Here is a 57,671-nt window from a genome sequence, read left to right on the forward strand (position 1 = left end):
GTCGGGGATGTCATTATCCCAAAGGACGGGAATGACAGGTTTACTAAAAGTGATTGCGTGGGGTTTTGATTGCGGTTTTTTGCGAGCCATGGGGTAACGACCTTGAATTTGGATGTTTAGAAGACTATCCTATGTGTAGATAGATTAAATGCAACTGATTACTCAGATTCATTGAGCCATAGAGATATAGAGAAGGCTCCGCGGAATGTGATCCGTGGAGTTTTTGTTTGCGCGCACATATCGGGATGTGGCGTGATCTGGTAATTGAAAAAGAAACCGACGAGGTGAGAGTTGAAGATACAAGATGAGGTACAAGGTCGCTTGAAGGAAGTGAAGCACGTGATTCTGGATATGGACGGCACGATCTATAGGGGATCTGAGCTGTTTGATTTTACGTTGCCATTTCTTGAGGCAATGGGAGCGAATGGGATTGGGTATACGTTTTTGACGAATAATTGTTCACGTAGTGTTGAACAGTATCTGACGAAACTGGACAAGTTGGGGGTGCCGGCAAGTCGGGAAAATTTACTGACATCGATGCATTGCGCGGTGTTTTATTTGCAGAAACATATGCCGAATGCAAAGCGGGTGTATGTGCAGGGGACGAAGGGGCTGATGGATGATCTGGCTGCGGCGGGGTATGTGGTTGTGAATGCAGAGAATGATTCGGGTTGCGAGAAGCCTGATGTTGTGGTTGTTGGGTTTGATATGGGATTGGTTTACGAACGTTTGTGTCAGGCGTGTTGGTGGGTGAAGCAAGGCGTGCCTTACATCGCGACACACCCGGATGTGTTCTGCCCGACGGATGAGCCGACATGGCTGGTGGACTGCGGAGCTGTGACTAAGTGTGTTGAGGCGGCGACAGAAATTGCACCTGTCGCGGTGTTAGGTAAGCCGCATGCATACATGATCAAGCCTATTCTCGAAAAACATGGTTTGAGTGGGAATGAAGCGATCATGATTGGGGATCGGCTAGGAACGGATGTAGCGATGGGGATTAGGGCTGGGACGCTGAGTTGCCTTGTATTAACGGGGGATTCGCAGGTTGAAGATATCGAAAAAATGGGCATTAAGCCGAGCATTGTCGCTGCGAGCTTGAAGGAATTGGGTGAAGCTATTTTAGACGCCAAGAAAAAGGAACAGTCCAATGCGTGAAAATATTGAAGTAAAACGCAAAGAAGCGATTAAAGCAGCAAGTCATGATGTGAAAGATTTGCTCGTAATAGGCGGCGGCATTGTTGGGGCTGGAGTAGCGCGTGATGCGGCTATGCGTGGATTAGATGTGGTTGTCGTTGATAAGCATGATGTATCGTTTGGCACGTCGAGCCGATCAAGCCGATTATTGCATGGTGGTATTCGGTATTTACAACAGATGCGCGTCGGATTGGTGCGTGAAGCGAGTTTGGAAAAATGCGTGATCGGTGATATCGCTCCGCATTTAGCTCAAGGCTTGCGGTTCATTTATCCTGTTTACAAGCATCATCCGCAAAAGATGTGGCAGATGAAGATTGGCGTGAAGATTTACGATTTACTTTGCAGTGGTCGTAACTTTGGTAAATCCGAAAGTGCGAACGTTAAGGGAACACAGAAGTGGTTGCCTAAGATTAATACCGATCAACTGAGCGGATCCGTACGCTACTTTGATGGACTAACGAGCGATTCACGGCTGGTGATTGATTCACTTCGCAGTGCTGAAGCGTATGGTGCGAAGGTGATTAATTACATGCAGGTGGTGAATGCGAAACGTGCGAATGGTTTGTGGGAATGCAAGTTGATGGATCACATGACGGGGCAATCTACGACTGTTAAAGCAAAGACAGTTGTTAATGCGACTGGGCCTTGGTCAGAACAATTCAAACAGAGCCAATTACATCTTCGTCCTTCGAAGGGCGTGCATATCGTGGTTGATCGCGAAAAATTGCCTGTGGACGATGCGGTTGTGATCACCGAAGGGAAGCGGATCTTGTTTGTGATTCCATGGGGCGAGCGACTGATTCTTGGCACGACGGATACGGATTATCAGGATGATATTGAGAAGGTAAAAACGGATCAAGAAGATATTGATTACATTGTTGCTGCTGCGAATTCTGCATTCGATAATCTTGGTTTGTCTCGTGATGATGTCATTAGCCATTGGGTTGGTTTGCGGCCATTGATTGCTGATCCTAACGGTACACCGTCAGATATTTCACGCAAGCACCAAATCTTGCAAACAAAAGAAGGTTGGATTGATATTGGTGGCGGTAAGCTGACGACGTATCGTTTAATGGCAGAGGAAACGGTCGACCTTGTCTTAAAGTACACAACGAAGAAAACTGAGAGATGCCGCACTGCACAGGAAAAACTGCTGGCTAAGGGGTTGGAAGATAAGTACACGGGTATTGTTCCATGTGCGGTAACACGTGAAGCGGTGAACTATTACTGTGATGCAGAATGGGCGAGAACATTAGCTGATGTGATGGTCCGCCGCTCTAGCTGGGTGCATTACTTCGCAGACAACGATGCAATCGCCGAGAAGGTTTCAGTGTGGATGGCTGAAATACTTGGGTGGAATGAAGCGGAACGACAGATTCAGTTAGAGGCTTACCAAGAAACGAAGGAAGTTACGGGAAGCAATAAGCCAATCAATGACGATCAGAAAAGTGATCAAGCAGCATAATATGCCAATCCAATTGATGACGATGAAAGCTCTACAAAGTATTTTGCAGAGCTTTTTTAGTTTTTGATACACAAGCGTACGGGTAGCGAATAAGATCAATATGAAATTTTTGCTTTAGGTTGATAGAAATTGGGTGAAGGGAAACGTATGCAGGAACCATTAAATCTAAAACTATCAGAAGCATTGACTGAAGCGAATGATACAAAATCACTGAGTATTGGTCATGGTGCGATTAGCGAGTTGCCACGAATTCTCAGACGCTATTTCCGCGGCCAACGGGCTGTGATTGTTGCTGATGAAAACACGTGGCGTGCGGCTGGTGATCGGGTACACAAGATATTACTTGATGTTGGGCTTAGTGCACACCACGATGATCATGATCGATTGATTTTAGATTCGGAAGATCTCCATGCCGAAATGCGGCATGTAGAAGCAGTACAATCTTATCTTGAAAGTTTGACGAATCATGTCGCGATTGCGGTTGGAGGCGGCACGATCAATGATCTTGTGAAATTGGCGGTGAGTCAGCTTGGACGGAGTTATGTATGTGTCGCTACGGCAGCATCGGTTGATGGATTTGGTGCCTATAGCGCCTCAATAGAAGTGGATGGGCATAAGCAAACGATCTATTGCCCTGCCCCGCTTGCGGTCGTTGCGGATCTGGATGTGATTTGTAGAGCACCAAAAGCATTGAACGCGGCGGGATATGGTGATTTGCTCGCAAAATATGTTTCTGGCATCGATTGGATCTTCGCAGATGCGGCTGGTGTGGAGGCGATTGATGAACATGTCTGGGGTTTGACACGTGATGAGATTGATCTGTGGACGGGGAAGCCGAAGGGCGTTAATGCGGGCGACTCTGAGCCGATTCGTAATCTATTCAACGGTTTGATTATGCAAGGCATTGCGATGGATGTCTATCAAGACACACGGCCGTGCTCAGGGGCTGAACACCAGTTTAGCCATAACTTAGACATGATCGGCCATCGATATCATGGCGAGATACCCTACCACGGCATGAAGGTGGGGATTGGCAGTATCGCTATGACCAAATTGCAGGAAAAAATGCTGGCTTTCGACCCCAGCGAATTGGATATTGACAAACGATTGGCTGACTGGATGGACAAGGAAACGGCAACACAGCGTGGGCAGGACTTATTTGAGCAACCCAAGCTCAAAGAAGTAGTCGGAAAAGAGTATCCCAAGAAGCACATGAATGCGGCTGAGGCCAGAGTGATGATTGATAAATTGATTACACATTGGCCTGAGACCGTTTTAAGGGCAAAGCCTTGGCATTTGGGTTCTGCAGAATACCAAGCCCGATTGAAGGCGGCAGGTTGCCCGATACATCCAGAAGAGATCGGCGTATCACTCGATTTCGTGAAATCACTTTATTTCAAGGCGTACCATACGCGTGCGCGGTTCACGGCGTTAGATGTGGCGGTACTACTGGGGAAACTGCATGATTGGGTGGATGAGATATTTAATGAGCCGTGGTAATGCGCGATGAGCATCAGATTCATACAATAAAAAACCCATGCGTATCGCATGGATTTTTAAAGTGCCCAGGAGAGGATTCGAACCTCCAAGGGATGTAACTCCCACCACGACCTCAACGTGGCGCGTCTGCCAGTTCCGCCACCTGGGCAGGTGGTTTGTTGGTGAGGAAACAGTATAGAGAATCGGAGATTTTTGTCGAGTTGCAACGCTTCAAATCGGGTTGAATGTGGATTTTTTGATCAAAATTGGGGTGTTAATCACCGATATCGTGTTGTTGGGACGCTATTTCTGAACGATTTGCCTGACTTTTTAGGCCTCAATGTGCATATATGGTGGGAAAACGTACAATTGCATGTCTATGAATACCTGCCTGTGACTCAAAGCGTCGCCAGATTGGGTTGGCGGACACAAGAGCAACGGTCAATATCTCCAAATGGGAAGAGATTACGAAGATGGGAATTAAAGTCTGTAAGTACGGCGGCACATCACTCGCGGATGCAAAGCAAATCCTCAAAGTTAAGTCGATTATCGATGCAGATATCGACCGTAAGTTTGTTGTGCCTAGCGCACCGGGCAAACGCCACTCTGAAGATCAGAAAGTTACAGACCTTTTGTATTTATGCCATGAGCATGCGAAACAGGGGTTGCCGTTTAAAGAAGTATTTGGGCTGATCAGGAACCGCTTTGAAGAGATCATTAAGGATCTTGGTCTAGATTTAGATTTCACGGCAGCTTTAGATCAGGTACAGGTTGGCATCGCCAAGTATGCTGATCGCGGGCCAGATTATGCGGCAAGCCGCGGTGAATTCTTAAATGGCCAGATCATTGCTGCACTATTGGGTTACACCTTTATTGATGCGGCTGAAGTTATTTTCTTTAACGAGAAAGGCCGCTTAGATGCTGCAAAGACGTATCACTCGGTTGCGGCTAGAACGGAAGGTGTTGATCGTGCAGTCATTCCTGGATTTTATGGCACGGATCAGGACGGCTTTGTAAAAACATTTAGCCGAGGTGGATCGGATGTCACGGGGGCGATTATCGCTCGCGGTGTGAATGCTGATGTCTATGAAAACTGGACGGACGTTTCAGGTATTCTCGCTGCTGATCCGCGGATTGTTGAGCACCCCAAAACAATTGAATCACTCACTTACCGTGAGCTGCGAGAGCTTTCTTACATGGGTGCGAGTGTGCTGCATGACGAGGCGGTTTTCCCGGTTCGTGAAGCTGGCATTCCGGTTAATATTCGCAATACCAATCGGCCAAGTGATGACGGCACGTTGATTGTGTCGACGGAGAAAGCACCCAACACGATCGGCTCGGTGACCGGGATTGCAGGCCGCAAGGACTTTACGATCATCGCGATTGAGAAAGCGATGATGAATGCCGAGATCGGTTTTGGTCGCAAGATGCTGGGTATACTCGAGAGACATGGTGTTAGCTTTGAGCATATGCCTTCCAGTATCGATACGATGTCGATCGTCATCTCTGATGTACAACTCGACGGCAAACTCGAAACAATTCTGACCGAGATTGAATCGGAATGCGATCCAGATGCGATTGAAGCGTTGTCGAACGTAGCTCTGATTGCGACAGTTGGCCGCGGGATGTCACACACACCGGGTATGGCATCACGAATCTTTGGTGCCCTTGCAGAAAACAAGTTGAATATCCGCATGATTGACCAGGGTTCAAGTGAACTGAATATCATTGTCGGTGTTGAAGCAACAGACTTTGAGAATGCGGTGAAAGCGATCTATAGCCGCGTGATCGGCGTGTAATGAACATACGTTGATACGACCTCAATCCTAAAGTTCGGATGACTACATGGACGCAAAAACCCTTGAGTTTATGGCGTTTACGCTGTTCAGTTGCTTGTGTTTACTGTCGGGTTATATCGTTCGTCGAAAAAACTGGGCCCATGAAGATCTATCTAAACGCATCCATTTTCATACGATTGTATGGGTTTGGGCATTAGCGGGTTTCTTGTCGATGTGGCGATTCCCACTGCGGCCGCAGGATTTATGGCTGCTTGTGATTGTGCCGCTATGGGTGGCTATCCCGGGATTTGGGGCCATACCGATATGCAAAAAGCTCAAATTCTCCCGGTCGCACACAGGTGTCATTGCATGCGCAGCGGGTATGGGAAATATGGGGTTTACTCTTGGCGCGTATTTGTGCTATTTAATGCTTACAGATCAGGCCGCTGCATTGGCGTACGGTATTGCGGTTGTCTCGATCATGCAGGTAACTTCAATCGTTTTGCTCTACCCGGTTGCAAGACATTTTGGCAAACAGGATGAGGTGGATTTGCCGCTTAGCCGATTGATTCTGAGTAGTTTTGATTTACGTGCGATGCCCTTATATGCCGCCGCAACAGGACTAGCTTTGGCTGCATTTAAAGTACCTGCCCCTGTATTTCTTTGGAATTATCATCTGATTGATGCGCTGTTTTATCTTGGTGCGTTTGGCGCATTATTTGGTATCGGTATGAAGCTGAAATTCCAGAATACAAGGCAGTATTACCAGCAACAATCATTGTTAGTCGGCTTTAAATTCATTTTTCTTCCAGCAATAACGCTCGTTATGATCTATGCTATCAATTCGACACCACTTCAAACCAACACGCTTTTCAATGAGGTGTTGTTTATTGAAAGCACAATGCCAACTGCGTTAATGACGGTGATGATGGCTAACCTGTTTCATTTAGATACACGATTGGCATGTAGCCTATGGTTCTGGAATACCGCAATATTTCTTTGCATTCCATTACCCGTTATCCTTTGGTGGTTTGGCTAAATGATCGTTTATATGAGCGAACAATATTTTAGAGAGGGATTCGATGAAGAAAATTGACCAGATCATGGAGCAAGCTTCACAATCGCTGGTACGGACTGCATATCTTGAAGCAGAGCAACTTTGTCTAGAAGCATTGTCATTGGCGAAAACACAAAAAGATTGGGGATACTACAGCCGCATTTTATTGCCGTTGCAAGAAACCAGGCGCCAACGCCGAATGATCGCAGCTGACGGCTTAATACAACTCGGCACATCCGAAACGCATTTACAGATGTGGAAGGATGAAAAACCCATCGGATGTTTAGTTGTTACGACAGAAGAAGATGAAATTGAAGCTCAGAATATGCTTCAAGATGCGCGATCTGAACAGAGACATCTTGAGATTTTATTTGCGGAAGTCAATTCTGACGCAACGACTTGGACGATAAGGATGCCAAGTCAAGCGCATATTGCAATAGCATTACCTGCCCCACCGCCGACATGGTGCGATCGAGCGTTTCCCGCTTCACAAATCCCTGAAACTGGTCACAATCCACAAGCCAACGGACCTGCAGGCTGGTTCCTGTATGCTTCTGAAAAACTTGGCGATGCCGCGATTGAACATGCTATCCAAGCTGACACACCACAGGAATCTATAGCCCTGCTTGAGCAAGCACTTGAGACGATTGGTGATCATGAATTGCTTCATCAAACGTTGATGAATACCATCCAAGAAGCGATGCGATCGCAAATTCTATAGGGCTAACGCTAACGCGCAAACCGTGCCAATTACTGCTATCATCCGCATGCTCAAAGAGTCCACACAATAATTAACATGATGAATAAAAACAGCCAAAATCAAAAACAAGCCAAGCCTAAAAGTATGATGCAATTGACATCACGGTTTACGCTTACCGTTTTGGCTATTCTCACAATCTTGGGCTTGTGGGGTTACTGGCAATGGATATCCGTGCCAGAATACTGGACAGAAAACCAGGCATATCTTGCTCAAACTGATACTGTCATACTTAGCCAAAACGCAACCATACTCGAAGATAGTATTCCTGATAAACTCACTAATCCCAATAATCTATCAGCACAATCAACTCGTAAAGTGCGCATCCCTTTAGAACTCATCAACGCATGGCTCGAAGTCAGATTACCTCTTTGGTTACATAGCCAATACGGTTACGATTTGCCTGACAATATTAAAGGTATCATGCTTGCAACTGAAGGCGACAACCTCGTTCTTGCTTTTGAAATTGATCAAGAGAATTTCAATCAGATTATTTCTGCTATCTTTGAGATTCAATTCAACGGTGATAATTCAGCCACACTTAAACTGATCGGTTTACGTGCTGGCACGCTACCTTTGCCTATAAACGCTTCACTCAAGCAATTCGGTGAGATCGAAAATATGACCGGCGAGGATGCAGGTATTCAGATCACAAAGCTAGGTGATGGATTGAAATTCACCCCAACACACAGCTTAGGCAGCGACCGAGACGCCCAGATTATTGGCCTTGAAACAGAAAAAGACAGCGTCATTATTCACATCAAGCACGCAGCTCATAAGTCACAATCCTCTAGACATGCTGCCAGCCGCCTCACACATTCGATACTCAATTGACTCTCATGCTTCATCAACCCCAATCCCCACCACTTTCTAGACTCTGTCCATGCCAAAATGTTACAATCGCTCTTAATAGCCTGGAGAGTGTTTGAACATGCCGCTAATCTCAAAAAATATTGTCCTCGGAATCACCGGCGCGTCCGGCGCACCATATGCCCAACGCGCACTACATGCGCTTTTAGAGGCGGAAACAAACGTTCACCTTGTTATTTCTTCTGCAGGCCAACGATTACTGCATGACGAACTACAGATCGTTGGAAACGATATTTCGTCATGTCTGCCCAAGCCACTAAATGAATATGCTGGTCATCTCACACTACACAATCATCGCAACATTGGCGCTAGCATCGCATCAGGTTCGTTCAAACATGATGGCATGATCATCGTTCCCTGCACATCTGGCTCGCTTGCAGCAATCGCGACGTCGCAATCAAACAATCTAATCCAACGTGCAGCATACGTCACACTTAAGGAACGACGGCGGCTCATTCTACTTCACCGTGAGTCTCCATTAACGCTTGCGGACATCCGTAATATGGAAACACTCACACTGATGGGTGCCACGATTATGCCAGCCACGCCTGGTTTCTATACGCTCCCCAAGACAATTGATGACCTTGTTAATCATGTGACTGCTCGCCTACTAGACCAACTCGATATCCCACATCAACTTGCACCCACATGGGATCAGCAGCTCAAAAAAAACAAGGCTTCAACACACCAAGAACCTCAACCACAAGTTTTTGATTAAGCTCAAAACGGATTCTCTTCATGCAGGATGCAACCACCACTTCATTGCCGCACACACCGCCAAAGATCACAGATCAACTGGCTGCAGCCGCTCGTGATATCAAACTGTCTCACACAATCTTTGCCCTGCCCTTTGCTTTACTTGCCACATTTCTTGCTGCAAATGCTCATGGCGAACAAGCAGCCCTCTCGATTTCGCAGTTCACACTCATTGTGTTATGTATGTTCTTCGCGCGCAGTGTCGCGATGCTAGCCAATCGTTTTCTTGATGCAGATATCGATGCACAAAATGATCGTACAGCCAAGCGTGCAATCCCTGCAGGTCAACTGACACGCCGATTCACACTCTCGCTCATGGTATTGTGCACATTTTCATTTATCGCATTAACTGCAGGCTTTTATCTGCTTAATACCAACATCTACCCATTATTGCTCTCGCCGCTCATCTTGGCTTATCTGATCGGTTATTCATACACCAAACGCTTCACATTCTTATGCCACGTATACCTCGGCACAGCATTGGCCTTAAGCCCGATCGCTGCAGCCATTGCAATTAATCCTGCATATCTCAAAGAACCCACGACATGGCTTCTATCAGTCATGGTTGCCTCATGGGTTGCTGGTTTCGACATTATTTATGCGTTACAAGACACTGAATTCGATCGTAAAAACAAAATCTATTCAATGCCTTCGTCACTTGGAACAAACAAGGCGATGTGGATCAGCCGATCTTTGCATCTGAACGTAATCCTCATGCTGGGTTTACTCTTTACGCTCAGTACGCAGCTAAATCAACTGTTCCTCATCGCCTCATTCTTGACGACTGCTCTATTAGTTCTGGAGCATGTGCTCGTTTGGAAAAGCAGTACAAATCACATCAATATGGCTTTTTTCACGCTCAATGGCATCATTTCATTGTTGTTAGGTTTAGCAGGCGTTCTTGATATTTTCCTTCGTTGAGACATGTTTTACACTTGGCCAAGCATCTGCTCAACTGGGATACACTCACGATCCACGGCCTCTGCAACACGCTGTAAATTCACCATCAAGCCGTCCATCTGATCGGGTGTAATTGATTGAGCACCATCTGTCATTGCGTGCTTCGGATCTTGATGTACTTCAATCGCCAAGCCATCAGCTCCCGCTGCAACAGCAGCCTTGGCCATGGATGGTACTAATCTTGCATGCCCAGTACCATGTGATGGATCGATAATGATCGGCAAATGCGATCGCGTTTGAAGCTCTGGAACAGCCGACAAACTCAGGGTATTTCGCGTGTGATCTTCAAACGTTCGGATGCCACGTTCACACAGAATCACATTCGGATTACCTTCTGCCAAGATGTATTCAGCAGCCTGTAGGTACTCATCGATTGTCATCGACATCCCACGCTTATACAAAACCGGTTTAGGCTGTTTCCCGCATGCTTCTAGCAACTTGAAGTTCTGACTGTTTCTCGTTCCAATCTGCAAGCAATCTGCATATTCACTCACTAATTCCACGTCACTTGGCGTTAAAACCTCGGTCACAATCGGTAGACCTGTTTCTTCACGAGCAGCAGCCAACATCTTTAAACCGTCTTCGCCAAATCCTTGGAAAGCGTATGGATTCGTTCGTGGTTTGAATGCACCACCACGAAGTGCATGCGCCCCAGATGCCTTTACTTGCCGCGCGGCTTCCATAATCTCTTGCTCACCTTCTACCGAGCAAGGTCCCGCGATCACCGGCACTTGCTTTCCGCCAAACACACACGTTTCCGACAGTTTTACCACTGTACGCTGGTTACCCGTCGTTTCAATGGCTGCCATTTTGTAAGGTGCAAGAACGCGCATTACCTTACTCACGCCCGGTGCCTGCTCCATTACTGCACAATCTTTTAATCGTTCATCACCGATCGCAGCAACAACCGTCAAATCGGTTCCCACGATCACTTGATCCTTCAATCCTAATTCTTTAATTAGCTTTTTCACGCCGTCAATCTCCGTTTCACTCGCCCCTGGTCTCATCACCACTATCATGTCCAGACTCCTGTTTAGTTCTGCGTTCTTTTGAGCCAAACTTAGTAGTTTGACTTTGAATTTAAAATCGCCAATACCATTTATGAATTCGCATCATCACGTGCTTCCTTATTTTTCTCATCGTGACTTTGCCTCAATAACACACAATTACGACCATAAAAAAACCCCGCTGCGTTAGCCGCTGCGGGGTGATGGTGTTTTACCGTTAGTTCAGTCACTTATTGTGACCGAACGAATACCCAGCGCGGCTGTTTGCCGGTAAACCAAAACCAAAAGAAATAAAATCGGTTAGTCGCTGAGTTCATGTCCGAAGTATCGCACCTTTCCGGAGATTGTCAAATCCTTTTCCCAACTCACTTCATTTTTCTCGGCCTCACGCCTCTATTTGCATGAATTTCACGCTCAAATGGGCCGGAAATCTCTTCCCTATGCCAGCCGTTTACGACTCACAACCACAAGCTCGCTCTTCTTCCAAGTCCGCATCTACCGCCGCTAATCCCTTCTCAACACACTCTGGGCACAGTCCAAACAGCGTCAATTCGTGACCATCCACAACAAACCCACCCGGCAATGTTGTCCCCTCCGGCAATGAAACCGGACACATGTGCAAATCGAATACACGCCCACAGACGCGGCATCGGAAGTGATGATGATGCCCTAAATGAGCCGCCTCATAGCGATTCTGACCATCTGGCAGAACCACACATTTGATCTGCCCACCTTCATGCAACGCCTTCACAATCCTGTAAACAGTTGCAATTCCCACCCCACACTGCGCATTCGCAATATCGTGTATCTCTTGTACAGTCAGTGGCCCCTCTGCCGTTTCAATGACCTGCTCAACACTCTTGCGTTGCACCGTATTACGCTTTGGATTATTCGTCTTTACTTCTGACATAACATCCTCATTTATTGATTGGCCATTATGCGCCAATAATTGCTTCCAGCATGCATACTCACGCCATCTCATCATTAAGTTTGACGATGCCTCAGACACATGTTCAAACCAACGCCGAGATACCAAATCCATCGCCGCACGACGAATTAATCGAACCTAACAAGCTAAGCGAAACTCGCCATATGTTTCAAACAAAAATACATATTCAATTCAACCCGTTTTCTTCAAAGATAGAATACTAGCTGGAATGCTTCTTCAACACATGTACTAATCACATACGTCATCCCCTAATGCTAACGTACGCTTCCCCACTTTCGTGTATTTCCCTCACTACATATCACGATTGTACAAAAATATTTGAGATCTGTGCAGTCCTATTCCTAAACATACCAAACATCTTCTTAGTCATTACAGGAGATTCCACAGATACCTCGATACATGCGACCATGTTCTCAATACCACACTCCATATCTCGCAATGCATCCCATCCAAAGATAATACCGGCAAGACACAAGAACGTCTTTTAATTACGCGGCATCGATTAAATATCTTATTTTATAGAGGACAATGCAGATTCATCAATCATGCAATAATTTTCATGCGATACGAAACAACAACCACTACATCATCAAACAATGCGAAACTATTCGCATTTACATGATGCATCACAATTACACTGCTGACCCACTTTTCCACGATTCACAAGATCTCTCAAGACAAGATCAGAATTTAGGGTCATAAAAAACATTTTCTTGGACTGAATCTAACCAACTATTAGGCATCTATGTAAAACCAATGCATCACACATTAACTAGCCAACGCTACTTTACCACCCAAATCTATAATAACTCGCTCAACTAATGAGATATTAGCCTCCGGAAATTGGTACCGACGCAAGTCATTCGGCTTTACCCATCGATGATCAACCACAGCAAGATTCTCTAACTCACCGCTCTCCCATCGGCAATAGAACGGATTCAATTCTACGACCCCGTAGTCATATTCATGACGCACAGCTTTTAAACAACCTGTCACTGATACACGTACTCCCAACTCTTCTGCGAATTCTCGGACCACACAATCTTCAAGCGTTTCATCTTTTTCCAGCTTCCCGCCAGGGAATTCCCAGTATCCTGCCAGCACACCACTTTCCGGACGTTTCGCTATCAAAACCCTAACATCATCGCCTTCACCATCGACCAATACACCAATTGCTACACAGATAACATCTGACATCTAACCTACTCCATTCTTCATTCCATCAGTGTGAATTACACAAATACAGCCGAATTATCGACTTAAATCAATACAGGCCTCATCCCAATCTGCCAGAATATTTTTCTTTCACAAAAAACCGCCTTTCCACCATACCTAAACGCTATAACCAATTCAAATTAATACACTTAAAATAAACATACCTAATACCTAAAGCTTCATTGACAGGCAGTAAAATCAGCCGATAGGATAGATATAGCAGAGATGCGGCACGCGTTTATGCGACAAATGTCACATCTCATCGCTGATACGGATTTATGCCGTGGCGCACCTCCACCACAGGATCGGAGCCCTGTCGTGGAGGTATTTTTATGCGCATCGACATAGCATCCCCCTTCTTGCATTCGCTGCACGCGCATACGAAAATGTGGCCACATGAATTTCTTAGCCCATCTACATCTTGCCTGCGACACATCTGAATCCATGATCGGAAATCTCATGCCCGATCTCATTCGAGGCAAACTACCCACCAACCTTGACCCACAAATCATGCATGGCGTTCACACCCACCGCTGTGTCGACGCATTCACCGACACGCACCCACTTTTCGCCCAAAGCAAAACCCCGTTCCTTGAAATTCCTAACCACCCTCACTTCGCAGGCATCCTCATCGATATTTTTTACGATCACTTTCTCTCGATTGATTGGCAACATTACCACACACAATCCCTCCCCGCTTTCATCACCAACGCCTACTCCGTCCTCAACGCAGGCAAGCACCTCATGCCCACCCAAATGCTGGAACGCATTACAGCCATCCATCATCACGACTACCTGTCCAAATACGCTACAATCAACGGCCTCACCCTTGTCCTTTCACGCATGTCCTCCCACTTCTCACAGCGACTCAACCGTAACGTCAAACTCCAAACCGCAATCCCCATCTTGCTCGCCAATTACTCATCCATCCGCAACGACTTCAATGCCTTCTACCCGCAGCTCATGAAATATGTCACACAGACCAATCTGCAATCAAAAAACAGAGCCGACCGAAGCCAGCTCTGTACAAACAACTAATATGATTCTTAATATCTTTAGCGAATGATCCTTGCCCCGCCGCCACCGGCTACGTGCAGTAATTCCTTTTCAGTGATCATACTCGTATCACCACGAGTCGTCTGTAATAACGCTCCATGCGCAGTCCCGATATTCACCGCTTCTTGTGGATCATATCCCTTTAAGAAGCTATACGTAAACCCACTCGCGAACCCGTCACCACCACCCACACGATCTTCGAGAAGCAAACGATCAAAGCTAGGCCCATGATAGAACTTATCATCTTCAGCCCAATACAGAATGGCCGACCAATTGTTCTCATTCGCATTCAGCACTTCACGTAATGTCGTACCAATCACTTTCAAATTCGGATAATCTTTCGCAACTCGGCGCACCATCTTCTTGTAGCTTTCGATCGGCAACTCCTTCAGGTTCTCGTCCTCAGCTCCTTCAACTTTATAGCCTAAAACTTTTTGAAAATCTTCTTCGTTACCAATCAAGCAATCAATATATTGAACCAACGGCTTCGTCGTCTCAATCGCTTCTTCGCTGCTCCACAACTTACTGCGGAAATTCAAGTCATACGACACCATCGTGCCCGCATCATGAGCTGCTTTTAACGCTTCCGCTGCGACACGCCTTGTTGAATCACTCAAACAAGTAAAGATGCCACCCGTATGTAACCACCGAACACCACGTTTCACAAACAATTCATCCCAATCAACATCACCTTCATCCATCTTACTCGTCGCGCTATGACCTCTGTCATATAGCGTCACACTCGCACGCGGCCCCTGCCCCACTTCAGTCCAGTTCAAACCCATTCTGGCATCTCGCCCGACCCCGTCATAATCCAACTCAACAACATGCTTCGTATCAAGCCCGCCACCTCTTGCATGATTCATGACAAGCTTACCGACAGGATTATCTACAACACCTCCGACCCAACCTGTCCTCAACCCTAATCGTGACAGCGCATACGCAACGTTGTACTCACCGCCACCAACCCACAACTCCATTAGATTCGAAAACTCTATTCGACCATGTCCTTGAGGACTCAACCTCACCATACACTCACCTAAAGACACCAAATCTAACTCGCACGATTCTGCTGTTCTAATAGTCAAACCCATCATTAATCTCCAGAAATTCAGTGGTAATTATTGCGTTTTACTCCCACCCATATTCATCTTCTTGCTCCTGAACAGCACCGTCAATTTAAAACACCACCCCCAGCCAACTCCATGCACGCTATGGTCAAATCCCCTATACAACGCAAGCATGCACAAAAAAACCTGCTTCATAATGAAGCAGGTCTCAATATCGCTCTAATAATCACTTATTTAATGTTCCCCACTTTCTCCATGCATATCCATGCTCATCTCACCAAAATTCAATTCCGTCTCAGCAGGCAACTTCTCAATCTCAGTGATGTAATACGGCTTCTCACCCCACGTCACCACAAATGTCACCTCAACCTTATCTTCCTCCTTTAAACCGCTCATCTCAACACCCTCACCCACAGGAAACGGCATCGTCATGCTATTCATCCCCACAACCCTACCCTTCTTATTCTTAAAGCTTGGTATCGCTTCATGCTGCAACAGCATCTTGCCTCCCTCCGCTGGCATACTCTTCACAATCCCTCTGACTTCATAACTTGCTGCAGGCTTTACATCTGACATGACCACTTCTGGCGTCTTCGACTGTTCCTGCTTATCGCACCCTGTGAGATTAAGCCCAACGACGATACATGCCCCTACTGCCAAGAGCCCCAAAACCTGCCTTTTCATACCTATATAGTCTTTCATTCTCATTGACTTAGATCCTTCTTCTAAAGATAGATGCTTTTACAACCACCCATACTCCCTTTTCATTCGCATCAAATCACACATATCTGCTCACAACTAGCAAAATCGCAGCGATATTAACGATGAAAGTCACATTAGCACACTTAATACGAAACCTCGATACCTATTCCATAGAAAAGTAACACCTAAATCACACCTCATTAATCATATTCTTGTGAGGCTTGATCTTGATTTTACTCATTCACATCCCATAACATTAACTCTTTGTTTACCGACATGTGAATACTTGCCTTCCGCATTCCTGCGTTTTTGGGGATAACTATCTGCTTTGACAGTGATTTACGTCACTTATCCACACGCATTCTCAAAACCATTCGAGCGATTTGACGGAAGGCTTGGGGGTCGGCATAATACTCCCATGTCAAGCAAACGACAGCACTCAAAACTGTCGCTGCTAACTACTGACAACCCAAGACGCTGACTCGCTAGCATGCAACGTGCTAAAATCCCAAGAGTTGGCACTCAGTGAAACGTTTTCCACAACGACCTACTGAGCTTGACACTGAAAAATAAATCACTAAAATGCGACACCCCGCTAAAACGCGAGGCAAACAAAATCGCTCATAAGTGATTGTTATTAAAGATCTTTGACAAGTGAACAGTTTAACACAGACCGCAAGAATGTGACCGATTGAGCAAGGCTCCATAGCCAAACTCGACGGTAAACAGATCCCGTAATTTAGGATTCACACTTAAATTACAAATTCTCACATTCTTGTATGGAATTTAAGTTGACAAAACTTAATTTCAGGAATGTGAGACCCTAAAATTTTTAAAGTTTAGTCGCTTTAAAACATTAGATTAATTGACATTAATCAATGAGACCGGCTAGCAAGCTTGCTTGTTAGCTACAGGTCAAAAACTTCATTCGAAGTCAATGCAAGTCCTTGTGGCTTGTGACAACGATATAAAATTGAAGAGTTTGATCCTGGCTCAGATTGAACGCTGGCGGCATGGCTAAAACATGCAAGTCGAACGCGAAAGTAACTTCGGTTACGAGTAGAGTGGCGAAAGGGCGAGTAATGCGTTTCTAACGTGCCTCGAAGCGAGGGATAGCTCAGAGAAATCTGGGGTAATACCTCATAATCTCCTAAAGTCGTATGGCTTCTGGAGCAAAGGTTTACTACTTCGAGATCGGGAAACGTGCTATCAGGTTGTTGGTGAGGTAAAAGCTCACCAAGCCTAAGACGGCTAGCGGGTGTGAGAGCACGACCCGCCGCATCGGGACTGAGACACTGCCCGGACTCCTACGGGAGGCTGCAGTAACGAATATTCCGCAATGCACGAAAGTGTGACGGAGCAATGCCGCGTGTAGGATGAATCCCTTCGGGGTGTAAACTACTGTCAGGGTTTAGGAATTTTGACCAGACCCAAAGGAAGGGCCGGCTAACTTCGTGCCAGCAGCCGCGGTAATACGAAGGGCCCGAGCGTTAATCGGAATCACTGGGCTTAAAGGGTGTGCAGGCGGATTTGTAAGTATCTTGTGAAATCCCATAGCTCAACTATGGAATTGCTCGGTAGACTGCAAATCTTGAGTCATAGAGAGGCAATCGGAACGATAGGTGGAGCGGTGAAATGCGTAGATATCTATCGGAACGCCAAAGGAGAAGTCAGATTGCTGGCTATGTACTGACGCTCATACACGAAAGCGTGGGTAGCGAACGGGATTAGATACCCCGGTAGTCCACGCCCTAAACGATGTGCACTAGATCGAGGAGGTTTTGACGCCATCTCGATTGTAGTTAAAACATTAAGTGCACCGCCTGGGGAGTACGGTCGCAAGACTAAAACTCAAAGGAATTGACGGGGGCTCACACAAGCGGTGGAGCATGTGGCTTAATTCGAAGCAACGCGAAGAACCTTACCAGGGTTTGACATGGTCGGATTAGTGAATCGAAAGATGATCGACACCTTCGGGTGGAACGACCACAGGTGCTGCATGGCTGTCGTCAGCTCGTGCTGTGAAGTGTCGGGTTAAGTCCCTTAACGAGCGAAACCCCTGCCGTTAGTTGCTAACAGATAATGCTGAGGACTCTAGCGGGACTGCCGGTGTCAAACCGGAGGAAGGTGGGGACGACGTCAAGTCATCATGGCCCTTATGCCCTGGGTTGCACACGTGCTACAATGGTATGGACAGAGCGAAGCAAGACCGCAAGGTGGAGCAAATCGCAAAAACCATGCCCCAGTTCGGATTGCAGGCTGCAACTCGCCTGCATGAAGTCGGAATCGCTAGTAATCGCGTATCAGCTACGACGCGGTGAATACGTTCCTGAGCCTTGTACACACCGCCCGTCACGTCATGGGAGCTGGGAGCACCCGAAGCCGCCTCGATTCAGAGGTGTCTACGGTGAACTCGGTGACTGGGACGAAGTCGTAACAAGGTAGCCGTAGGGGAACCTGCGGCTGGATCACCTCCTTTCTAAGGGATAATTTAGACTTGGAACCGGTGCGAACCGTTCCATGTATGTCAACACATTCTTGCCCCTAAATACAGAGTCTAGCATGCGAAACTCTGAGGGATAGCAACACGGCAACGTGTTGTGAAGGTCTAAACTGTTCACTTGTCAAAGATTTTGACTATTAAAAAGCTCATTCGAAAGAATGAGCTTTTTTTGTGCGCACTTCTTACACCAAAACTATCTGCACACTTGTTATTTCTCCTAAACCTAAGTTTGTAGTGGTAATCACATCGCTTCAAGCAAATAAGGTCATATCCTCGACCACGATCAAAGATGGCCAAAACAACATCGTCAGCTTGAGCTTCACTTCAAACGATCTTTAATTGGAACCACTCCAAAGTTGCCTATCGTGATCCTTCTCATGACATCTCTTGCTCGGCGTAAAGCATTACGAAACTACAAATGAATTAATCGCCCCTGCCCTACATCAGCACCTTAATCACATCTAAATACATAGCATGAGAAACGCTTAATTTTATACACATCCCACAAGCGAATTGATCAAATTAAAGCTTCTTAAAAAACAAAATCTGTGTTTACCTAACATCATTATCCCACTACTCATCCCTCTAAAGCAACAACTCGTAAATCCATAGCAATTAATGTTTCTTTTCGTATAATCAAGTTACAAACTACGGTAAATAAACGAATCAGCACATCTAACTTATTGATAGATTTGTGCCATGCATATTCATTGCCTGGGCTAACTTTTACCTATCCAAACCGATTGATACGTTTCGTCAGCCCAATTAAAGAGGTGCTTCATGAATAAACAGCGAATCCCTACATTTATAGTAGGAGCTTTGGTAGGCATCTTAATTGCGACGATCATGTTCTCATTTATCGTTCGAAGCAATAACTCGATTGATGAATCGCACACGAACCAATCCAACAGCAATGTCACACTTGTGAAGCAAGACAGACCTCAAAAAGCACGAACGTTGCAACTCGCTCACAACCTCGGACAACACGATCCCGTGCATATCGCAATGGAGAAATTTGCCGAGCTGGTGACCAAGCATTCCAATGGCTCACTCAAGGTTGTCATCTATCCCAACGCCACACTCGGCACGCAAACACAATGCCTCGAAAACTTGCAGCAAGGCCAGCTCGCGATGACAAAATCATCCGCAGCACCTATTGAAAACTTTATCCCTGAATATGCCGTCTTCAGTTTGCCCTATGTATTCAAAAATAACGAACACTATTGGCAGATCCTCAACGGCCCAATCGGCCAAGAACTCCTCACCCTTGGCAAAAACAAGGGACTCATTGGCATCTGCTACTACGACGCCGGGGCACGCAGTTTTTACACCAAAACAAAACCCATCATGACACCCGACGACCTAGACAAAGTCAAAATCCGAGTCATGAAAAGCAGTCCCACTGCGGTCAAACTCATCAGCACCCTCGGTGGCTCCCCTACCCCGATGAATTTTGGCGACCTCTATACCGGACTTCAATCAAATCTCGTAGGTGGTGCTGAAAACAACCTCCCGTCCTACCTCAATAGCCGACACTACGAAGTCACAAAATACTACAGCTTCAATGAACACACACGTGTTCCTGACATGCTACTTTTCAGCACAGAAATCTGGGACACCCTCAACGAACAGCAGCAAACTTGGATCAAGCAAGCCGCTCAAGAATCAAGCGACTTCCAACGTACACTCTGGGAAAAAGCATCAAGCGAAGCTTTGGAAAAAATCAAGGCTGCCGGCGTTGAAGTCTCCTATCCCAATCCCACCCCATTCCGCGCTCGCGTCAAGCCCATGCATGACCAAGCCATGAACACCGCTGCTGGCCCTTATTTAAAACGTATTCTTGAGACACCATAATGTCTGAGCAAAACGAAACTAAAAGTAAAAGCATCTTTACGATCGCGCTCGAATGGGTCGTCATCGTCATCATGTTCACACTGACCATCGATGTCATCTGGGGTGTTTTCTCACGCTACGTCATCGGCCGCCAAAGCCAATGGACAGATGAATTAGCCACAACACTCTTAATCTGGGTTGCCATGCTTGGCGCCGCCCTCGCTTATGCCGAACACAAGCATCTAGGTATCGACTACCTCGTTCTGAAATGCTCAAGTGCGGTCAGATCATTTTTAGAAATCTTCACACATATTCTCGTTATTGCCTTTGCTGGCACCGTCATGATCTACGGCGGCTTCAACCTCTGCTTCGCACGCTACGACTCTGGACAGATGATGGCCGCTCTCGGCGTCTCAAAAGCATACTTCTATCTCGCCGTCCCAATTGCCGGCCTGTTCATCGTTGGCTACGCCGCCCACAATATCTACACCATCTTCACGCAGCACAGCCCATCCATCAGTGAACATCAGATTGAGGATGTCGATTAATGAATGAACAAAGCCTCATCCTGGTCATCAGCTTCTTTGCAATGATGCTCATGAACATCCCCATCGCATTTGCGATCGGAATCAGCACATTCCTTGCAATCTTCGCCGCCAACGACGTCAGCGCAACAAACATCATCTCTCAAAGAATGGCCGGTGGTATCGAAAGTACTTCGTTACTCGCCATCCCATTCTTCATCTTAGCTGGCAACCTCATGGGCTCAGGCGGTATGGCACGCCGACTCATCGATTTCGCCAATTCAATCGTCGGCCGCTTCAACGGCGGCCTTAGCTACGTCAACGTCCTCACCTGCATGATGTTCGGCGCAATCAGTGGCTCCGCTGCTGCCGCAGTCTCCTCAATCGGCGGCTTCATGATCCCTGAGATGCAGCGCAAAGGATACGACCGCGACTTCACCGTCGCCGTCACAACCACCGCAGCAACCACTGGCCTCGTCATCCCACCCAGCAATATCATGATCGTCTACGCCGTAGCCGCTCAAAACGTCTCCATCGCCGCGATCTTCATCGCGGGTGTCGTCCCCGGCATTGTGATGGGATTACTTATCATGGGTGTTTGTGCCCTCTTCAGCCTCGGTAATCGCACGCAATCAAGCGACGCATTCAGCATCATCAACATCCTGAAATCCGGCTTAAGCGCCATCCCCAGCCTCCTTCTCATCGTCATCGTTCTCGGCGGCATCATCGGCGGCATTTTCTCCGCGACTGAAGCATCTGCCATCGCCGTCGCATACGCATGGCTACTCGGCACAGTCATGTACCGTGAAATAAGCCTTAAAGAACTCCCGCCTATCCTCCTCAAATCGGCCATCACCACAGCCATTGTTTTCCTACTCATCTCAACCAGCTCTGCGATGAGCTGGTTCCTGGCTTACGAACAGCTCCCCCAACTCATCAGCGAAACACTCATCAACCTCACTGATAGCCCCATCATTATCTTCCTCATCATCAACATCGTTCTCCTCATCGTCGGCACGTTCATGGACATGACCCCTGCCGTCCTAATTTTCACACCCATCTTCCTCCCCATTGCAATGAACCTCGGTATGGATCCCGTTCAATTCGGCGTCATGATGATCGTCAACCTCTGCATCGGCCTCTGCACCCCACCTGTCGGTACATGTTTATTCATCGGCTGTAGTGTCGGCAAAACAAGCATCGCAAAAGTCGCAGGACCAATGATCCCCTTCTTCATCGCGATGATCCTCGCCCTCCTACTCACAACATACTACGCACCACTCACCATGTGGCTACCTGGCTTCTTCAACCAAACATAAGATTGTTTGACCAGATGGTAAATCCACATTCAACGGAAATGAACCGTTTCCTGCCCCACAATCTCAAGATCATCCTTACTCGGTAACTCTGGAAACTTTACACTGGGAAGCGTTTGATACCAATACGCAACTGATGTGACATGATCCTGCCGTTGTGCATAACGATGCCCCCAGCTATTCTTCCCTTTTCGCCAACCCAATGATTGCACCGTTACCTTTAGATCTTCTTCAAATCGAATCGGATCCGGAACATGCCAGCGGTACAAACCAAACCGTTGATTCGCCATGTACTCGCCATCAGGTCGAATCACTTGCGGCATCCCAGCGTACGGCCCAGTAAACGCCTGATACCCCTTCTTTGTTGCCGAACAAAATTTCGCATCAAAATTATACGATCCTAAAAAATAATCCTCCAACCCTGTCCCACAGATCGTCGGATATGCTTCATCCCCATCCATATAAAATTTCACTTCCCCCTCGCCCCACCAACCATCCTCATTCACTTGCCAAGTGATATAAGTTCCGACATACTGCCCCCAACCTTTCACACCCTTTAATATCGTGTGCACATCCCCCTTAAGCACCGGCCGTGACTGGTTGTAATACGCATGAAAATATCCAACGTCATCACTCACATCACCTACCGCATAGGTAATTTGATAAAACAACGTCAACTGATCATCACCCATATTCTCAACTGTCATACGACAACACTTCTTGAACGGCATCGGCCAGAAACAATTCAAACCACTCGCAGGATTCACATTCACTGTCAATGAATTAACCTGCCCATAGTCCTGCCAACCGTTCGCAAAGAAATCTCCCAGCGGGCATTCAACCGATGGATACGCCTGATCATCCCAATAAATCCGTAGTATGAGATGCTTCCAATGCCCTGTCGGCGTCATCCAGATATGCTGAATCGTTCCCGATTCATTAATCTCCGCTATCGTCGCGATCTCTCCAGATTTCACATGAATATACGGATTTACTTTCCAACCTTTCCCTAAAACATCATTAGAATCCGACGCACTGCCTTCACCAACTTCCGCTCTTGCCCCACCAGCTTTTTCACCATTCATATTCTCTGGCGTGATCGATCGTGTCTTTGATCTCGACAAATTTGCGAGATTACCCATGTGCGAAAATATCACGTCATTCATCATGCGTTAACCCTTCATGATTTTGATCCAATAACACCAATATGCTAATTGCGTACGTTATCCATTAATCAAATTCGCTGATTAGATTACATTGAAATATCAAGCTGAATTCAAGCCGGCTATCAATGATGACTACACACAAAAATTCCGATTTTATGATCACAATTCTTATGCCATTGCTGCCAACATCCACGATATCGATATTTTTTTTCAAGATCATTTATAAATGATAATTGCCCACATACCTCTTACTGAACAAAAACATAATAGTCTTTCGTCTCAGACGTCATATCATTTCCACCGACGCATAAACCATAGATGAAATCTAAACAAAATAAGAATTGATATACAAATTTTTTAAACGCGATTATATTGCACGAATACCATCGACTCACAGTATCTCATTCTAAATCATAACTTACAGATATTACACAACCTATGATCAGTAAAATCACAAACACACTTCACCATTCTTGCAAGCTTGTCATTTCTTCCATCACCGCACTTCTTGCTCAAACCGTTGCCAATGCTGACCTCAATAATATTCATCTTCCTGAGGGAACCGGTATATCTGCAGCCATTATCTCTGAAAACAATGTCAAATTTCTACAATTTGGCAATCCGAATTTCAACGAACATTCTCGCTTTGAAATTGGCTCTGTTACCAAAACCTTCACCGCCCTGGCTGTTGCTCTGCACAATATTGATCACCCAGATTTTTTAGATACTGAATTGTCCAGCATCATAACGGAGATCAAAAATAATAAGATTGCAAGCATCACTCCCCGATTGCTTTCAACACACACCTCAGGACTCCCTCGTCTTTCAGCGAGCACCCAGCTTAAAGCAATCTTTAATACCTCCGATCCATACAAACACCAGACTGCTCAAATACTCATTCAAAATCTCAACATGCTAAAACAACGCTCAACAAAACAAATCTATACCTACTCAAATTTCGGCTACGCAGTCCTTGGGTTAGCACTCGAAAAAGACATTAAACAACCCTACTCAACCATTATCTCTAACAAGATTCTCAAACCCCTCAAAATGAATCAATCTTTTGTTCATTACACACCGGAAAACCAAAAAACCGTCGTCACTGGCTACGATGAAAAAGCAACCCCCACTTCAGTTTGGCATTTCAAAGCGTCCGCGCCAGCTGGCGCAATCAAAAGCTCCGCTTATGATCTGTCGCTCTATATCCAAGCATATCTTTCTCCCAACGACACAACACTCAGTCTCGCTATGGCCAACACAATCAAAACACAACACAAAATCAATGAACAACTCTCAATCGGCCTAGGATGGCATATTCAAATCCATGAAGACCAAAAAATTTATTGGCATAACGGCGGTACCGGCGGGTATCGCTCATTCATTGGCTTCAATCCCACCACACGCAAGGGCATTGTGTTACTCTCAAATTACGCAGGCATTAAGCAACTTGACCAAACGGGCTTAGAAATTCTATCCCAATAAACACAACGCCCAACATAAAACACCATGACAGCAACAATCAAAGTGTCCTAAATAAATTGACAGATTCCTAAGAAACTTCATTCTTCGTTATCATATTTTCATGGCAACACATCAAGATCAAATCCAATTTTCCACTCGTCCCAATGGTGATATGCACGACATCACCGAGCAAGTACAAACAATCGTATCCGCTTCAAACATCCAAACTGGCATCGCCCATATATTCAACGTAGGTTCGACCGCTGTCATTGGCACCATTGAGTACGAGCCTGGCCTCATCAGCGATTTACCCAGTATCCTAAACAAGCTGATGCCTCCTTCTAAGCATTACGGCCACGAGCAAACATGGCATGATGGCAACGGGCATTCGCACCTTCAAGCCTCAACTCTCGGCCCATCCGAATCCATTCCTATCGCAAACAATCAACTCGTGTTAGGTACCTGGCAACAAATCTTTCATCTCGAATGCGATAACAAACCACGCGATCGAGCCGTCATTGTAACAATCCTCGGCAACTGACCCACGCCAAACGCATACCCTGTTTCATATGACTGCTTCATACTAAATTCACCAAACCAATCAAATAAAAACCCTGCTCATTGAGTTGAGCAGGGTTTTCTGATGTCTATCAATTTGATTGTTCTAGGATCAACTTAGAAGGTAAAACGCATACCGCCACGGAAGGTGTGGATGCTGTATTCGTTTTCACCGAATTCGCCATCATAGAAAAGATACAAGCTGTCGCCTGATTCACGGTTGTAAGCAGTAATACCGAAACCGCCAATAAATGCATTCTCAGTGAGTTCACGCGTATTGAACTCGAATGAACCACCAGTCGCACCTGCAAAGCGAGCGGTCATTGATTCTGATGTGTCATAGAACTGGTGCTGATATGCTGCGTGCACTTCCGGCATGAAAGTGACACGGTCCCAGTCAATGTTAACACCCGCGTGCATGCCTATACGACCGAGCAATGACTTAAGATCCAATTCATTCAGATCAAGATTCAACGCACCAGCGCCTTCTTCGGTGTACTCTTCGACGTTCAAGTTCGCGAACTCGACCTGAGCATACGGACCAAATGTCCATTCGCGAACAGTAAAGTCATGTCCGATTGTTGCTGCTGCGGTGAACTGGTAACCCGTAGGATCTGATTTCGCGACGCGGTCAAGCGAGGAGCCAAACTGGATCACACGGTTGTTGTCGTAAACATTGTATCCAAGACCAGCACTACCAGAAACGTATGAACCACCACTCTGATACGCACCATAAATACCACCGTTCATGGAGTTCACCGTTGATGAGCCACCACCACGAAGGACCTTAGCCTCCGAGTATGAGTAGCCACCATATGCACCGACGATCAATTCGTCGCTCAAACGGTAGTCCATACCAACGGTCGCACCGTAAGTTTCCCAGTCGTATCCAACCTGATCCTTGTTGTTGCCAACATCACCAAACGTACCGTAACCAGTCACGAAGAAACCGACACGGTTCATCAGATCAGGATCAAATGTGTCTTGTGCAATCACTGCCTGATCTTCAAAGTATGAAGATGTCTGCAGAGCCAGATCGTATGCTTCTTCTGGCGTTGCCTTCTCCATGATTGCAGAGAAGTAGTTCTGTGTATGGCTTGACCACAGGTTCTTGTTGTAACGAAGATCGTTCAAGCGAGAATTCACGTTGTTATTCTGAGCCTTCACGCCATGGAAGCCCATCGTTACCATCTTGTCCGCAGATTCTTCTGGGCTGATAGTCAACAGTGCTGGACGGAATTCGCCGGTTGCTTGATTATTGAACGCATCAATCACAACCTTCATGTCACCTGTGAGCGTTGGATCAACACGGATCTCTTGGAGTACCTTCGCAACAGCCATCTCATTATCAGTCTTAGCAATCTGATCGTATGGCTTGACTGACATCTCAACAAAGTAATCAGTACTAGTACCTGCCGTTTCTTCAACAAACTGGAAGTTAAATTCGTCTGGCAGATCGTCAACATGAACCTTAGCAGGATCAAAATTGACATTAATGGTATTCGTATTGATCGTGTCAAGAACCTTATACTTCTGACCATTACGAATAAGATTTACATCACTATATTGAACGACAACTTCTGTATCGTTATCAATCTGAACATCGCCTGTTGCTTCAATGGCACCAGTGTACGCGTTGCCATTCACATCTGCTGATACCAGAACATGCATCAGGCTGTGATTTGTCAATGTCAGCTTGCCCGTCACTTTCATATCAGCAACAGAACTAATGCTTGAACCAGCAATAAACAAGCGACCGCCATTCAATGTCAACGCACCATCAACAACACCGCCAGTGCGGATCGTTGAAAGCATATGTAACTCATCGCGATTCGAATCTTTAAAGCTAGCACCAAAGTAAGCCTGGTTTTCCGCATAAGTCGTGACATTCACATCACCAGTGACCTTTGCGAAGCCAGCCATACCTAATTCACCAGCATTCACGGTCACATCACCAATGAAATTACCTTTGCCTGGCGTCGAACCAAACAGCACCAAGCTGCCGCCGTTCTTCATGATCCGATTGGTGCCTTCATCATTAACCGTCACAAAGGTGGTCGTATCAATGACCATACCATTGTTGGTGTTAGAAAAATCACCATTCAAGATCAGACCCGAACGATACTTCGCGTCAAGACCGACAAACTCACCAAGAAGATTGGTTGTTGCATTGTTCTGCAGGTCAATCGTTCTTTGAACGCCACCAAAATCCGTGTCACCAGTAACCGCTAGCACGTTACCACCGGTTACGAAGAAGTCACTGTTGACATCCAAATCGTTGGTAATGCCCTGAAGAGCCAGGAACGGGTTGTACTGTACAGAATTAAATTCTTCAATATTTGAGTACGCCCGCAGCCCGCCGCCCTCAATCGTCAGCGTGCTTCTCGTTGGTGTACCAGAGCTGATCGCATCCGAGCGACCAATTGCAAGAATACCATCATGCAACTCAACACCACCCGCAAACAAGCTCGTACCTTCCATGTAGAGGGTACCTGAGCCATACTTTACAATCTGACTCGTCGGATTTGATGACTGATACAGACCCGAGATACGCACATCACCGCTAGCCGTCCCAGCGATATCTCCAACCACAACATCACCATCGAAACGTAAACCGCCAGACAGTTGAATCTCACTCGTACTACGCCCAACCGTTGGATTGTAGTTGAGAATATTCAACCCACCTGCTGTCGCAACGATAGATGTACGAATCTGATGGACTGCACTAGCAGAATAACTTTCAATTTTTCCACCCGCCTGGAACAACCACGATTCACCCGGAAGTATGTTGAAACCTTGGCTGGAAGTAAACTGAACCGAGCCAACATTTTCAATCTGCTTAACTTCGGTAACTCGGTACTGATTATTGAGGTCTGTTGCAAAGGTGATCGTACCACCTGCAATATCACCGGCTGGTGCTGCGACCGTATTCCAGTTGCCTGCTTCGTCCCAGTTGACTAGATCATTACCGTCGTCATCTTTTGCCCCACCATACCAGGTGTAGTCTGCAGCAAATGATGGACCAGCAATAAACGCTGTTAATAACAATGCGGTTGAAGGCCGTGCGATTGCGCGCAATGGCGTACGTAAATAATTGATTTGTTTTTTCATAGACATCAACCCTGATCCAGAAATTTCAGATGCTGTGACAGGGATCAGAACTCTGGCACAGACCCGGAACTGTAACGTCCCTAGCAGCAACGTACTGCGAGTCCCTAGAACAATCACTCATAATGTACTTAAATAGCTGAAACAGACAAGTAAGACTTGAATCTTTTTATACCGTTTCATGCCCATTCAATCATCTTTAAACCATTAATACACAAAAGCTTAGAGATAGATTTCGTTCACTGAAAGTTTAATTAGATATCTTGACATGGGAACATTTTTCACCCCTGAGCAACTACGATAGTTTTGAATGTCATATTTGCGGTTTTTTAGATTCAATCAAACGATCCTGTATCTTGAGTTTTACACAACGGAAGCCCTGCAAACCCTACTGGTGTTTATAAATCTGGCGCACAAAATCATCCAAAAATGAGTCTAATTCCTAATCGAAAAAAAGATAGTCAAGTACTATAATTACTCTAATGCATGGCAAAAAATGCCGCAGCGAATGTTGATAGCAAATACTCCCCGCGAGCTTTGCATCCGACCAGAACAGCACCCTTTCGTGCACTCAGCAGCATTCAGAGCGTTTTTCAGGTCAATGGAACGTGTTCCAATGCTGCCTGAAAAGCGGATCGCAAAATCGACATCACGTGGGACCAACCGCGAGCTGCAGCAAGCCATGCATTTTCATAGCCATCCCCCCTGACACGCTTTTAGGCGTGTTTTTCAATGCCCTATCTAAATCTCTATCTCCAAATCAGCCTCTCCATAGGCGCTCATCCCACCCTCAAGTGAATACACCCGTTCAAAACCCTGCTCACGTAACATTTTCCCCGCCAATATCGAGCGATGCCCTCCCCCGCAATACAGCACCACGGGCCGCCACAGATCCGCCTCACTTGCATTCCCGCCAAAGCATTCTTTTTCCAAACGCATCTCAATCACGCCCCGTGGCAAATTCACTGCACCCTTCACATGACCCCGCACAAACTCATCTGGCTCACGCACATCCACAATCAACATCCCATCCTCCTCATTCATCAGCTCTCCAAACTCTTCAACATCAATCTCCTCAACACTCCCCTCCGCACGAACCTCATTCGCCAGATCCAGCAATGTTTTCTTTAAAGCCATCATCATCTCCTTGTTTCCCCTCAGCATTTTATTGATCCCTCACACACGAATCATCTTGCCGTATTCACAAAAATTCAACCCACGAAAAACCCCGTTACTCTAAAAAGCAACGGGGCCAATGTTTTGTTGATTTAAAATTCTACACAATCATATCATCGCATACGGATGATTCGTGACCGCATGCCGATGTTTATCACGCTGTCGATTGATTTTACGCCGCACCGTTCGCTTTAATCGCGTTGCAGCCATATCCACCGCCGCATAAAGATCATGTTCGTCCTGTTCAAGATAAACCGTCCCTGCCTTGCCCAACTCGACCTGTACCTTCAGCGACATCTCATGATTATCCTCATGAGAATGATCTCGTGACAACCGCACAATCACCCCTTGTATGCGATCCTTAAACCCATCTAATGCTGTCGCTATACGTGTCTCGATGTGATCAACCAGGCTCGGTGTCAGACCGACGTTCATACCGTGTACTTTAAATTGCATGAAAGGTCTCCAAAAAAACGTAAGTAATCTAACAGGTTCATAGACATGCCCTCCCCGATAAACGCTATCCCCATGCCCATCCAAGCAATCAACTCCTATCTGCTCAGACAAAGAATCGAATGAAACTTATCTCAGTTATCAATGAGCTTCCAGCACTTTCCTTCCGCCCTCAGCCTCACCATAGCAATGCGATATAACACACGTAGGATGATTAAATTCATCCGCCATGTTTGCCATCATTTGTCGCTTTATGTGGTAACACCAAGACGCTCCAGACAATGCTTTCAACACATCCCAGTATCCGTTGTTAAAATGGGAAGAGCAAGAAAAAAGTGCTTCTAAACAAGGCTTTTCATCACTTTTTTGCTAACATAAATCACATGACCGATAATCACGCCATCCACATCGAAATAATCCCACATACCATACCCTGGCCCCCACAAGCCAACGAATTATTCGGACGTGACGCGATTCGATTCATCCCCACAATACCCACCACGCACGATCAATCGACGAACTTATCCACTGAACCACCTCTCCCTCATCTCATCGGCTTCTTCGAGAACAACACCCTGATCGCCGGCCTTCTCTATCTCCAATTCAATGATCACGCTGCTATCCATCATCTCATCATTCCACCGCAACACCGCGGCAAAGGTATCGCCGGCTCACTCCTCCGTCGCGCCATCTCATTCGCCGAATCACACAACGCAACCTACCTCCTCACCACCGCGGGTTTCGGCTGCCACGACCACATCAACCTTTACACCCGACTCGGCTTCCAATCAACTTCCGACCACGCCCCATACATCATGATTAAAACCCTGTAAACTTATCGCCCAACAATGACTCCCCTCAACTCGCTCTCACTCCAACCACCCATGTCTATCTAACCATTAGTTACCATAAACACGTCAAAAAACCCGACTTTTCAGCCGGGCATTTTTATTTATTACATCAATCCCACCACCTCGCGAATAATGGGGGATTTTTTTTTTTTTGGGGGGGGGGAATTGGGGGAGGATTTACATGGGCTTTTGATCGATCGTAGCATCATAAATCGACAGCAGCTTTTCTTTATCAAAAATCATCTCCTGCCGCGTCATCCCCACAATGTCATACACCGGCGTCAGCTCAATCGCATCCACCGGACATGCCTCTTCGCACATCCCACAATAAATACAGCGAAGCTCATCAATATCAAACTTCACCGGATACTTCTCGCGATCATCCCATGGCGACTCCGCCCCTTCAATATGAATACAGTTAGCCGGACACGCCGTTGCACACATAAAACACGCAACGCATCGCACCCTGCCCTCCTCATCACGATTCAATCGGTGCACCCCTCGAAAATTCCCCGCATACAACCCGCCATCCTCAATCAGCAAGTCCTCCCGGCGAACCTCAGGATAAGGCATCACACGATTCGTCTTTCGCTTATGACCACCCACTGCCCCCGCCAAATGGCGGAACGTCGTACCAAGACCCTTAAATACCTCAGGCAGGTAAAAGTTCTGGGCCGCCGTCATCGGCTTCAAATCCACGTTCACCGTTTCTTCATCACGAATGGGCATCGTATATCAATCCTTCGCACATCCAGCCTCGCAGCCGCCTGTGCCTGTATTTCTAAAGTCAGTCTCTACCATTATTTTTGAACGAAACACCCACCCCGTCAAATCCTCTCCTCTGCCCACATTCCCAATCCCAAATTTCACCGCCCCCACAAACAAATACAGGGCCTCAGATCACCTGAGGCCCTTTTTATGAATCGAATCATTCTCCCATCCCCCCCATCCTCCCCATCCTCCAAACCACCTAACGCTTCATATATGCCCCAATCGTCTGAAACATCACCTGATAGTGCCTCTGATATTCCGCCCCCTGCGCCGGCCTCGCCATCGTCACCACCAACCCATTCTCCAGATCCACCCGGATAATTGACGCCGTCGCCGATCCATGCCCAAACACCTGCTCACTCAGCACCAACTCTGGCTCCCCACTCTCCCCTTCCTCAAACACGTCCCTGAACCATTCCGTGCCCAATCCATACCGAACCTCAGGCGTCAGTGTCCCCTCATACAAATCCCCCACACGCACCGGCAACATCTCGTCACGCGTCCGCTTACTAAAAAAGTACAGATCCCCATACGCTCCACCATTCAGCAGCATCTGCCCCACCTTCGCTAATTCCTTTGCGTTCGTCAGCGTCCCGCCCGACGTATCAAACGATTGCGACTTCTCACACCCCAAAGAAGCCCACAGTCTTTCCTGCATCAATCGCTCAAAACTTTCACCACTCACCAACTCACACACCCGACCTACCAAATTCAGACTCAGCCCGTTGTATTCATACTTTACACCGGGATATATCGAATCCAGCCGATTCTTCACCGCATCATCAAACCAGACATTGGGCATCCCCCCATAATTAATATGCCCTTCCGTACCCGCCAAATGCATCATGCACTGACGCACCGTCATCACCTTATCCCCCTCAACCGGGAACCCCTCAATATACTTCCCAAGCGGCTCGTCCAGCGACACCAACCCCTGCTCCCTGAACATCGACAACAACGTACTGAACATCAACTTCGAAATCGAAGCCGCTTCAAACGTTGAATCCTCATCCACCGCATCATCGCCCGCCGCGTAATGCGCCCCTTGATACGCCACCACACCATGCCTCACCACCATCACATTGAACGGCACGCCGCTCTCATCCGCCCAATTCTGACACACCTCAGCCATCGCCCCCTTAAACCCATCCTCAAACCCAGCCTCCGCAAGCGTCCCTTCTCTCACAACCGTCGCCCCCTGCCCTTCAACCACTTTCGGATACGCAAGTACCTTAGCCTCACGCCCCTCCTCCTTCATACGCAAACGCAACATCTGATCCTTCGTCATAATCCAAGGCGTTTCCCATCCCTTCACTTCACCCAATTTCCCCTCCCGCTCTTTCTGCGACAACACCAACAACCCGTTCAATATCGCCACACCCTCATCATTCGAAATCATCTGCCACAACATCCCCTGTTGCATCTTTCGCATGACGCGTTCATCAAACTTTTTAAACACCGCATCACCAATCCCAAGCGCATTTAAATGCTGAAAATCCAAGCCCCCCAGGTATCGCGTCCAAACGATATCCATATCGTACATCGCAGCAAACGCTACAATTTTCCTCAATTCAAACCCCTCCTCACCTGTAACTTTAATCGAAGCAAAATAGATCTTCCCACTTTCTGCTCGTTCCACCTCATTCAAATCACTGTCATACCACTTCATCTCAATCTTGTAATCGCCCAACACCAGCTTCGCCAGCTCAGGATTATCAAACTCAGGCGTAAATAAATTCGGCCCATCAATCACATAACTCTTTCCCCAACTCCGTTGATATCGGATCGGCTCGTACAACAACCGCTCCACCAACTCACCTCGTTTCTTCGCTGCCAACATCATCTCTTTCTTCCCCTCCGGGATCAGCAACATTCCAAATCCCCACCCATACATATCGTTTTCAATCTTCACCAACACACGATTCACACCCGCCTTGAACCGCATCACAAACTGATCTTCACCTACATTGATTCCACGACCATGCCGCCGAAAATCATGTACCTTTTCACCATTCAACCAAACCTTCGCGCGATCATCCGACCCAAAATATACCTCGACCGCCTCATCACCATCCGCCTCAACTTCCGTGTACGCATAACCAACCCGCCGCCCTGAATCATTGATCACACCGTTTAACGACAAGCTCTCGCCATTACGCAGCTTCACGACTTTTGTCGATGCTGTCCATTCCTTTCCCGCCTTGTCAACATGCTTCACCACCACACCATCACGAATCACCGCCTCGCCTTCTCCACCAATCGGCAACAGATAATCCTCATCCAGCCCGCCACTATTATTCCCCCCAACCTGCTTCTCCTTCGCTATCTCAGGGTTTGGAAATGTCCCCAAAATCACCCACTCAAACCGCGTATCACCATCAACCTCACTCACATTCACACCACCCCATACCTGCATCACATTCATAGCCATCATCACCCATACAAAAATCGATAAACGTACAGCATTCATCCTGTCGCTCCTTCACAACACCTGTCTATTCATTAATTAGAACCAAACTCGTCTTCAAACATCACCGACAACATTCACAGCACCGCAACGGTAGCAACGACGCCTCACAATCGATCATCTTGAAAACGCTACTACCCCAGCAGCGGCAGCAAATATAACAATCACCAACTACCTAATCAATACCTAACATCGGATAATCTGATATTTATTCAACCGATTCAACAATCAAGACCACTTAATGCATGCCTGGCACATCATTCACTACATTCTCACCACAACCCGCCCTATTCACTCCGCCAGAAACTCGGCGTAAACAACACCAATATCGCATACACCTCAAGCCGACCCAGTGCCATCAACAGCGCCATCACCATTTTCGAGCTGCTGCTAAAAAATCCATAGTTCTCAATCGCGCCCACCTGCTCTAAGCCCGGCCCAATATTGTTCAACGTCGCCGCACTCGCCGTTGCCGCCGACACATAACTCAAACTCCCCGCTGGCTCCAACACCATCAACACAATCGAACCCAACCACCACAGCACGATAATCCCCAAAATATAAACCAGCACCGCCTGCTTCAGCTCCGTCGAGATCGTACTCCCCGCAATCCGGATCGGGCGTACAACACTCGGCCTGAAAATTCGCTCAATCTCCGCAAACATAATCCTGAACCCGATCAGTACACGGATCACCTTAATCCCGCCACCCGTCGAACCCGCCGACGCGCCCACAAACATCAGCATCAACAACACCATCTTCGGAACAAACGGCCACACATTGAAATTCGCCGTCCCAAATCCCGTTGTCGTCTGAATCGACACCACTTGGAACAACCCAAACCGCACCGCCTCAGGAGCCGTCCCCTCCACCGTTGAACCATCCGTCACCTGAATCGTGCTGCCCACCAGATACGCCGACACAACCATCGTCGCCCCAACAATGATCGCTAAATACGTCCGCAGCTCCGGGTCCTTCCAAATCAGCTTGAACCGCCGCCTCGCCAGATGGTAATACAACCCAAAGTTCACCCCAGCCAGGATCATGAAAATGACCGTGATGAAATCAATCATCCACGTATTCAACACCCCAATATGCTCCGCGTTGTAATACCCAATACTCGCATTGTGCGTCGAGAACCCGCCCGTTGCCAGCGTTGCAAACGTATGACACACCGCCTCAAACCACGTCAACCCAAACGCCTTATACAGCACCACCTGAATGATCGTGAAAAACAAATAAATCAGCCACAAAATCCTCGCCGTCTCACGAATCCGCGGGCGAACACCCTGCTGTTGCGGCCCCGGCGCCTCAACAAAAAACAATCGCTTCCCACCCACACCCAAGTTCGGCAGCACCGCCACAAACAAAACCACAATCCCAAGCCCGCCCAGCCAGTGCGTCATCGCCCGCCACAACAACAGACCTTGTGGCACACCGCTGATATCACTCAACACCGTCGAACCCGTTGTCGTCAATCCACTCATCGCCTCAAAATAACAAGACGCGAACGATGCAAACTCATGACCCGACCGCGTGGCCGCATCAACCAAATGCTCATCATTAAAATGCCACCACAAAAAGTATGGCAACCCCGACAACGCCGCACCAACAATCCACGTCAGCGCCACCAACAACAACGCCTCACGCCTCCCCAGCGTTTCATCAAACGCCGGCAACATCCCATCCCCACCCTTCTTCGCATATCGGCCCCAACCCCACATAATCAACCCCACAAACGAACCCACACCAATCGTCCCCAACAATCCATAGATCGCGTACAACTCCTCTGTCTTGTCAGCCGCATACAACTGCCATGCCGCCCAAGCTGTAATCAGCAACATGCAGAAGCACATCACTAACATCACTAAACCAAGTTGTTGAAAAACGATCCTAAGCTTCATATCACTCCCGTACCCCCCCTGTTCGTATCACATCATTTCCAACTCCGCCCCTGACTTGCAGCGCTATCTTAATAGCCTCCCCGAATCACTGCTATCTCCCCCCTGTTCGTATCACAACTTCTCCAACTCCGCCCCTGACTTGCAGCGTTATCTTAATAGCCTCCCCAAATCACTGCTATCTCCCCCCTGTTCGTGTCACATCATTTCCAACTCCCCCCTGATTTGCAGCGCTATCTTAATAGCCTCCCCGAATCACTGCTATCTCCCCCCTGTTCGTATCACAACTTCTCCAACTCCGCCCCTGACTTGCAGCGCTATCTTAATAGCCTCCCCGAATTGCCGCTATCGCCATCACCCAATAACACGTTTAATCTGAAATTCAGCCCATACTAACTTAAGAACGTTCCCATCCACTTCGTCCCCGGGATCGGCAACCCCTTAGCGCCAAATAGACGACGCAATTCCGATTTACTGGACGCCGGCCCCACCGCAATCACCGTATCACCCTCCATAATCACCGAATCAGCACCCGGCACAAACACTTCCTTGTCACGCTGCAACGCAGCCAACAAGCAATGCCCCGGGAATTTGATTTCCGACAGCGGCTTCCCAATCACCTTGCTCGCATCCCCCGGCACCTTAATCTCATAAATCTCCGCAATCCCCTCCGACAGCGACCCCAATCGCTTCACCGGCCCCGGCTCTATGAGTCGTTGTATCTCCGTGACCGCTGTTGATCTCGGGCTGAACGCTTTATCAATCCCAATATGTCTAAGCAAGTGTAAGTACGTCGGCCGCTGCAAAACCGCAATCGCCTGCGCCACACCCATCGACTTCGCCCGCGCCGCAGCAAGAATGTTCGTCTCCTCATCATCCGTCATCGCAACAAACGCATCCGCCAAATCCACGCGCTCATCTTTCAGCGCATCCGTATTCACCGCATCCGCATTCAGCACCGTCACCCAATCCAATTTTTCACTCAGTTCTTCCGCTCGCGCCCGGTCAGTTTCAAACAAACGAATCGAGAATCCGCGGTGTTTCAATACGCGGCATAACCAAACCGACTGCCCTGTACCACCCATGATGATGATCCGTCGCCGCTTGTCCGTTGTGGTCTGAAACACCTTTCGGATCTTCTCAAACGAGTTCGTGTCCCCGATAATCGTCAGAATATCATGCGCCTCGATCACCGTGTCCGCATCAGGAATTGACGGGTATCCAAAATGCTCAACAGCCGCAACTCTTGCAGCGCCCGGTAGTTGTATATCTCGCAACTTCAAGCCCGCCGCCTTCGAATCCTCCGACACCGGCAACTGCTGCATCTCCACTTTCCCCTTGGCGAACTGCTCAACAGCCAACGCGCCAGGGTTTCTGAGCGTCGATGCGATCGCATGGGCTGTCGCGTATTCAGGGCAGACCATATGGTCGACGCCAAGGTGCTTGGCGTAGGCGAAACTGTTCTGTTCAAAGAAAGCGGAATGATGGACGCGTGCGATGCAAGTCGTTGCGCCAACGCCCTTTGCAATCGAAGCAGCGAGAAGGTTTATTTCATCAGAAGAGGTTGCCGCGATAAAGAGATCGGCCTTGGCGGTCCCCGCTTCAAGGAGGATATCGGCCTGCGTGGCATTGCCGAGCAGAGAACGCACGTCCATGACGTCGTCCAGCTCAGCGAGCTTTTCCGGGGACTGGTCAATAACTGTGATGTTGTTACGGGCTTTGGCGAGAACTTCAGCAGAGTGCCTGCCGACTTCGCCGGCGCCACAAATCACGATATTCATAAAGACCCTCTAAATGCTGCCTGCATAACCTGTTGCAACAGCGGGTATTGAAAAAGCCACGGCCAATTATGAGCGTTAGCGGTGAGGCTGAGGGGATGAGCAGGCGTTGGAGGCTAACTGAATGCCAATTTTTGATGTCGGCAAGCGCCAGCGTGGCCGGTCAAAACAGGCATAAGTTTATCCGGCTTTGCGGCCCGATGCGAGAGGCATCCCAAACACAAGACGTACCCGATTCATCCTGTGTGATTCTGACTCTTTAGATAGCTATGAATCTCGTTCACAGGGTCGTGGTTGTGGAAAGTTTTAATGTGTGATTGCTGAGCGAAACGCGCGCACCCAAGCAAATCGGATGCTCTGCCTGTTCGCTAATACGATGTTGGTTTTACGACCCAAATATGCGCACGAAATAGACGCGCGACTGCGAGTGAAACTCAATCTTCCGAGCGCGGCGCGTTTGTGCGCAAATCGCAGCGCGCACAAAATGTTCAGCACTTGAACATGTGTTCTTATAACCTATTACCGGTACTCGATTAGCAACGATTTAAGGCTGGATTCTCAGATTTAAGAAAAAGGTCAAAAATGGTGGATTTTGGTCAAAAACGTGACAGTTTTGGTAAGAATTCAGCAGAAAAAGGCGCGTTTTCGCCAGTAAAATTCTTTTGACTGTTCGAAGTCTGACCATTTTGTGCGCGCTGTGTTTCGTGAAGTTGGCTTGAATTGGTGGTGAGAGTCGATCAGACAGTAGGGTCATCAGATACTGAATGGCTGCATTATTCTGAAAGGACATACGATGTTTTATCGCGTAAAAGCAAAATTGAAAACTGAGAAGGCTGCGGAGTTTTTGGATCGATTACGTGACGGGACGATTAGTGAACAGAAGCTGGATGGACAGGAGATTGTTGATTCGATGCATCGGGCGGTGATGAATGATGATGAGGTGATGTGGAGCGAGAAGTGCTTCTGCCCTACCCCGTTGAAGCATGAACGAGAGACGGTATTGGATTTTTACTTTGATGATCTAACAACGGAAACCCTTCAAGGGTATGAAGACTATGAAGGTGATTCGTTTATGGAATACCTCGTATCTGTTGCGAAATAAAAAACAGCAGCTGTTCTAATTAGCCGCTGCACACTTTGGCTTATTTAGTTCACTTATAGCTTAGTTTTCACCCTTAATGCACACTTGCATTCGAAAACACCATCAAAAGCATGACCCCAACAATCATCAGTCCCATTCCCGTCATTCCCACCACATCAATTTTCTGCTTGTATACAATCGCGCTCACCCCAGTCACAAGCACAATACCCAAGGCGCTCCAAATCGCATACGCAATTCCCACTTTCATATCTCTTAAGGTTAACGACAGCAAATAAAACGCAGCTCCATATCCGCAAATGACTATCAAACTTGCCCATAGTTTCGTAAATCCATTGCTCGCATTAAGTGCGGTTGTTGCTACGACTTCACATATGATTGCACTCAATAAATACACATACATCATCACATTTTCCCTTTGTTCTTTAGTTTGATGTGATACCTAAAATAATTCATTGAGAACTTTGTTCTCAAATATTCTTTATTTTCAGAAAAATAAACTTGATAAGCACTGAGTCATGCAATGACTCACAATATCCCTGTTTTTACAGGTTTTTCTTGGTTTTACTTATAAATGTTTATTCCACTCAAGATTTTTTAACACCATTTGTATATAGATGTTATTTCAATAAATCTTTCGAGTGTTCTTCAATACGCTCGTTGCGAGGGTCTAAAAATAATAGAATCGAACAAAGTAAATTAATTAAAGAACATGTCAAAGTTTTTATGCTACAAAAACTATCTTTGGCTATGTTAATAGATAAACACTTTGGCTATGTTAATAGATAAACAAAATATTTACATGCGGTAGAAATATATATCACATTGTTTCCAGATTCTAATTGTTGTTTGACTATTCCTAAAAAACCAAGCAAAGCTAGTGCAATCAGAATGATTATTTTCAATTGTTGTTTCATATTGATCAATACACTATAGCCACCATCAACATTCATCCTTACCAATAGACATTTCTCCTAAAATACAAACACATTACTTGGTAACAAACTTTCGATTTGATTTGCAGTTTACGTTGACTAAATTTAATCAAATATTTGGATCTACAGACTCTTAGACTGCAATCCCAACGACGAAGTTGGCTTACAAGAAAGGATATATCATGTTTTATCGCGTCAAAGCAAAACTAAAAAAAGACAAGGCAAAGGAATTGCTTGAAAGAATTCAGGATGGATCAATCAGCAAAAACGGGCCGGATGGAGAAGAGATGATTAATGGATTTGAACGCGCTGGTGTTGATGATTCAGGAACAGTTGAGTGGAGTATGGTGTGCTATTGCCCAACGCCATTGGCACATGAACGTGCGACGGTGTTAGATCACTATTTTGATGAACTGACGACTGAGGTGATTAAAGATTATGAGTTACATGATGGACGCCGGTTTATTGAATATCTTGAAGAAGCGGCGAGATCATAAAACGGGCTTGTCGATAAGTTCGTGTGTGGCGCGTCATCGCAACTACGAGACAATCGATTTTAGTTGGGTAAAAAACGATCCTCCATGATCGCTGCGGTCCAGGATATTCAACTAGCTTAGATTTGTATACCGTTCTGAAAAATATTGATTGTTGAAGGAACGGCATTGACGACGGTTTGCGCGGCCATACATGCTTTTTCTGAAACTTTGATCATTTCGTTAATTGTTTCTGGAGATTCATCTGAATCGATGATGACATTGGTTTCGAGTCCATTCGGGTAGCCTTCCATTTGTCCGCCGGTGTCTGAGGTCATGCCGGGAATGCGTGACTGAAATTTCATTTTTTGTTCTAGCTTAATATTGAAGATTTTCAGCTGTTTATAATCGGCATAACCTTTTAAGTGGGTCAGGAAGCAGAAGGCGATACCTGCGGCGAGGTATGCAAGCGGCGCGGGGGCGAGGTTTGATCCGCCAATAGAGAGGCCTTCATCGCAAAGCAACTCGAAAGCGCCGAAGGTTGGTATGTTGGGCTGGACGTAGCAGCGTTTAAGCAGTCCCTGTTCGGGGACCATTTCGGCAATAACATTTACTTCAAGATCGAGTCCTTCTTTTGATTTTTTTGCAGGTTTGATCGGGTATGTCTCGGGATCGGGCATGTACTCGATTGGTGTTACGATTGTTTTCTGGGTTGACATGATGTGCTCCTTGTGCAAAATAATATTGGTACGACTCCGTACCCTTTAATGGTACGGCGCTGTACCATTTTGTCAATTACAAAAAGGAAAAAAAATGCCAGACAACATGAGTAAGCATGCAAAACGCCAATCAGCGCGCAAAACTGAGATTGTGAAGGCGGCGACTGAGATATTTTTTCGCGAGGGGTACGGGCGAGCCAGTATGGATCAGGTGCATTCGGTTGTGGGGGGATCGAAGCGCACGCTCTACAAACACTTTTCGAGTAAGGATGAGTTATTTATAGCGATTATCGAGCGTGTTTCTGATCGTGTGTTACAGGTAATGGTGCCAGAAGAGATTGAGGGGGAATTGGAGAATGTGTTGCTTACGATCGGTGAAAGTTATTTGAAAGTTATATTGTCAAAAGACGGACTATCGCTGTTTCGTGCGATGATATCTGAGGCGACTCATTTTCCAACACTGGCGAAACAGTTTTATGAGCATGGCCCCGGAAAAGTTTCATCCGAACTAGCTAAATTTTTCAGAACTAAGCAGAAGCAGGGCGAGATGAATGGGGGGGATGCGAGGGCGGCTGCGGAACAATTTCTAGGCATGCTACGTGGTGATGTGCATTTAACCGCTCTGCTATATGGGCAAAAACCACGTGGCGCGAGTATCGTCAATCATGTGGAATGTGTCGTCACATCGTTCTTAAAAAGTTATGGTGGAAATGATAAAAAATAAACGTTTTGCTTGAACGGTCCGACACGCGAGGCTGCTATTGATTAACGGCCATTGCTGTTCTAGATAATGTTGTGTCGCGGACTATGGGTGTCTATTTTTTAACAATTTTGGCGAGGTCTTTGTCGGCGCCCATGATGACGAGGATGTCTTCTTCACGCAGCCCGGAGGTTGGATCAGGGATCATGACTGATGGCGGAGTGAGTTCGGATTGCTCGGGCTTACGACGTTTTATGGCAACGACGTGGACGTTGTACTCGGCGCGTAGGTTGAGTTCGATGAGGTTATGGCCTCGCCAAGCTTCGGGGGTTTGGATTTCAACAATGGAGTGCTGCGCGTCGAGTTCGAGGTGATTGCGGAATTGTGGTGTGATCAAGCGATTGGCCCAACGGTCGGCGGATTCGTCTTCGGGGTTGACGACTTCGTCTGCGCCGATCTTGGCGAGGATCTTGGCGGAGGTGGGGGTGACGGCGCGGGAGATAACGCGGGGAACGCCGAGCTGTTTGAGAACAACGGTGGTGAGGGCGATGGCTTCGAAGTTGTTGCCGATGCCGACGATGGCGATGTCGACTTTGTCGACGCCTTGGGAGAGAAGCGCTTGTTCGTCGGTTGCATCGAGTGCGATGGCGAGGGTAACGCGATCACGCATGTCTTCGATGAGTGCTGGATCGCGGTCGATGCCGATGACCTCGTGGCCTGATGCTGCGAGGTTTGCGGCGAGTCGTGAGCCAAAGCGGCCGAGTCCGATGACGGCGAATCTGTGCATGATCAAAAACTTTCTAATCGGTGGTTAGCAGGGTGCGGGGATATGAGGCAATGAGTGGGTGTATTGTAACAGGTGCAAGAGTGCTAGTGCTAGAGACTCGTATTAGGCGCAAGCGAGGGATTTTAATGCTTGCAGGCATATGCGTGGTTGAGGGAGTTACGGAAGTGTCTTGGCGCGCCGCGAAATGTCGCGGCGGCTATTGGAAATCAGTGATTGCAGGCAATTATGATTGAGTTGGGGACACCCTCGCACCGGCGGTACGGGGCTTGTGAAATGAATTGAGCGTTGAGTGGGCGTTGCGGGGTGAGAGTTTCCGGCGAGCGTGGCTCGCTGGCTATTGGCGTTTGTTTTTCATGTGCATAAGGGGGGGGATTAGCCGAGGGCGATGTCTTCGTGGGGGTATGAGATCTGGGTTTGATGTCGGCGAGAGAGGATGAGTGAGGAGAGGAGCGCGAGAGGGCCGACTCGGCCGAGGAACATGACGAGTATGATGACGATTTTACCAAAGGGTGTGAGTTGTTCGGTGATGCCGAGGGAGAGGCCGGTGGTTGTGGCGGCGGAGACGACTTCGAAGAGTGTTTGGATGAAGGTGAAGGGTTCGGTGAGGGTGAGTAGGTAGGTGGCGGTGATGATAAGTCCGATGTAGCAGAAAAAGATGGTGCCTGCTTTTTGGATGGCGGCTTGAGGAATGGTGCGTTTGAAGATTTCGGCTTCGGGGCGTTGGCGCATGTTGGCGATGATGGAAAGAAGGAGGAGTGCGAAGATGGTGGTTTTGATGCCACCGGCGGTTGAGCCGGGGGAGCCGCCGACGATCATGAGTGCGAGGAGGGTAAGGTGAGAAGAGGGTTGAAGTTCGGGGGTGTTGGCGGAGTAGAAGCCGGCGGTACGGGAGGAGGTGGACATGAAGGCGGCGTCGGCGATAGTTTGCCCTATGCGCGAGATAGAAAGAGGATCGGAGGTGGATAGCGGTGTTACATAGAAGAATGGTGTGAGTTCTGAGATAGCAATGACGAGCGTGCCGAGGATGAGAAGGGATGCGGTGGTGGTGAGGACAACTTTGGAGTGAAGAGAGAGTCGGCGGGGTGAGAGGTCGACGGGGGGAAGATCGGTGAAACGCGTGGGGTTATTTTTCTTGTCGGAAATGCGATAGCGGAACATGGCGTAGAGGTTGCCGAGGACGGGGAAGCCGAGTCCGCCGAGGACGATGAGTGGGATGATGACGAGGTAAATGCCAGCGCTAGTGCGGTAGTTGTGGAAGGAATCCCCGGTGATATCGAAGCCTGCGTTGCAGAAGGCGGAGATGGCGTGGAAGAAGGACATGCCAAGACGCTCTGTAAAGAGGAGAGGGCGCGTCGGATCGGATTGCCACATGGGGAGAAGGAGGAGCGCGCCGATGGTTTCGATGATGAGTGTGGTGAGGACGATAAAGCGGATGAAGGAGGTGATTTTGTGAAGAGGCTGATCGGAGAGCATTTGCGAGAGTGAGACGTTTTGCTTGAGAGAGAGGGAGCGGCCGAGCATGAGCGCGAACATGGAGGCGAAGATGATGATTCCGAGTCCGCCGAGCTGGATGAAGATGGCGATGATGGTCTGGCCAAAGGGTGTGAAGTCGTGTGCGGTGTTTTTGACAGCGAGGCCTGTGACACAAACTGCTGAGGTGATGGTGAAGAGTGAATCTAACCAAGAGATAGATTGATTAATCGGTGTGGCGAGCGGGAGTTTGAGGAGAGGCGTGCCGATGGCGATGAGGAAGAAGAATGAGAGAGGCAGGAGGAGGCCGGGCCGGTGAAGGCGGCGCGAGAGGGCTGTATTAAGATGCCAGAGTTCGGTGGCGGCAACGATGACAACGGAGATCTCGAAGATGGGCCAACCGAGTCGGTTGCCTGCGAGGTGGAGGATGATGCCGGTGAGGGTGATGGCAAGAATAAGGATATCGATGAAGGTCATGCGGCGATCGGTGGCATGAGAACGTGAGCGTGCGATACGAATCACGTCGTACCAGTAGGCGGTGATGAGAATGGTTTGAAGGATGCGTGTGAGGATGATGTAGAGTTGCTCGTCGGATTCGTTGAAGATGTGAGAGACGGCATTGAGTGCTTCGAAACCCCATTCGGGGAGTGGCGGGGTGTAGAAGCCATGAACGAGAACAGATGCGGTGAGGATAAGAATGAGGGAGATGAGGCGGAGGAACAGACGCTGCACGGAGATGGGTTTGAAGGGTACAAACTGGTGCAGATGAGCGGTTTCGAGTTTGGGGTCGAGTTGGGGCATGTTAAGAAGTGCTAGTGCTTGGGACTAGTGTTAGGTAGGAGTGGCGGGGAGGAGGAGTGAGGTGTGATGAGGTGTGATGAGGTTTGAAAACGCCTGCAGGATGTTTGGTACTGCAGGCGCTGATTAGACTGTTTGGTTGGGTTTAGCGGAGGATGGCAGGTTTTGGGGGTTCGAGTTTGATGGTTGGGCCGGGGACGATGCCGTAGGAACGGAGCTTGTCGGCGAGGCCGAAGTGTTTGGGGTTGATGTAGTAGGCGTAGCGGAGTGATGTGATTGTGTTTTCGACATCGTTGAGTGACTCGTAAAAATCAGCGATGGCGAGGTATGGGGTTGGGTCTTCGGCAGGTGCGAAGTGTGCTGCTTTTTTGTAGGCGATGATGGCTTCATCGACGGCGCCGGACTTGGTGAGGTATTTGGCTTGGCGGATGTAGTCGCGAGGCTTGCCGTAGTAGTCGGCTTGGCGAGCAAGGAAAGCGGTGAGGTTTTCGATGCGGTCTTGCTGAAAGAGAGACTCGGCAATGCCGTCGAGGATTTTGGGTGCGAGTTCTTTGTCTTCACGTTTGATGGTGTAGGCTTTTTCGAAAGCGAATTGAGCTTGTTCGGGTTTGCCGAGTTTGAGGTTGATTTTGCCGAGCTCGTATTGGGCGAGCGCGTCGTTGGGTTCGTTTTCTGCAGCAGCGGCATAGAGGTCGCGTGCTTGCTCGAGTTCGCCGTGGTATGCGGCAAGGCGGGCTTCGTTTCGCATCTCGTAGTTGTTTGGGGGAAGTGAGCAGCCGAGGATTGAGAGGGTGAGGAGGAGGACGAAGATGGGGGACAATTTATGGATCGCGGTCATGGGTTATTCCTTCCGTGGTGGGAGAACTGATACCATGATAAGAAATTCTGAGAAAGTGGGTAGAGTTTGGACGAAAGGATGGGAGTTTCCACGATATGATTGGGGTGTAATGAGGGATGGAGGGTGGCGAAATGGCGTGGGGAGCAGTGAAGAAGGAAACGATGATGGAAATGTTGCCGAGCGTTTTGTTGAGGCATGAGGGGTACGGAGAGGGGCATTTTGATTGGCTGCTGGGCGAGCCGGGGGTTGTTTATGATGGTGATGAGGAGAAAAGGCTGTGGACGTGGCGGATTGATGTGGGCAGCGATGCGTGGGAAATGGGGAAAGAATATGCCATGGTGAGGAATTTTGATCACCGAGCGCGATATCTGTCTTATGAGGGGGAAATTAGTGGTGGGCGAGGTGAAGTGCGACAAGTGGATAAGGGCGTACATGAGGTGGAGGAGTGGGGAGAGGGCCGAATTGTGACGCGGATCGATTTTGAGAAATTTGAGGGGATTGCTGAAATACGATGCATTAAAGGGGAGATCTGGGGCGTTGTATTTAAAGAGGGGTGATGGCGATGAAAAATCTCAAATCGAGAAGGAGTCATCTGGAAGGATTGAGATAATTTTATCTTGTATCTGTTAGGTATAGTGATTAAAGTGTAAGTAAATCAGTGGTCTTTATTTGCGTTCAGCTGATCATGTAATTTCAGAGCATATCATCGAAACTATTACGTTTATTGTTGAGAATGAAAAATTTTATATTGCTCACGTGAATCAAATCTGAAACTTTTAATCTGTATTTTTTAGCCAAGCACATTTTTCGTTCAGTTCTGTCCAGAGGAGCAACATGATGTCGGATCAAGATCAATTGGATATCCATGCATCGGATGATGATTTATTAGCAGGGGCAATCCCTATTCCAGCAGAAGCATTGGGTGGTGATGATTTAACACCGATCGATGTTGAAGACACGCCTGCAGAGGAGGCGGCACCGGTGATCAGTGGGAATGTTGTGGGGTCGAATAAGATCCGCACGTTCCAGTCGGATCAGGTGCATAAGGAGAATTGGTCGCGGCAAACGAATGCGGATGGGACGGGTGCAACGCACTGCAAGACGTTCTTTGCGAAGCTAAGACAAGATGCGATTCATCACCTGGATGAGCAGATCAATGTTTGGCTGGATGAACATCCAGATTATGAAGTGAAATTTTCGACATCGTGTGTCGGCAAGCTGGTCGGGAAGACGAATGAAGACGCGGTATTTATGACGGTTTGGGTATAACAAGAAGCATACTGCAGGCAACTGCATGCATAGAAGAAAAGCAGCTCTCTGGAGCTGCTTTTTTAGTTGTTCTAAAGCGTTCTGTGAAACATCTGCCAAGTGGACCTGTCGGTCGCTACGATAAAGATCGCTTCCGAAGTGACCATGCTTTTATTTATGGCATTGATGGCCCGACATGTACTCATGCAACTTGATTTATTTGATGTGGGTCAAGATAAAACGGTATGGTTTTGATGGGTGACGATACCGCCCCAGTCATTGCAATAGAGACGGGTTAGGCCGAGCCAACCTGCGGTTTCGGCGTTGCGTGCAGCGGGCTGATCCCAAAGGTCAATTTTAAAACGATCGACGATATTCATAAGAACCGAGCCTCGAAGTTTTCGGAGCAGCGTGTCGGTGAAGTTGGGGTATCGCGTGAGTTCGCTGACAAGAATGAGACGATTCGGGCGAATGAAGTTGACCGCGTTTGAAAGAGACATGGCAAGGTGATCGATGACGGTCTCAAGTGCGGGGTTGTCGTTTTCAAAAATGGCGGCTTGCTCAAGAAGTGTTGCAACGGATTGTGAGGGGTTGAGTTGATGGAGGTAAGTGGTTGATACGATGCGTTCGAGGCAGCCTTTGTGGCCACAGTAACATTGTTCGGTGTCAACGGGGAGGCGTGTGTGTCCGAGTTCGTTGGCGGAAAGGACGCAGCCGCGATTTGGTTTACCGTCAACAAGCATGGCGGAGCCGATGGCGCCATCGTTGATTGAGACGAGGAGGAGATCCTGGTCGAGTTCGGCTTGATGTGTGAGCACCCAACGTGCAGCGAGGGCGTGCATGTCGTTGTCGAAAAGAACGGGGAGATTGCCAGCGGCTTGTGTGATGGGGGTGAGTGAAATGGTGCCCCTGCCCTGTACGGCGGAGGAGAAGAGGATGGTTTGCGCTTCGGGGTCGATGAGGCCGGTGACATTGACGGAGACGAAGAGGGTTGTGGCATCAATGACGGATGTGAGAAGCTGGCAGGCGGTAGGGATGACTTGATCGGAGGATTGGACTTTTTGGACGGTGAGTTTGCCGATGAGCTGGCCTTTGAGATTTAGCCGACAGACTGAGACTTGGCCACGACGGAGTGCGACACAGGCAATATGGCGTTGATGGGTGTCGATTTCCAGAGGGATGCGTGGGCGTCCTGCACGGACGGGCTGGGGAGTGCCTTCTGAGATAATGCCTTGATCGATGAGGTCGGAGACGATTTGCCCGACACCGTTTGGGGTGAGACCGGTGCGTTTATGCAATTCCCAGCGGCTGAGACCGCCTTCGCGCCAGAGGTGCTGGAGTATTTGCTGCTGTCTGGCGTTGATACGCATGATTTATGGCTCACTGGTCAAGGATTTGGCCGATTCTTTACCGACCTTAATTATTATTTATATCGTTCATAATAAATAATTCAATGGTATTCGGCGTCATAATTAATGGTTTTTTAACGGAATACCCGGTTGACATTTATTATTGCTTTTGATAATAATTATCATTCTGTAGTTTTCAATCTGTATTGAATTGCATAAGGGTAGACAGATGATGAATAGTTTCCGATTTGATCCGAGGATGTCGCGAGAAAAGATTGCGACGGTGGTGAGGGACAATTCGGCAGCCGTCAGCTGCGAGGTTGCTGCAGAGATTGCGGCTCTGATACGTGAGAAGGCAGCAGCGGGTGAAAAAGCGGTGTTGGGACTGGCAACGGGGTCAACTCCGAAGGGTGTTTATCGGGAGCTGATCAGGATGCACCGAGAGGAGGGGCTATCGTTTAAGAATGTGGTGACATTCAATCTGGATGAATATTATCCGATGCCGGTGGATCATCTGCAGAGTTATGTGCGGTACATGAATGAGCAGTTGTTTGATCATGTGGATATCGATCGCGAGTCGGTTCACGTACCGGACGGGACACTGGAGGCGCGAGAGGTCGCGGGGTTTTGCGCAGCATATGAGAGAAAGATTGCTGGGTATGGTGGATTGGATTTGCAGATACTCGGGATTGGGCGAACGGGTCATATTGGGTTTAATGAGCCGGGATCGGGTGAGGAGAGTTTGACGCGCATGATTTGGCTGGATGAGATTACACGACAGGACGCGTCGGGTGATTTTTTCAGATTAGAAAATGTGCCACACCGAGCAATCACGATGGGGGTAGGAACGATCATGAACGCGAAGCGAGTGATCATGATGGCATATGGTGTTGCGAAAGCATCGGTTATTAAGAGGGCGATTGAGGGCAAGGTGACGAGTGAAGTGGCGGCATCGTTCTTGCAGGGACATGAGAATGCAGTGGTTTATGTTGATCGTGCAGCGGCGGGGCATTTAACGCGGTTTGATCGGCCTTGGCTGGTGGATCCGACGTATACGTGGGACAAAAACAGGATTATCAAGGCGACGATTTGGTTAGCACAACGACTCGGCAAGCCGTTATTGAAATTAACGGATTTGGATTACAACAAGAATCATTTGCAGAGTTTGATTGCAGAGCATGGGCCAGCGTTCAATATTAATTTGAAGGTATTCAGGCACATGCAGGGGACGATTACGGGCTGGCCGGGCGGGAAGCCTGACGAGTTAAAACAGCCGGGCGATAGAAAGTGGCCGAATGATGAGGTGTTTCCAAAGCGAGTAATCGTGTTTAGCCCTCACCCAGATGACGATGTAATCTCGATGGGCGGAACGCTGATTCGTTTAAACGATCAGGGTCATGATGTACATGTAGCGTATCAGACATCAGGTAATATTGCGGTGTTTGATGATGATGCACTTAAGTTTGCGGATTTTGCGCATGACTTCAATCAACTCTTTGGAATTGACAACGAAAAAGCGCGAAGTATTGAAGCGCATGTGGAGCAGTATTTGAGAAACAAGGGGATTGGAGAAAGTGACTCTAATGAAATCAGGCAAATTAAAGGGTTAATTAGGCGATCAGAAGCAAGAGCAGGATGCCGATATTGTGGTGTACCCTCTGAACGAGTTCATTTTTTAGATATGCCTTTCTATGAAACAGGGAAGGTTGACAAGAAACCTTTAGGTGAGGATGACATTGAAACTGTTGTTAGTTTTTTGAGGAAAATTAAACCTCATCAAATATATGCGGCAGGTGATTTAGCTGACCCGCATGGAACGCATCGCGTGTGTTTGGATGCGATATTTGAAGCAGTGGAGTGTGTGAAGGATGATGCGTGGTATCAAGCGTGCCAATTTTTGATGTATCGAGGCGCATGGCATGAGTGGGAGCCAGAGAGTATTGATATGTGCATACCTTTGTCACCGCTAGATGTCGAGCGTAAAAGGCAGGCTATTTTCAAGCATGAATCGCAAAAAGACTCGGCAGTCTATCCGGGAAATGATTCACGTGAATTTTGGCAACGAGCAGAAGAACGCAATGCGGAAACGGCTGAACTTTATAATGAATTAGGGCTGCCAGAATATTCTGCGATGGAAGCATTTGCGTTGTATACGGGTGATAAAAATTACCCAACACGTATTAGCAAGTCACAATATACTTGTTGATGATTTATTAATTATTTTACCTCGATGGTGTGGATATGAAAAAAACGACTAAGGCTGTCATCATGGCTCGGGGACTGGGTACACGTATGCGCAAAGCTGCGGAAGGCGGTGGTATTTCGGATAAACAGGCATCTGTTGCCGCGAAAGGGATTAAAGCGTTAATACCGATCAAACGACCTTTTCTGGATTACGTCATACATAATTTAGCGGAAGTTGGATTTACGGATGTGTGCTTGATCATTGGTGAGGAGCATCATTCTATTCGTGATTATTATGATCATGAAGCGGGGTTAAGCCGAATACGCGTCTCGTATGCAATACAGAAGGATCCGAAGGGGACGGCTGATGCTGTAGCTGCAGCAGAATCTTTTGCTGGGAATGATTCTTTTATTGTCATGAACTCGGACAACTACTATCCATGTGCCGCGTTTGAGAAACTGCATCATGGGAATGATGCAGGGCTGGTTGGATTTGATAAGCAGGTCATGATCGATGAGAGTAATGTCGCTGCGGATCGGCTGATGGGGTATGCCATTGTAGAACATAGCGAGAAGGGGGAGATGATTACGATTCATGAGAAGCCGTGTGAGGCGGTAATGGCTAAATTCGGGAAGCATGCATTGTTGTCAATGAATTGCTGGCGGTTTACGAAGTCCATTTTTGAAGCTTGCCGTAATATTGAATTGTCGAAACGTGGCGAGTACGAGCTAACGGACGCGGTAAATTATGACATCGATGAACTTGGCGCACAGTATACGGTCATGGCATGCAAGGAACCTGTATTGGATCTATCATGCCAAGACGACATTGCGTCAGTGGCCGCACGGATTGGAGACATGGAGGTTAAGCTTTGAGTGACATGCCCTGCTCTTCTAAATTTGGTGCGACTTGCGCAGAAAATTTAATTGCAAGTGGAATGAGTGAGTGCGAAGCACACAACAAGGAAAGATTATTTGATCAATGCAGCGCGTGGTTAGTCGATAAGATGGGCAGGCCGATAGAAGAAGCTATGGGGTTTTGGCTTCCGGGACGGTTAGAATTTTTAGGAAAACATACAGATTACTGCGGTGGAAGAAGTATGCTAGGGGCAATTGAACGGGGAATATGTATGGTGGCCGCAGCGAGGAAAGATCATTGCGTTAGGGTTGCAAGGATTGACCGAGGGGAGGAACGAACATTTGAGATAAAAGGTGAGATCGAACCCCGACAAGGTGATTGGATGAATTATCTGATGACGGCGGTCAAACGGGTTCATCAAAACTTTGGCAGTTTACACGGGTTTGATCTTATCATTGGTTCAGATCTGCCGATGGCGGCGGGGATGAGTAGTTCGAGTGCGGTGATTGTTGGCATGTGGCTAGTCATGGATGCGGCCAATGGATTAAAAAAACGATCGATCTATCGTGAACAGATTAGTGACGAGCTATCGCTTGCTGAGTACTTGGGGTGTATAGAAAATGGTACTGATTTTCGAGAATTAGAGGGGAATCGCGGGGTGGGGACATTGGGTGGATCTCAAGATCACACAGCGATATTGCTTAGTGATGCAGGAAAATTAAAAACTTTTGGTTTCTCGCCAATTCGTTTTGAGCAAATGATTGAGATTGATAAAAAATATGCTTTTATCATTGGTGTGAGTGGTGTGGACGCGCATAAAACTGGGGCCGCGATGGCTGATTACAACAAAGCAGCGATGCTCGCAAAAGAGCTCGTCGAGATGTGGAATAATCAAACCGGTAGCCATGCTAAAACGCTCACAGAAATCGTGAGATCAGACAGCTTTGATATGACTATAAACAATCTATTCATCGAATACAGTGGTGAGTTAGATTGTAAAGAGTTAAAAAATCGTTTGGCTCATTTTATTCGTGAAAATGATCAGATTATTCCGGCTGTTATGAAAGAATTAAAGTCTAATCACTACGATGTAGTTGGTGACTTAATTGATCAGTCACAGAATTCTGCAGAGAAATTACTTGGCAATCAAGTGATGCATACCATTGAGTTAGCCAAAAGTGCACGAAATTTGGGGGCAGTCGCGGCGTCAGCCTTTGGTGCTGGCTTCGGTGGAAGTGTGTGGGCATTAGTGGAAAAACGTGATCGTGATCGACTAATGAAGGCGTGGAAAAAGGCATACAAAGATTTTGACATGGCTACTAGCGAAAGAGCGTGCTTCTTCGAAACGTTGCTTGGGCCAGGAGCAATGCGTGCTATCTAGCAGTTATTATGGGATTGGAAAGGGACATATCTTAGGTTAAATGTGCATGGGTCGAAGTATTTGCTGTAATCATTACTCTGTATTGGCATAATAAACGGGGCAGAGGTGCTAGTATTACGTGTCAGAATTTTATGGATGACCGTGATATTGGAGTTGATGCATGACTGTGAAAATAACGATTCAGGATGTGCTTGATGCAAAGGAACGGATTAGAGGTACCGTGCTGGAGACACCTTGCCAAAGATCGTCTCAACTTGCTGAGTACACGGGGTTCGATACATGGTGCAAATTGGAATTTTTACAACGCACAGGCAGCTTTAAAGAGCGAGGTGCGAGTAATGCATTAGCCTTGCTGTCTGACGAGCAAAAGCGGCGTGGTGTGATAGCCGCATCGGCGGGGAATCATGCATTAGCATTAGCCTACCATGGACAACGATTAGGTGTGGATGTGAAAGTGGTGATGCCAACGTTTGCGCCGATGATTAAAATATCGACGTGCAGAAGTTTTGATGCAGAGGTCATATTACATGGCACTTCATTTGGTGAAGCTGTTCAGCAAGCCCATGAGATAGGTGAAGCGGAGGGACGCCAGTATGTGCATGGGTTTGACGATCCGCCAATAATTGCTGGACAAGGAACAATGGGGCTTGAGATACTTGAGCAAGTGCCTGATGTTGATGCCGTTGTGATACCAATTGGCGGAGCGGGGTTAATTGCAGGCACCGCACTTGCGATAAAAAGCCAGCGTCCTGAGGTGAAGGTGATCGGTGTGGAGCCGATAAATGCATGCTGCTACATGGACGCACTCAATGCGGGCAAGCCTGTGAAAATTGCGGCTAAGCCGACTCTAGCTGACGGGTTGGCAGTGCACACGGTTGGCGACAATGCGTTTGAATTGGCACGTGATTTGATTGATAAGGTTGTCACAGTCACGGAATCGGAAATCGCTTTGGCTATCTTACGCTTAGTAGAGCGCGAAAAGAGTGTGGTAGAAGGTTCGGGCGCGGCATCGTTGGCAGCATGTATTGCGGGGAAGTTGCCTGAGCTAGAAGGAAAGAAGGTTGTGTTGGCGTTATGTGGGGGGAATATTGATCCATCGATTTTGAGCCGCATTATTGAGGTGGGTTTGGCTGCAGATGGACGTATTATCCGGTTTACTGCACGGATCAGTGATCGGCCTGGCGGATTAGCTGAGTTTGCAAAAGTCATTGCGAAAGCTGGGGCAAGCATTAAAGATATTACGCATGATAGAACGTTTGCTGGGCCAGACGTGTCTGCGGTGCATGTGCAGTGTAAAATTGAGACATCAAGCCATGAACATATTGAACGCGTCTATCAATCGCTTAGGGAACACAAAATACCATTTAGACCGGTTGAAATCGAGGCGGAAACGTTGAGTGCATACCATTAACATGAAAAAGGACGCTGTTTCCAGCGTCCTTTTTCATGTTGGGGTTGAATTTAATCTTCAATATTCGGAGCTAGGTCGATCACAGGGAGTGATTGATTAATCGATGGGAGCGGAACATCAAGATAACGTGAGACGTTGGGAACCTGCAGAGCTGCGCGAAGCGCTCGGAGGTCTCTCATAAGTTCCTTCTTAAGAGCTGGATAGTATTGCTCAGTAAAGAAGAAGTATTTGGCGGCTTCCTCGTCAATGAGATAAACTTTGTCTGTTTTGATGCCAGGCATGAGGAGTTGGCGGCCGATAGCGAATTTGGAAAGCGTAAGCATGTCGTGGCCGCCGTTAAGACGGACAACTTGTTTGAGCAGAATTGCCCGCTTAAGGCGTGCAAGATCTTTCTGATTTTGGATGAGTATCGTGTATTGCTGCTTACCCTCTTCGTTGACCTGATTCATTTTCCAAAGCAATTCATCCCATGTGTGGCGATCAGGGCAATCGAGAATGCGGATATCGGGAACAGGTTGATTCAGAATATCGTCAACTGCACCGTCAGGCTGAAGTGTGTATGTGATGGCAATGACACGCTCCTTGAGTGCATCAAAGATTAGATCAGTATCTTTCTTAGGCTTATCATCTGAATCAGCGTATACTTCGTCGGCGAAATCTTTGGCATAAGTCCAAAGGAAAGACACATCGAACTCAGCGATTGCATCTTCATCGGGTTCGAAGAAGATAATACGTTCCTCGTTGATTTTTTCATCAAGCTTGAGACGTTTGATGACTTCATACATTTGACGGTAAACGAGGATAGGCTCGCCGGGGAAACGCTCACCGACAAAACGATCGAATGGATAGCTGGCGGCAAGACGAAAATCTCGTTCGACAGCCATATTCGCCAGGCGCTTATACTCTTGCAACTTTTCGTTCTTCAGCAGGAAACCGAGATCGAAAACATCTTCGGCTCGGATTCGATAAGCATCGCGGAACAGTTGATGATCGAAGCTATCGAAAGCGTCTTCGTCCTTAGGCAGATTGCGGCCAACCACGCGGTTGTTCGGCAGGATGTACGGAGTGATCACGATGATGACTTCACGGCGTTTCTTTTGCTTGTCGGTGCTGCGAAAGAGATTACCAATCAATGGTATGTCGCCGAGGAATGGAACTTTGTCGATTTGACTGTTTTGATCACGGCTGACAAGACCACCGATAATGAAGGGGGTATTATTCGCAATACGCGTATGTGTTTGTACACGGCGAACAGAGATGCGTGGAGCTTGAGCGAGAACGTTTTGATCACGATCACGGATGACCAGTTCTTCACCAACGACTTCGTTCGAGACGATTCCATCGATTTGCATGCTAACTTCTTCAGCATTTGAAGCAACGCGAGGTCGCACATTTAAAAGAATACCAACGGGTATATATTTAAAATTCAATACAACCTCAGAAGTGCTGCTACCCTTATAACTGGTCGCTACGGGTAGTTCTTCGCCAACGCGAATCGATGCTTGTCGTGTGTCGAGTGTTAAAACACTGGGGCGTGAAAGAATTTCGGCGTTACCATCGCGAACAAGCGCTTGAAGTTGAGCTCTCCATTTGCCATTGAGACCTTCAACGGAAATATCAAGCATTTTCGATTCATCATTTGCTGCTTGGAAATTGGGCAGCCGTCCAAAAATAACTTCTTGTATACGTTCAAGCTCACCGCCAAATGCGTCACCATCTACTGTCCACTGAACTCCTAGTTTTTGAAGTCCTGTTTCAGAAATTTCTAAAACCATGGCTTCAATATAAATCTGTTGTGCGGGCAAGTCGATGGTGTTTCGAATACGATCTAGAACATCAGAAAATTGCTCTGGTTTTGCGGGATTGTATAGTACGAGCAAATCCATCGTACGAGCAGCATTCGTGTAGTTCTTAAGTTCTGAGGCTGTCGTTGGGGCTTGTGTCATACCAAACGAAGCGGGGCCGGATTTGGTGCCGCCAACAAGATCTACAAAGTCGGGGGTTGGCGTCAATACAATGGCGGGCAATTTTTTTACATCAACACTCCCGCTTGGTGTAATTTTCCTGTATTTGGTTGCATTCCCAAGACTTTCAATTTTGAAATCAATGCATTGAAAGCCAAAACCCTTTAGCAGCGCGACAGCACGATCCGCATCAATATAGCTGAGTGTAATCAGTTCACTTGCAAGATCTCGAACTTTTAGATTCTTGGTATTGTCATCAAGTTTTTGCTTTGCATCTCGAATGCTTTTTACGAAGTCGTCACGCTCTTTCTTCGCAATATCTGGGATTGAGCCTAGTGTCTGTGCATATATGTAAACGTGAGGCGCTTGGCTACGATAGGTTTTGTAGCCGACATGTAAAAGATGCACGCCGTCTTTTTCTTCACGAGCGAGTACGATTTCATCATTAAGACCTGATGGCGCGGCAGGAAGTGTTTGGGAGAGCCAATCACTGGCTACGACATAGCCTTTTTGTGATTTAGCGTTGCTGGTCGCGATGTCGATGAGTTCATCAAGTTCGAGCTTGTTAACGCCGGACATGGGAAAGAAATCGCCGATACCCTTGTAAATCTTTTTACTTTTTGATTGTGAACTAACCACAGCTTTAGGTTTATGATCGATTTTAACTGATTTGGGTGTGGCATTTGCTACACGTTTCTTGTCGATCACCGGCTTACTTACAGGCCTTGCGGGAACAGGTTTGGCTGCGGATGGAGCTGTTTTTTTTTCAGCTGGTTTCGCGACCGGCGCGGGTTTAAGATCAGCTTTTTTCTGTTCAACGGCCTTTACAGCGGGCACAGGTTTGGAAGCAGGCTTTGCTTCTTGTGCGTAGATTGTGTTGGCATTAAAGCTCATCACACCAATCAGGATAGTGGCGATTGCCCAGTTCATCATCGTATTCATACTCTTTCCTATCCGGCCGGCCACTCCGTCGCCGTAACGTTCGTTTACTTGCTGCTTGTTGTAGATATTAACTGCTTTATCTGCGAGTTCTGCGACCATGTCAGCATGAGAGAGTAACTCACGGTTAGAGGTGATCATGATGACGGTTCTGCCCTTCATGGCTTTAAGAACAGCAGGGATAATCGCTGCTTCGCTATCGGAATCAACGGAAGAAGTTGCTTCATCCAAGATAAGAATACGTGGATTTTTTAGCATTGCGCGGGCGAGCGCGATGCGTTGCATCTCGCCGCGTGAGAGGCTAATACCATCGTTACCACCGATATCTGTGCCGTA

46 protein-coding genes, 1 tRNA gene and 1 rRNA gene (2 of these 48 cut by a window edge) are annotated in these 57,671 nt (G+C 47.5%); 26 read left to right on the plus strand and 22 right to left on the minus strand.

Annotation, left to right across the window (positions count from 1 at the left end; translation table 11 throughout):
- Positions 1-90, minus strand: the 5' portion of a protein-coding gene (locus KS4_RS11670; protein WP_145078180.1) for a glycerol-3-phosphate responsive antiterminator. Its footprint begins 510 nt before the window's first position; only the first 90 of its 600 coding nucleotides appear in the window; the start codon lies at positions 88-90; the stop codon falls past the left edge of the window.
- Between the two features lie 201 nt (positions 91-291).
- On the opposite strand from KS4_RS11670, the gene KS4_RS11675 reads away from it, so the two are divergent.
- From KS4_RS11675 to KS4_RS11685, 3 genes are all read left to right on the plus strand, one after another.
- Positions 292-1,155, plus strand: a complete 864-nt coding sequence (locus tag KS4_RS11675; protein WP_145078182.1) for an HAD-IIA family hydrolase — start codon at positions 292-294, stop codon at positions 1,153-1,155.
- Positions 1,148-2,659 carry a glycerol-3-phosphate dehydrogenase/oxidase gene (locus KS4_RS11680; RefSeq protein WP_145078184.1) on the plus strand — a complete coding sequence of 504 codons (1,512 nt, stop codon included), beginning with the start codon at positions 1,148-1,150 and terminating at the stop codon, positions 2,657-2,659. The genes KS4_RS11675 and KS4_RS11680 overlap by 8 nt, the downstream gene beginning before the upstream one ends.
- A 147-nt stretch (positions 2,660-2,806) precedes the next feature.
- Complete coding sequence (locus tag KS4_RS11685) at positions 2,807-4,159, plus strand: sn-glycerol-1-phosphate dehydrogenase (protein WP_145078185.1); 1,353 nt, start codon at positions 2,807-2,809, stop codon at positions 4,157-4,159.
- 62 nt (positions 4,160-4,221) lie between these two features.
- Here the strand turns inward: KS4_RS11685 and KS4_RS11690 are convergent.
- Positions 4,222-4,307, minus strand: a tRNA-Leu gene (locus KS4_RS11690).
- Between the two features lie 304 nt (positions 4,308-4,611).
- Between KS4_RS11690 and KS4_RS11695 the strand changes: the two genes are divergently transcribed.
- The 6 genes from KS4_RS11695 to KS4_RS11720 all read left to right on the plus strand — a co-directional run bounded on the left by KS4_RS11695 (position 4,612) and on the right by KS4_RS11720 (position 10,277).
- Positions 4,612-5,937 carry an aspartate kinase gene (locus KS4_RS11695; RefSeq protein ID WP_145081608.1) on the plus strand — a complete coding sequence of 442 codons (1,326 nt, stop codon included), beginning with the start codon at positions 4,612-4,614 and terminating at the stop codon, positions 5,935-5,937.
- A 46-nt stretch (positions 5,938-5,983) separates the two neighbouring features.
- Entirely contained in the window at positions 5,984-6,955 is a 972-nt protein-coding gene (locus tag KS4_RS11700) for an AEC family transporter (protein WP_145078187.1), read from the plus strand.
- 43 nt (positions 6,956-6,998) lie between these two features.
- Positions 6,999-7,694 (plus strand): hypothetical protein, encoded by a 696-nt coding sequence (locus KS4_RS11705; protein WP_145078189.1) that lies wholly within the window; start codon positions 6,999-7,001, stop codon positions 7,692-7,694.
- A 75-nt stretch (positions 7,695-7,769) separates the two neighbouring features.
- The gene (locus tag KS4_RS11710; RefSeq protein WP_145078191.1) at positions 7,770-8,564 is read left to right on the plus strand and encodes a hypothetical protein; all 795 of its coding nucleotides are present in this window, start codon (positions 7,770-7,772) and stop codon (positions 8,562-8,564) included.
- 97 nt (positions 8,565-8,661) lie between these two features.
- Entirely contained in the window at positions 8,662-9,318 is a 657-nt protein-coding gene (locus KS4_RS11715) for a UbiX family flavin prenyltransferase (RefSeq protein ID WP_200761197.1), read from the plus strand.
- A 20-nt stretch (positions 9,319-9,338) separates the two neighbouring features.
- Positions 9,339-10,277: a 4-hydroxybenzoate octaprenyltransferase gene (locus tag KS4_RS11720; protein ID WP_145078193.1), complete on the plus strand. Its 939-nt coding sequence runs from the start codon at positions 9,339-9,341 to the stop codon at positions 10,275-10,277.
- 8 nt (positions 10,278-10,285) lie between these two features.
- Here KS4_RS11720 and aroF read toward each other — a convergent pair whose 3' ends face one another.
- The 3 genes from aroF to KS4_RS11735 form a co-directional block, all read right to left on the minus strand.
- Positions 10,286-11,335, minus strand: a complete 1,050-nt coding sequence (gene aroF, locus KS4_RS11725; RefSeq protein ID WP_145078195.1) for a 3-deoxy-7-phosphoheptulonate synthase — start codon at positions 11,333-11,335, stop codon at positions 10,286-10,288.
- Positions 11,336-11,774: 439 nt separating this feature from the next.
- Positions 11,775-12,233 (minus strand): Fur family transcriptional regulator, encoded by a 459-nt coding sequence (locus KS4_RS11730; protein ID WP_145078197.1) that lies wholly within the window; start codon positions 12,231-12,233, stop codon positions 11,775-11,777.
- Positions 12,234-13,040: 807 nt separating this feature from the next.
- The gene (locus tag KS4_RS11735; RefSeq protein WP_145078199.1) at positions 13,041-13,469 is read right to left on the minus strand and encodes a (deoxy)nucleoside triphosphate pyrophosphohydrolase; all 429 of its coding nucleotides are present in this window, start codon (positions 13,467-13,469) and stop codon (positions 13,041-13,043) included.
- 414 nt (positions 13,470-13,883) lie between these two features.
- On the opposite strand from KS4_RS11735, the gene KS4_RS11740 reads away from it, so the two are divergent.
- A complete protein-coding gene (locus KS4_RS11740) occupies positions 13,884-14,525 on the plus strand; it encodes an ACP phosphodiesterase (RefSeq protein WP_145078201.1) in 642 nt (213 codons plus the stop codon).
- A gap of 17 nt (positions 14,526-14,542) precedes the next feature.
- Here the strand turns inward: KS4_RS11740 and KS4_RS11745 are convergent, their stop codons facing one another.
- A complete protein-coding gene (locus KS4_RS11745) occupies positions 14,543-15,637 on the minus strand; it encodes a sugar kinase (RefSeq protein ID WP_234698799.1) in 1,095 nt (364 codons plus the stop codon).
- A gap of 210 nt (positions 15,638-15,847) precedes the next feature.
- The gene (locus KS4_RS11750) at positions 15,848-16,321 is read right to left on the minus strand and encodes a copper-binding protein (RefSeq protein ID WP_145078205.1); all 474 of its coding nucleotides are present in this window, start codon (positions 16,319-16,321) and stop codon (positions 15,848-15,850) included.
- A 964-nt stretch (positions 16,322-17,285) separates the two neighbouring features.
- On the opposite strand from KS4_RS11750, the gene KS4_RS11755 reads away from it, so the two are divergent.
- The 4 genes from KS4_RS11755 (at position 17,286) to KS4_RS11770 (ending at position 22,494) form a co-directional block, all read left to right on the plus strand.
- Positions 17,286-18,794, plus strand: a 16S ribosomal RNA gene (locus tag KS4_RS11755).
- 804 nt (positions 18,795-19,598) lie between these two features.
- A complete protein-coding gene (locus KS4_RS11760) occupies positions 19,599-20,672 on the plus strand; it encodes a TRAP transporter substrate-binding protein (protein WP_145078207.1) in 1,074 nt (357 codons plus the stop codon).
- The gene (locus tag KS4_RS11765; RefSeq protein ID WP_145078209.1) at positions 20,672-21,199 is read left to right on the plus strand and encodes a TRAP transporter small permease; all 528 of its coding nucleotides are present in this window, start codon (positions 20,672-20,674) and stop codon (positions 21,197-21,199) included. Before KS4_RS11760 ends, KS4_RS11765 begins: the two co-directional genes overlap by 1 nt.
- Complete coding sequence (locus KS4_RS11770; protein ID WP_145078211.1) at positions 21,199-22,494, plus strand: TRAP transporter large permease; 1,296 nt, start codon at positions 21,199-21,201, stop codon at positions 22,492-22,494. The genes KS4_RS11765 and KS4_RS11770 overlap by 1 nt, the downstream gene beginning before the upstream one ends.
- Positions 22,495-22,523: 29 nt before the next feature.
- Here the strand turns inward: KS4_RS11770 and KS4_RS11775 are convergent, their stop codons facing one another.
- Complete coding sequence (locus tag KS4_RS11775; protein WP_200761199.1) at positions 22,524-23,633, minus strand: glycoside hydrolase family 172 protein; 1,110 nt, start codon at positions 23,631-23,633, stop codon at positions 22,524-22,526.
- A 462-nt stretch (positions 23,634-24,095) separates the two neighbouring features.
- Between KS4_RS11775 and KS4_RS11780 the strand changes: the two genes are divergently transcribed.
- Positions 24,096-25,139 carry a serine hydrolase domain-containing protein gene (locus KS4_RS11780; RefSeq protein ID WP_145078215.1) on the plus strand — a complete coding sequence of 348 codons (1,044 nt, stop codon included), beginning with the start codon at positions 24,096-24,098 and terminating at the stop codon, positions 25,137-25,139.
- Positions 25,140-25,239: 100 nt separating this feature from the next.
- A complete protein-coding gene (locus KS4_RS11785; protein ID WP_145078217.1) occupies positions 25,240-25,659 on the plus strand; it encodes a secondary thiamine-phosphate synthase enzyme YjbQ in 420 nt (139 codons plus the stop codon).
- Positions 25,660-25,793: 134 nt separating this feature from the next.
- Here the strand turns inward: KS4_RS11785 and KS4_RS11790 are convergent, their stop codons facing one another.
- The 3 genes from KS4_RS11790 to hpf all read right to left on the minus strand — a co-directional run bounded on the left by KS4_RS11790 (position 25,794) and on the right by hpf (position 30,416).
- On the minus strand, positions 25,794-28,793 hold the full coding sequence (locus tag KS4_RS11790; RefSeq protein ID WP_145078219.1) for an autotransporter family protein: 3,000 nt from the start codon (positions 28,791-28,793) through the stop codon (positions 25,794-25,796).
- A 732-nt stretch (positions 28,794-29,525) separates the two neighbouring features.
- Positions 29,526-29,921, minus strand: a complete 396-nt coding sequence (locus KS4_RS11795) for a rhodanese-like domain-containing protein (RefSeq protein ID WP_145078221.1) — start codon at positions 29,919-29,921, stop codon at positions 29,526-29,528.
- Between the two features lie 147 nt (positions 29,922-30,068).
- Positions 30,069-30,416: a ribosome hibernation-promoting factor, HPF/YfiA family gene (gene hpf / locus KS4_RS11800; protein ID WP_145078222.1), complete on the minus strand. Its 348-nt coding sequence runs from the start codon at positions 30,414-30,416 to the stop codon at positions 30,069-30,071.
- A 380-nt stretch (positions 30,417-30,796) separates the two neighbouring features.
- Between hpf and KS4_RS11805 the strand changes: the two genes are divergently transcribed.
- Complete coding sequence (locus KS4_RS11805; protein ID WP_145078223.1) at positions 30,797-31,246, plus strand: GNAT family N-acetyltransferase; 450 nt, start codon at positions 30,797-30,799, stop codon at positions 31,244-31,246.
- A 195-nt stretch (positions 31,247-31,441) separates the two neighbouring features.
- Here the strand turns inward: KS4_RS11805 and KS4_RS11810 are convergent, their stop codons facing one another.
- The 4 genes from KS4_RS11810 to trkA all read right to left on the minus strand — a co-directional run bounded on the left by KS4_RS11810 (position 31,442) and on the right by trkA (position 38,184).
- Positions 31,442-31,993, minus strand: coding sequence for a NuoI/complex I 23 kDa subunit family protein (locus KS4_RS11810; protein ID WP_145078224.1), 552 nt, complete (start codon positions 31,991-31,993; stop codon positions 31,442-31,444).
- Positions 31,994-32,234: 241 nt separating this feature from the next.
- Positions 32,235-34,505: a serine hydrolase domain-containing protein gene (locus tag KS4_RS11815; RefSeq protein WP_145078225.1), complete on the minus strand. Its 2,271-nt coding sequence runs from the start codon at positions 34,503-34,505 to the stop codon at positions 32,235-32,237.
- Positions 34,506-34,789: 284 nt separating this feature from the next.
- On the minus strand, positions 34,790-36,406 hold the full coding sequence (locus tag KS4_RS11820; protein ID WP_145078226.1) for a TrkH family potassium uptake protein: 1,617 nt from the start codon (positions 36,404-36,406) through the stop codon (positions 34,790-34,792).
- A gap of 389 nt (positions 36,407-36,795) precedes the next feature.
- Complete coding sequence (gene trkA / locus KS4_RS11825; protein ID WP_145078228.1) at positions 36,796-38,184, minus strand: Trk system potassium transporter TrkA; 1,389 nt, start codon at positions 38,182-38,184, stop codon at positions 36,796-36,798.
- 790 nt (positions 38,185-38,974) lie between these two features.
- On the opposite strand from trkA, the gene KS4_RS11830 reads away from it, so the two are divergent.
- Positions 38,975-39,283, plus strand: coding sequence for a hypothetical protein (locus KS4_RS11830; RefSeq protein ID WP_145078230.1), 309 nt, complete (start codon positions 38,975-38,977; stop codon positions 39,281-39,283).
- A gap of 73 nt (positions 39,284-39,356) precedes the next feature.
- Here the strand turns inward: KS4_RS11830 and KS4_RS11835 are convergent, their stop codons facing one another.
- On the minus strand, positions 39,357-39,686 hold the full coding sequence (locus KS4_RS11835) for a DMT family transporter (RefSeq protein WP_200761200.1): 330 nt from the start codon (positions 39,684-39,686) through the stop codon (positions 39,357-39,359).
- A 711-nt stretch (positions 39,687-40,397) separates the two neighbouring features.
- Between KS4_RS11835 and KS4_RS11840 the strand changes: the two genes are divergently transcribed.
- On the plus strand, positions 40,398-40,712 hold the full coding sequence (locus KS4_RS11840; protein ID WP_145078234.1) for a hypothetical protein: 315 nt from the start codon (positions 40,398-40,400) through the stop codon (positions 40,710-40,712).
- A gap of 116 nt (positions 40,713-40,828) precedes the next feature.
- Here the strand turns inward: KS4_RS11840 and KS4_RS11845 are convergent, their stop codons facing one another.
- Positions 40,829-41,407 (minus strand): OsmC-related (seleno)protein, encoded by a 579-nt coding sequence (locus KS4_RS11845; protein ID WP_145078235.1) that lies wholly within the window; start codon positions 41,405-41,407, stop codon positions 40,829-40,831.
- A gap of 94 nt (positions 41,408-41,501) precedes the next feature.
- Between KS4_RS11845 and KS4_RS11850 the strand changes: the two genes are divergently transcribed.
- A complete protein-coding gene (locus KS4_RS11850; RefSeq protein WP_145078237.1) occupies positions 41,502-42,131 on the plus strand; it encodes a TetR/AcrR family transcriptional regulator in 630 nt (209 codons plus the stop codon).
- A gap of 91 nt (positions 42,132-42,222) precedes the next feature.
- On the opposite strand, the gene KS4_RS11855 is transcribed toward KS4_RS11850, so the two are convergent.
- The 3 genes from KS4_RS11855 to KS4_RS11865 all read right to left on the minus strand — a co-directional run bounded on the left by KS4_RS11855 (position 42,223) and on the right by KS4_RS11865 (position 46,000).
- Positions 42,223-42,894, minus strand: a complete 672-nt coding sequence (locus KS4_RS11855) for a potassium channel family protein (RefSeq protein ID WP_145078240.1) — start codon at positions 42,892-42,894, stop codon at positions 42,223-42,225.
- Positions 42,895-43,266: 372 nt separating this feature from the next.
- Complete coding sequence (locus tag KS4_RS11860; protein WP_145078243.1) at positions 43,267-45,165, minus strand: TrkH family potassium uptake protein; 1,899 nt, start codon at positions 45,163-45,165, stop codon at positions 43,267-43,269.
- A gap of 142 nt (positions 45,166-45,307) precedes the next feature.
- The gene (locus KS4_RS11865) at positions 45,308-46,000 is read right to left on the minus strand and encodes a tetratricopeptide repeat protein (RefSeq protein ID WP_145078246.1); all 693 of its coding nucleotides are present in this window, start codon (positions 45,998-46,000) and stop codon (positions 45,308-45,310) included.
- A gap of 131 nt (positions 46,001-46,131) precedes the next feature.
- On the opposite strand from KS4_RS11865, the gene KS4_RS11870 reads away from it, so the two are divergent.
- Together KS4_RS11870 and KS4_RS11875 are read left to right on the plus strand one after the other, a co-directional pair.
- Complete coding sequence (locus KS4_RS11870; RefSeq protein WP_145078249.1) at positions 46,132-46,557, plus strand: hypothetical protein; 426 nt, start codon at positions 46,132-46,134, stop codon at positions 46,555-46,557.
- 280 nt (positions 46,558-46,837) lie between these two features.
- Entirely contained in the window at positions 46,838-47,269 is a 432-nt protein-coding gene (locus KS4_RS11875; RefSeq protein ID WP_145078252.1) for a hypothetical protein, read from the plus strand.
- A 209-nt stretch (positions 47,270-47,478) separates the two neighbouring features.
- Here the strand turns inward: KS4_RS11875 and KS4_RS11880 are convergent, their stop codons facing one another.
- The gene (locus tag KS4_RS11880) at positions 47,479-48,618 is read right to left on the minus strand and encodes an ROK family transcriptional regulator (protein ID WP_145078255.1); all 1,140 of its coding nucleotides are present in this window, start codon (positions 48,616-48,618) and stop codon (positions 47,479-47,481) included.
- A 211-nt stretch (positions 48,619-48,829) separates the two neighbouring features.
- Here KS4_RS11880 and nagB point away from each other — a divergent pair, with 211 nt between their 5' ends.
- The 4 genes from nagB to ilvA all read left to right on the plus strand — a co-directional run bounded on the left by nagB (position 48,830) and on the right by ilvA (position 54,432).
- On the plus strand, positions 48,830-50,803 hold the full coding sequence (nagB, locus tag KS4_RS11885; protein ID WP_200761201.1) for a glucosamine-6-phosphate deaminase: 1,974 nt from the start codon (positions 48,830-48,832) through the stop codon (positions 50,801-50,803).
- A gap of 35 nt (positions 50,804-50,838) precedes the next feature.
- Positions 50,839-51,657 carry a nucleotidyltransferase family protein gene (locus tag KS4_RS11890; protein ID WP_145078261.1) on the plus strand — a complete coding sequence of 273 codons (819 nt, stop codon included), beginning with the start codon at positions 50,839-50,841 and terminating at the stop codon, positions 51,655-51,657.
- 5 nt (positions 51,658-51,662) lie between these two features.
- On the plus strand, positions 51,663-53,021 hold the full coding sequence (locus tag KS4_RS11895) for a GHMP family kinase ATP-binding protein (protein ID WP_234698886.1): 1,359 nt from the start codon (positions 51,663-51,665) through the stop codon (positions 53,019-53,021).
- Between the two features lie 160 nt (positions 53,022-53,181).
- Complete coding sequence (ilvA, locus tag KS4_RS11900; protein ID WP_145078267.1) at positions 53,182-54,432, plus strand: threonine ammonia-lyase; 1,251 nt, start codon at positions 53,182-53,184, stop codon at positions 54,430-54,432.
- A 50-nt stretch (positions 54,433-54,482) separates the two neighbouring features.
- Here ilvA and KS4_RS11905 read toward each other — a convergent pair whose 3' ends face one another.
- Positions 54,483-57,671: the 3' portion of an ABC transporter transmembrane domain-containing protein gene (locus KS4_RS11905; protein ID WP_200761202.1), read on the minus strand. It continues 1,452 nt past the right edge of the window; the window shows 3,189 of its 4,641 coding nt (coding positions 1,453-4,641); its start codon lies off the right edge, out of view — the gene reads right to left on this strand; the stop codon is at positions 54,483-54,485.

Origin of the sequence: Poriferisphaera corsica, from assembly GCF_007747445.1 — a bacterium.
Taxonomy (GTDB): Bacteria; Planctomycetota; Phycisphaerae; order Phycisphaerales; family Phycisphaeraceae; genus Poriferisphaera; species Poriferisphaera corsica.

Bases quoted from the DNA above. Each gene is read 5' to 3' on its own strand.
- KS4_RS11795 (WP_145078221.1), bottom strand. From the start codon at position 29,921: ATGGCTTTAAAGAAAACATTGCTGGATCTGGCGAATGAGGTTCGTGCG.
- KS4_RS11695 (WP_145081608.1), top strand. From the start codon at position 4,612: ATGGGAATTAAAGTCTGTAAGTACGGCGGCACATCACTCGCGGATGCA.
- KS4_RS11805 (WP_145078223.1), top strand. From the start codon at position 30,797: ATGACCGATAATCACGCCATCCACATCGAAATAATCCCACATACCATA.
- ilvA (WP_145078267.1), top strand. From the start codon at position 53,182: ATGACTGTGAAAATAACGATTCAGGATGTGCTTGATGCAAAGGAACGG.
- KS4_RS11865 (WP_145078246.1), bottom strand. From the start codon at position 46,000: ATGACCGCGATCCATAAATTGTCCCCCATCTTCGTCCTCCTCCTCACC.
- KS4_RS11880 (WP_145078255.1), bottom strand. From the start codon at position 48,618: ATGCGTATCAACGCCAGACAGCAGCAAATACTCCAGCACCTCTGGCGC.
- KS4_RS11705 (WP_145078189.1), top strand. From the start codon at position 6,999: ATGAAGAAAATTGACCAGATCATGGAGCAAGCTTCACAATCGCTGGTA.
- KS4_RS11685 (WP_145078185.1), top strand. From the start codon at position 2,807: ATGCAGGAACCATTAAATCTAAAACTATCAGAAGCATTGACTGAAGCG.
- KS4_RS11715 (WP_200761197.1), top strand. From the start codon at position 8,662: ATGCCGCTAATCTCAAAAAATATTGTCCTCGGAATCACCGGCGCGTCC.
- KS4_RS11730 (WP_145078197.1), bottom strand. From the start codon at position 12,233: ATGTCAGAAGTAAAGACGAATAATCCAAAGCGTAATACGGTGCAACGC.
- KS4_RS11785 (WP_145078217.1), top strand. From the start codon at position 25,240: ATGGCAACACATCAAGATCAAATCCAATTTTCCACTCGTCCCAATGGT.
- KS4_RS11775 (WP_200761199.1), bottom strand. From the start codon at position 23,633: ATGGGTAATCTCGCAAATTTGTCGAGATCAAAGACACGATCGATCACG.
- KS4_RS11810 (WP_145078224.1), bottom strand. From the start codon at position 31,993: ATGCCCATTCGTGATGAAGAAACGGTGAACGTGGATTTGAAGCCGATG.
- KS4_RS11710 (WP_145078191.1), top strand. From the start codon at position 7,770: ATGATGAATAAAAACAGCCAAAATCAAAAACAAGCCAAGCCTAAAAGT.
- KS4_RS11770 (WP_145078211.1), top strand. From the start codon at position 21,199: ATGAATGAACAAAGCCTCATCCTGGTCATCAGCTTCTTTGCAATGATG.
- KS4_RS11790 (WP_145078219.1), bottom strand. From the start codon at position 28,793: ATGTCTATGAAAAAACAAATCAATTATTTACGTACGCCATTGCGCGCA.
- KS4_RS11700 (WP_145078187.1), top strand. From the start codon at position 5,984: ATGGACGCAAAAACCCTTGAGTTTATGGCGTTTACGCTGTTCAGTTGC.
- KS4_RS11780 (WP_145078215.1), top strand. From the start codon at position 24,096: ATGATCAGTAAAATCACAAACACACTTCACCATTCTTGCAAGCTTGTC.
- KS4_RS11845 (WP_145078235.1), bottom strand. From the start codon at position 41,407: ATGTCAACCCAGAAAACAATCGTAACACCAATCGAGTACATGCCCGAT.
- KS4_RS11740 (WP_145078201.1), top strand. From the start codon at position 13,884: ATGAATTTCTTAGCCCATCTACATCTTGCCTGCGACACATCTGAATCC.
- nagB (WP_200761201.1), top strand. From the start codon at position 48,830: ATGAATAGTTTCCGATTTGATCCGAGGATGTCGCGAGAAAAGATTGCG.
- KS4_RS11820 (WP_145078226.1), bottom strand. From the start codon at position 36,406: ATGAAGCTTAGGATCGTTTTTCAACAACTTGGTTTAGTGATGTTAGTG.
- KS4_RS11850 (WP_145078237.1), top strand. From the start codon at position 41,502: ATGCCAGACAACATGAGTAAGCATGCAAAACGCCAATCAGCGCGCAAA.
- KS4_RS11890 (WP_145078261.1), top strand. From the start codon at position 50,839: ATGAAAAAAACGACTAAGGCTGTCATCATGGCTCGGGGACTGGGTACA.
- KS4_RS11720 (WP_145078193.1), top strand. From the start codon at position 9,339: ATGCAGGATGCAACCACCACTTCATTGCCGCACACACCGCCAAAGATC.
- KS4_RS11835 (WP_200761200.1), bottom strand. From the start codon at position 39,686: ATGATGTATGTGTATTTATTGAGTGCAATCATATGTGAAGTCGTAGCA.
- KS4_RS11875 (WP_145078252.1), top strand. From the start codon at position 46,838: ATGTCGGATCAAGATCAATTGGATATCCATGCATCGGATGATGATTTA.
- KS4_RS11750 (WP_145078205.1), bottom strand. From the start codon at position 16,321: ATGAGAATGAAAGACTATATAGGTATGAAAAGGCAGGTTTTGGGGCTC.
- KS4_RS11765 (WP_145078209.1), top strand. From the start codon at position 20,672: ATGTCTGAGCAAAACGAAACTAAAAGTAAAAGCATCTTTACGATCGCG.
- aroF (WP_145078195.1), bottom strand. From the start codon at position 11,335: ATGATAGTGGTGATGAGACCAGGGGCGAGTGAAACGGAGATTGACGGC.
- KS4_RS11735 (WP_145078199.1), bottom strand. From the start codon at position 13,469: ATGTCAGATGTTATCTGTGTAGCAATTGGTGTATTGGTCGATGGTGAA.
- KS4_RS11870 (WP_145078249.1), top strand. From the start codon at position 46,132: ATGGCGTGGGGAGCAGTGAAGAAGGAAACGATGATGGAAATGTTGCCG.
- KS4_RS11840 (WP_145078234.1), top strand. From the start codon at position 40,398: ATGTTTTATCGCGTCAAAGCAAAACTAAAAAAAGACAAGGCAAAGGAA.
- KS4_RS11860 (WP_145078243.1), bottom strand. From the start codon at position 45,165: ATGCCCCAACTCGACCCCAAACTCGAAACCGCTCATCTGCACCAGTTT.
- KS4_RS11830 (WP_145078230.1), top strand. From the start codon at position 38,975: ATGTTTTATCGCGTAAAAGCAAAATTGAAAACTGAGAAGGCTGCGGAG.
- hpf (WP_145078222.1), bottom strand. From the start codon at position 30,416: ATGCAATTTAAAGTACACGGTATGAACGTCGGTCTGACACCGAGCCTG.
- KS4_RS11680 (WP_145078184.1), top strand. From the start codon at position 1,148: ATGCGTGAAAATATTGAAGTAAAACGCAAAGAAGCGATTAAAGCAGCA.
- KS4_RS11895 (WP_234698886.1), top strand. From the start codon at position 51,663: ATGCCCTGCTCTTCTAAATTTGGTGCGACTTGCGCAGAAAATTTAATT.
- KS4_RS11760 (WP_145078207.1), top strand. From the start codon at position 19,599: ATGAATAAACAGCGAATCCCTACATTTATAGTAGGAGCTTTGGTAGGC.
- trkA (WP_145078228.1), bottom strand. From the start codon at position 38,184: ATGAATATCGTGATTTGTGGCGCCGGCGAAGTCGGCAGGCACTCTGCT.
- KS4_RS11745 (WP_234698799.1), bottom strand. From the start codon at position 15,637: ATGGGTTTGACTATTAGAACAGCAGAATCGTGCGAGTTAGATTTGGTG.
- KS4_RS11855 (WP_145078240.1), bottom strand. From the start codon at position 42,894: ATGCACAGATTCGCCGTCATCGGACTCGGCCGCTTTGGCTCACGACTC.
- KS4_RS11815 (WP_145078225.1), bottom strand. From the start codon at position 34,505: ATGAATGCTGTACGTTTATCGATTTTTGTATGGGTGATGATGGCTATG.